Here is a 57671-nt window from a genome sequence, read left to right as displayed (position 1 = left end):
CATCGCGGTTAGAGTGGAATTTCACCGTATTACCGTTGATGCGGATCTCGCCGCTGTCTGGTTGACTCATGCCAAACAGACTCAGGCAGAGTTCCGTACGCCCTGAACCGAGCAGACCAACAATCGATGCGATCTCGCCCTGGCGCAGCGACAGCGAGATATCATGATACTGACCCTTGCGGCTCAGATGGCTGATCTCCAGTAACGGCGTAACTTCGGCAGGTGCCCGGTGCGGCAGGTGGCTGTAGGTAAAGCGCTGACCGGTCATCAGGAACGCCAGCTCGTTGCTGTCGAGTTCGCTCGCCGGCCAGGTGCCGACCAGTTTGCCGTCGCGCATCACGCTGATACGGTCGGCCACTTCCATTACTTCATCCAGACGGTGGCTGACAAACACCACGCAGATACCGGCGGCTTTCAGCTCACTTACTACCCGCAGCAGGCCATTGACCTCAGTGCGGGTCAGTGATGCCGTGGGTTCATCCATGATCACCAGCGTGGCATCAGCGGCGATGGCGCGGCATATTGCCACTAACTGGCGGTCGGCGATTGAAAGCTTTTCTACTTTACGATCCGGATCCAGAGAAACGCCGACCCGTTGCATCGCCGCCACAGCCTTTTTGCGCATTGACTCACGATGTACCCAAAAATCACCGCCCGGAAGATAACGATTAATGGCAATATTTTCGGCTACCGACAGATTTGGGAAGAGAGACAGATCCTGATAAATAACCTGAATACCGTACCAGGAAGAGAGCTGCGGCGTCAGGGTATGAAATAGTTTTCCATCCAGCGTAATCGCCGCGCCTTTTTCCGGCTGATAGACGCCGGAAATAACTTTAATTATCGTGCTTTTGCCACAGCCATTCTGACCGGCCAGACAATGCACTTCGCCTTTATTGAGCGTCAGGCTGACATTATCCAGTGCTAATACGCCGGGAAACTTTTTACTAATTTTCTCAAGGCTGATAAAGGCTTCAGCAGGGGCAGGGGGCGTGTTGAGCGTATCCATCACAGATCCTTAAGCATTCCGGTTATATTCGGGCTGGGGCTTTGGCTGCACTTACTCCTGCGGATCACTGACGAATGTGATCGCAGGAATTCATGCACACCCAATCCGGGTTATACAGGATATAGGTTTTCAATCTCTCAGTAGAAATTCAGATACAGCACAGCATACAACGCCGTATCTGTTTCTATTTGCCTGGTGTAGCGCGGGAGATAATATATCTCCGGAAAATAAAATAATTAAAATGGCCCATCAGAAGCCAAGTGATTTCGCATTCTCTGGTGTGACTTCAAGAATTTTATTAAAGCGAATCACTTTTTTGTCCATATCTACATCGGCTTTGCCCAATTTTTCAATACTCAGCTCTTTAGTCACCTCTTTACCCTGAAGCAGCTGATCGGCAACTGTCACCAGGGCGTAACCGGCATCTTTCGGATCCCACAGCAGAACTTTCTTAATATCACCGCGCATCAGGTAAGGAGCCGCCTGGCCTGGCATAGCGATACCGACAACTGCAATTTTGTTTTTTGCACGTTTCTGCTGAACAGCCTGACCGGCACCGATAGGACCGAGCGAGCCGAAACCGATAATCCCCTTCAGGTCAGGGTAGGTTTTCATTAAATCCAGAGTGGTGGAGTATGACTTATCGATATTTTCGGCCACCGGCAGACGTGAAGTCACTTCATGCATGTCCGGATACTTCTCTTTCTGATATTTGATCGCAGCATCGGCCCACGCATTGTGCAATGGCACGGTCAGAGAGCCGACATAAATGGCGTAACCCCCTTTGCCACCCATATCTTTTGCCAGCTCATCCATGTTGGCCTGAGCATATTTCTGGCTGTCGATGGTTTCGACATCCCACTGGCCAATTTGCTGATCCGGCGATTCATGCGTTAATACCACGATGCCCTGATCGCGGGCTTTTTTCAGCACCGGTTCCAGCACTTTAGCGTCATTGGGTACCACAATGATTGCGTTAACTTTTTTAGCGATCAAATCTTCAATAACTTTGACCTGCTGGGCCGGATCCGGGGTAGACGCACCGACCTGGTATGCGTTGACATCCAGTTTCTGCGCGGCTTCTTTTACGCCGACCTCCATACGGGTAAACCAGGGAATGCCCGTAACTTTGGCAACGACGGCGATATCGTAAGGTTTGGCGGCAAATGAAGGTGTTGTAAATAACATGCATGCTGAAACCACACATGCACTGACTAATGCGAGGTTAAATTTCATTTCGGTACCTTTCTTATGAGGTTCTGATAAAGGGGACAGGCGACAGCTTTCACATCCACGTTCTGAGATTAACGTAAGGGGGTATCGCTTTTCGCTCGCCCTTGAGCGAAATGTGAGCAATGCCCATATTTGTTAAATTTAATGGTTTTCTATGTAAAAAATAAGTTATAAAAATCCGTTTTGAGTCGGGTTGCTATTTTACGGGGCCGAAAACCTGCATTTTATTAACATAAATTAATAAATATATTAACAATAAATTAACTTAACGGACCATCGGCGGTGTTTTTATCATCAGTCTGGTAGCGGCTATGCTTTTTATTTGAACAGAGTGTGAACAGGGTCACGAAGGCAGCGGGCAGACCCCGGTTTCGCCTTGCGGCAAACCGGGAAGCGACGTAAACCGTCCGGTTGTGGCGCTAAGCGGACTGACATCGGGCTGATGTCCGCTATGGGCGAGAAGCGGACATCATGACGGTGTGACGTGTGTATTAAGGTATTTACTTTTTCATACAGTGATTATCACCTGACATATCATCTCATCGATCAGTATCAATCCTGGACAAAGTAGTGGTGCGTCATATGTTTATCGCGTTAGTCTGACCGCCTGGAAGGACCATAAGCAAGAAGCGTTGTATGGAAATTATTTTAATGCGTCATGGAAAGCCCGCTTTTACAGGCTCTGCGAAAGTAACGAGCCGTGAAATGTCCAACTGGATTGCAGATTATGATCGTTCTGATACAGGAGAAGATATACCGCCTGAGTCCAGTGAATCATTGGCGTTCAGCGCATCGCAAATCCTCAGTAGCCCTCTTCCCAGAGCACTTTCTTCCCTGAAAGCATTAGACCTTGAACCGGATGTCATTGATGAGGTTTTCAGGGAAGCAGATCTGCCGGTATTTCCTATGCCCGGTTTCAGGCTATCACCGACCGTATGGGCTGTTTTTTTCCGCGTCATGTGGTTATGCGGCATATCCCGTGACGTAGAGCGCGTCGGAACAGCAAAGAAACGTGCTATTCAGGCTGCGGGTATCCTTGCAGCGTTTGCAAAAAGATCTGACGGTCCCGTGCTGCTTATGGGACATGGAGTAATGAATCGGCTAATTGCAAGGGAACTGAGGTCATTGGGTTTTAAAGAATATCGTTGTCAGGGTAGTGGTTACTGGAACGCAAGTAGCTACAGGTTTCAGTAAGTAAATATGGAAAGGGCATATCTGGCCTATTCAGACATTGGAAATGAGTCGTTTCGTTTCCGGCACACAACAAACAGATACAACCGCTACGGTTCGTTTTGATTGAAAATTATACTATCAGTCGTTGTGCTGCTTGTCTGGGGACATGTATGCTTTCTGCCCCTTCTGAATGTTAAGAAACACATATGCTCTCTACGTCAGGATCATCTTCCTGATGCCTTAGCACGCGCTATACCTGCATATGCACGCTCACAATCCGCAACCACAAAGATAACCTGCATCGTCATTTTTACGGCCGGACCGGTGAGAGCTGCTCTACCCAACGCCGGGCCGTGACCGCGTAGTTCTGACATAGAAATCAGCTCAACAGTTTTTCTGTTCTCCGGAGCACGTCATCCAGGGTGTCTAAGCATACAGGAATAGAATCTTTTCTGACTGCAACAGCAGTACCCGGGTCCGGACAGTAGTATGTTCAATTAAGCCATTCAGATATGTTTGCTCACAGCGAACATTCAGGTTTTCTATAATTGATATTGGTTTACGATGCAGTCGCGCACAGCAGGTAATTGTATGATAAAAAAAGCAGATCACGTCGGATTTTCAGTCAGAAGCATTGAAGAGTCATTATTTTTCTGGACTGATATTCTTGGCGGAAAGTTATTACGCGAAGGAAAAATGTCTGGGCCTATCATTGATGAAGTGACAGGCGCAAGGGGCGCTGATGTGCGAATGGCGTTGCTTGAACTGGCTGGCATCAAAATTGAATTACTGCAATACGATAACATCAAACAGCCAGAAGAACCTTCAGTACCTTATATCCCTGGCTATGCTCACCTTGCATTTATAGTTGAGGATATTGATACGCTCTTGAGTAAAGCATCTGAGTATGGCTGGAAGACACCAGGTAAACCTCAGACAATCTTATCAGGCCCCATGCAGGGAACCAGAGTAATCTATTTACAAAGCCCCGATGGACAGACACTAGAGTTGATGGAGCAGGGTCAATAAAGTCCACATCGTGTCACCGCGTACTGGTATGACGCACATGCAGGCGGTCGCCGGGTCAGGCATCATTCTGCAGCGCGACGGCCGGAGCTGCTGAACAGGGCTGGACTATTCAAGGTCAATCACACGCAGTCCTGACCAGCACCGCTCTCCGGCACCGGTTATCAGCACGACGGGCGCCTCACTGAAGCTGCTCAGCAGGGTGCATACCCGGCTCATTAAATCCGTAATCTTTTCAGAACCCACGTAGACGAACTCGTCCGTCGGCAGGGCATACGTGAACCCCCGCCTGCAGACGACGCTTCGTGAAAAACCGTTCTCATGCATGGCAAACATCATCTCAATGTGCGCTTTTTCGGTCTGCTCCTTTAACTCAATCCGGACTGTATAACTGGCCATAGCGATACCTGACAGATGTATAATTTAAGATAACTTAAATTATAGGTGTTCCTGAACAAATGACGGGCAATTGAGATATGTCCTAAGCAAATGTGCTTACTGTTCTGAGCCCCCGTCCTGATCAACTCCGGGAGAACTCAGCCCGCTGCGTACCTTAACGTCCGCAAAGAGCGAAAAACGGTCGCACTTTAGTCTTGTCTGGACGGAATTGTAACCGGCACTTTTATTACCCATTGTATCCATCCCTTTACGCTCTAACCCATTATGATAAATCTGTTTCTAAACCTGGAATGTTTCTCGTTTATCACGGGAAAAGATAATAAGGATCTTCCTCATGGCAATAAGTATACAAACCCCTCTTATACATTCACTGCCCTTAAGCCAGCATTGTGGATGCCTTGTCTGGCTTAAAATGGAATCTTCCCAGCCGACGGGATCGTTCAAGCTCAGAAGTGCAGAGAGCATTTGTCGCCATTATGCGGAAAGGGGCGCAACAGCTTTCATCAGTTCATCGGGCGGCAATGCAGGCATAGCGGTGGCACATTGCGGCCGCAAACTGGGGCTGCCGGTCACTGTGGTTGTGCCGGAAACCACGTCTGACAGGGCAAAACAGCTTATTGAACAGGAGGGTGCAAGAGTTGTTGTGCACGGAAAAGTATGGAGTGAGGCGAACGACTACGCCCTGTCACTGGCGACGGATGACATTATCTGTGTACATCCCTTTGATCATCCACTTTTGTGGGAAGGTATCAGCACAATCGTGGATGAGGTCATCAGCGAAGGGGTAACGCCTGATGCGGTAATTCTTTCTGTTGGCGGCGGGAGCATGCTGTCCGGTATCGCTCAGGGACTGGTGAAACATCAGCTTGGTCATATTCCGGTTTACGCCGCAGAAACCCAGGGTACGGCCTCTCTTCGCGCCTCGCTTAATGCCGGCAGGCTGGTACGTCTTGATAAGGTCAGCGGCATAGCCACGACGCTGGCCGCAAGCCAGGTGTGCGAAAATGTTTTCAATGTGGCCAGCCGTATGGACGTCAGAAGTATGCTGGTTTCAGACCAAGAAGCGCTGAATGCCTGCCGGTGCTTTCTCGATGACCATCGGGTGCTCACTGAGCCTGCATGCGGTGTATCACTCTCACTTTTGTACGACAAAAAAGTCTTATTCAAGCCGGCTGATAATGTACTGGTCATCGTATGCGGCGGGGCCTCTGTCACGCTGGAAGGGATCACGAGCTGACAGAAGAGCGCATTTATCCTGCCAAAGTTTATGAGCAAAAGGATGGGCGAACTGCCCGGTTAATTAACTTGTTTTAAAGTGAGTTATGCCCTCTTTGGCACAAACAGACTGGCGCGTGGGTCAGGTCCGCTATGAGCGAGCAGCGGACATTTCACTTATGACAGCTGAGTGGTTCTAATACGTTGAACATAACTGACGTATTGCGCTCTTGAAGTCAGGCCAGTGAAGTGTTCCCTCACCATATCCGTTAACTCGAAAATACAATCGAGATGTGTACTATCTGCCACAACCCGACTGCTTACATTCGGATTGCCGCAGTTCCTGAAAAATTCTTCCATACGGCTTACATCAAACAGTTCATCATGCTCAGCAAGCATGATTGTTACTGGAATAGAGATTTCTTTAAGTTGCCTTTCAGGATTACGAGGGGTGAGGGCGTTAGCCATATTAACGCTGTATGTCTGAACAAAGTCAGGCCTTGCATTAATAACCTCACAGGGGAAATTAAGCCTTACTCCTGCACGACGTCCACATAGAAAACCTGCACTCATAGCATTGATTATGAAGCTCAAACGGTTTATCGATGCAAAGGGAGAGGAAAACTCGCGGTTCAGAGCAGGAGGTGAAAAAGGACCTAATGCTGGGGCTAGCAAGATCAGGCTTTCAACAACCCTCGATAGAGAGTATCGGGTAAAGTAATTTATCAGCATACCGCCTCCACTGGAGTGCCCAAGCAAGTGAATTCTGGCATCAGGAAAAGAGGTTCGGACATAATCAATGACGACATCCACATCACGCCAGATTTGAACAGGACTGGAAGCTTCTCCCCGGACACCTACCGAACGACCGTGACCACGGATATCGACGAGACAAACACAGACGGGCAGATCGGAACTCAACTGTCGTGCAAGAATGTCGTAGCCAGCGTCAGAGTTGACCCCGCCACCATGGTAGACAATAAGAACCTCATCAAGGGCTGCCATTGGCCTGTATACCCGGATATATAAATCATTGATCCGGCTTTCGGTGATGTTATCAGAAGGGAGTAATGAAGCGTTAAATTGCTCATAGCGTTCGACAAAACGGGTGAAGTCAATCACGTCCTGAATTCCTTATTCAATCGGATTCACTACCTGTGAATTTGTGTCATGAAGCATGCACGATTTACTGTATGCATGAGAGTCTTTTTTACATAAAAGTGCCTGATGCACCGCCTGAAAAGCCCTCAGCGCGGTTCTGCAGCCCGAAGGCTGTTTTCGGTATTTTTCCTGTCCGAAATACTGACAAATGCCCCTGATAATTCCTGTATATCTGTATGGTTATGCAGTGAAAGCTATTCTCCACGGCTTAGTGCATGCAGATGCCGGAAACGTCCGCTTCTGGCACAAAGCGGACAGTGTTTCCTGCCTCACGTATCGTGTTCCGATTAGCCAGAAATATCAGTTTCATTTTCCGGTACGCCAGCTCTGACACGGGTTGCCACCAGACTGGCTGCGAGTATAAAGACGAGGCATAACAGCGCCTGCACCCGAAGGGCAATATGGTTATCAATCAGAACGCCCATGATGACCGGAGAGGCACCACTGGCAAGCACGGTACCCGCCTCAACAGCCGAGCGCACCTTTGCCAGTTGCGCGGGGCCAAACAGCTGTACCCATAGCGCAGTCGCCAGTGTGGACGCAATGGCTGACGATATACCGGTCATGATGAGATAAAACGGCGTGACCCACACGCTGTTACTGAGCCACAGCGCCAGCATGCCAGCGCCCTGCGGCAGCAGAAACCACGGCAACAGACGGCGTGGCGTCAGCCGGTCTATCAGCGGACCAAATGATAACAGGGAAACCGCCTGCGTTATCGCGTAAGCAATAAACCACCCTGCAACCCACGACAGCGCCCATCCTTTCTCCTCTGCCAGACGCGCCTGATGGAAAAAGAACCCTGTGGTGATGAAAGGTGACGCCAGCACTGCGGGCAGAGCAAAAAGCAGATTCCGGTTCTTCCATACTGACGCTTCGCGAACCTTCTCTGCGCCCCGCTTTCTGAACGTCCGCAGCGGCTTTTCGGCAGCGCGCGGAAGGCAGCTGACAGCCAGCGCAACGCCGGCCACCAGAACCGCAGCGTTTATCAGCCAGGCAGTGCGCCATCCCGTCAGAGCGTTAATCTGCACGGCAGCCAACGGAAACAGCGCCTGTGCGAGCGACAGGCCCAGTGCGATAGCACCCAGTGCCTTGCCAGCATCAAGCGGAAACTGGCGCGCAGTCGCCGTCAGGGCGGTATGCACCATCAGGCCTTGTCCGCCGAGGCGAAGCAGGTAAAAGCCTGCACAGAGCGTCCATGCCGCCTGCGCACCGGAGACGAGCAGGCACGCCGTTATCAGCAGCAGGGTAACGGCCAGGGTGAATCGACGGGTAGTGGTGTAGTCAATCAGCCGGCCCGCCCATGTCAGGGTGACGGCACTCATCACGGTGCCCGCGGCATAAAGGCCGCCCAGTCCGCCGTCGCTGAGCCCGAATGCCTGACGCAGGTCCTGCCCGTAAAGCGATACGAAGTAAGTCTGTCCAAAACTCGACATGGCCATCAGTATCGCGTCAAAGGCGAGATGACTGCCGTGCTGATACATAAAGCGAAACAGCTGACGCATGGTATTCCCTGAGCACGGCTGACAAAGGCGCCGCACAAATGAACTGCTCCGGGACTTGTGTTCCGGAGGCTCGTTATGAAAAGGGTCTGCGATTGCAGGCCCGTAACGTTTACCGCAGCATCAGCAGCGGATAACGGCTTTCAGCCAGCATCGCCGTGGTGTGACTGCCGATAAAGAAGCGGCGCAGCCGGGAGTGTCCCCAGGCTCCCATCACGATCAGGTCCGTTCCGTTCTCCTGCGCGTAACGGCACAGCCCGCGCGAGACGGATTCATCCTGTATCAGCCGTGACTCTGCATCAATGCCGGCTGCCTGCAGGATGTGCTGCGCATCATGGAGTGAAGCATCGTCGCCGTTCACCATCACAACATGGCAGGCCAGGCCGCGAAGCAGCGGGCTCACGGTCAGCCGGGTCAGGTTTCGGCGGCTGGCCTCGCTGCCATCCCAGGCAAAAAGTACCCGGGATGGCGCAATAAACGTTTCCGGCACAACCAGCACGGGCGCTTTCTGCAGGCGGATGACGCTTTCCAGCTGGCTGCCCACCGTATGTTCTGCGCCCCGTCGTCCGAGCACCATCAGCCTGACGTCATCCAGCCCGGCAAGGATTTCGTCCAGTGCGCCGTGCATCTGCAGCTGGCGTACCTCCGGGCGTCCCGTCCGGGCCAGCCGTTCAGCACAGCCGGCCAGAATAGTTTTCCCCTGCGCCATAAGCAGGCGGCTGCGCTCACCCTCCACGCGCACAAGCGCTTCGGTCAGCAGCTCTTTGCTGTCGATGCCAATGCTGCCGCTCAGGTCAGAGACGGCCGGATGACCGTCTTTTTCCAGCACGTGCAGCAGGGCCAGCGGCGCGGAAAGGCCGGCGGCGGCCCACGCCGCGTAGTCACAGACTGGCCCGGTTGACGGCGAACCATCCACGCAGGCCACAACGGTATTGTTCATAGCTGTAACTCCTGTCAGTTAGTGACCGCCCATCAGTTTTTCCGCTTCTTCCGGCTTGTCATGCACGCCGAAGCGGTCAACGAGGGTACGGGTGGCGTCGTTCATGCCCGGTATTTCTACCTCAGCGCCTTCGCGGCGGAACTTAATTACCGCCCTGTCCAGTGCGCTAACGGCGGTGATGTCCCAGAAGTGGGCGTGCGTGACGTCAATGACCACGCGCTCTGCCGCTTCCCTGAAGTCAAAGTGGCTCATAAAGCGATCGGCGGAGGCAAAAAAGACCTGGCCGGTCACGGTATAGATCCGTGTCTCACCCTCCCGTGATGATCTGACCGTCATAAAGCGCGCTACCTTAGTGGCAAAGTTCAGCGAAGCAATCAGCACCCCGGTCAGCACGCCGAAGGCCAGGTTGTCGGTGGCCACCACCACGACCACGGTTGCCAGCATGACCACGCTGGTCGAGAGCGGATGGCGGCGCAGGTCGGTGATGGATCGCCAGGAGAAGGTGCCGATGGAGACCATGATCATCACCGCGACCAGCGCCGCCATCGGGATCTGCGACACCTGATCGCGGAGGAAAATAATCAGACAGAGCAGCACCAGCCCGGCCGTCAGGGTGGAGAGGCGCCCGCGCCCGCCGGATTTTACGTTAATCACCGACTGACCAATCATGGCGCAGCCCGCCATGCCGCCGATAAACGCCGTGCAGACGTTGGCGATGCCCTGCGCCTTGCACTCGCGGTTTTTGTCGCTCGGGGTGTCGGTCATGTCGTCCACGATAGTGGCGGTCATCATCGACTCCAGCAGTCCCACCACGGCAAGGCCGGCGGAGTAAGGCAGGATAAACAGCAGCGTATCCAGGTTCAGCGGAATGTCCGGAATGAGGAACACCGGCAGGCTGTCGGGCAGCTTGCCCATGTCGCCCACGGTGCGCACGTCCAGATGCAGCCACATGGAGATGGCGGTCAGCACCACGATGCAGACCAGCGGGGAGGGAATAGTTTTATTGAGGTACGGAAAGAGGTAGATGATTGCCAGGCCTGCGGCGGTGAGCGCATACACGTGCCAGGTCACGTTGGTCAGCTCCGGCAACTGTGCCATAAAAATCAGAATGGCCAGCGCGTTGACGAAGCCCGTCACGACCGAGCGCGACACGTAGCGCATCAGACTGCCAAGCCTCAGGTAGCCGGCAGCCAGCTGCAGCAGGCCGGTTAGCACTGATGCCGCCAGCAGATACTGCAGGCCGTGATCTTTCACCAGCGTTATCATCAGCAGCGCCATGGCGCCGGTAGCCGATGAAATCATGGCGGGACGTCCGCCAAAGATGGCCATAACCACGGGAATACAGAAGGCCGAGTAGAGGCCGACCTGCGGGTCGACTCCGGCAATGATGGAAAACGCGATCGCTTCAGGAATGAGCGCGAGCGCGACGACAATACCGGCGAGCACGTCACCACGGACGTTGCCCAGCCAGCCCTTACGCGTCGAGGACAGCAGCATAGTAATTTCTCAGATTTTAGATACAGTCAGCCCGTGAGGGCAAAAAATTCAGGGACGAAAAAGCACATCCGCAGACGGGATGTTTTTGAGTGCGCGACTGAAACTACTCAGTGCGACAGGGGAGGATGACGACTCAGGGTGGCGTAAGACGCATGATTTTTGAGTTCTCCTTTACGGCAAAAGGATGCCTTCAGGACTGCAATAAGCCAGCGAAACCCGGCGCGGGGCGCTGACGGCGAAGCCTGCCCCTCTCAGGACAGGCACTAAACTATAAACAAAAACGGTGAGAGGTCAACGTTTCAGCAAGCGGAACAGGGCTGCGAACAGCGGTACCAGCGTGTATATTAACCATGTCTGCGCATGTCACCGCAGAAACATACATGGAATCAGCCTGGTATTTATATATGAATTTATGCATATGTATTGACGGCATTTGCGCGTAAAGTCACACTGGCTTTTTACGCCAGCTACCCGGAGTTATCATGCCTCAGCTTTTTCCTCTTCAGCTTTTTAAGGGGCTGTCTGACGAAACGCGTTTAAAGCTTGTCCTGCTTCTGCGTGAAAAAGGTGAGCTCTGTGTATGCGAGCTGACGCTGATACTGAAAGAGAGCCAGCCCAAAGTATCCCGGCATCTTGCGCTACTCAGAGACAGCGGCCTGCTTATCGACAGGCGTGACGGCAAATGGATCCATTACCGGCTGTCCCCTCACATGCCCGCCTGGGCTGCAGCCGTGATTGAACAGGCTTATCTGTGTCAGCAGGATGACATCCAGCATCTTAGCCGGCAGGCTGAGCGGGACAACGCTACGACCAATGGCAAACCTGTCTGCATTTAAAAATTTACCTATACATATATGCTTTTCCATATTTAACGTTTCTGGTTGCGCTGTGCTTATTCTGTGAGGTGCAGTAGTGAAGGAGGGACTATGTTTCTGGCAGGTGCAATTTTTGTTCTGACGCTGGTGCTGGTTATCTGGCAGCCGAAAGGACTCAGTATTGGCTGGAGTGCTGTTATCGGGGCTGCGCTGGCGCTGCTGACGGGCGTGGTGCATATCGGGGATATTCCGGCGGTCTGGCAGATTGTCTGGAACGCCACGGCCACGTTTATCGCGGTTATCATCATCAGCCTGCTGCTGGATGCATCCGGCTTTTTTGAGTGGGCGGCACTGCATGTTTCCCGCTGGGGAGGCGGCAGAGGCAGGCTGCTGTTCACGTATATTGTTCTGCTGGGCGCGGCGGTGGCGGCGCTGTTCGCCAATGACGGCGCGGCGCTTATCCTCACGCCGATTGTCATCGCCATGCTGCTGGCGCTGGGCTTCAGCCCAGGTGCCACGCTGGCATTTGTGATGGCGGCTGGGTTTATCGCGGACACGTCCAGCCTGCCGCTCATCGTATCGAACCTGGTCAACATCGTAACGGCGGATTTCTTTACGCTGGGCTTTAGCGAATATGCGTCCGTTATGGTGCCGGTGAATATTGCTTCCGTAGTGGCTACGCTGGTAATGCTGCACATGTTTTTCTGCAAAGATATTCCGGCAGGTTATGACCTGACAAAGCTAAAAATGCCCCGTGACGCTATCCGTGACAGGCGGACCTTCAAAACCGGCTGGCTGGTGCTGATTCTGCTGCTGGCCGGTTTTTTTGCGCTGGAGCCGCTTGGCGTACCGGTCAGCCTGGTTGCGGCAGCGGCGGCCTTCATTCTCTGGCTGGTTGCACGCAAAGGACACGTTATCGATACCCGTAAGGTGCTGAAAGGTGCACCCTGGCAAATCGTTATCTTCTCGCTGGGCATGTATCTGGTGGTATATGGTCTGCGTAATGCCGGCCTGACGGATGATCTCTCAGCCATTCTGAACCGCTTTGCAGAGCACGGCGTCTGGGGGGCAACGCTGGGTACGGGCTTTCTGACGGCCTTTCTGTCATCGGTCATGAACAACATGCCCACCGTGCTGGTCGGGGCGCTCTCTATTGACGGCAGTACCGCTCAGGGCACGGTAAAAGAGGCAATGATTTACGCGAACATCATTGGCTGCGACCTCGGCCCGAAAATTACCCCGATTGGCAGCCTGGCAACCCTGCTGTGGCTGCACGTTCTGGCGCAAAAAAATATCACTGTTAGCTGGGGCTATTACTTTCGTGTTGGCATCGTGATGACCCTGCCGGTGCTTTTTGTGACGCTGGCCGCGCTGGCCCTGCGCCTGTCTGTTTAAACGTGATCCGGGCTGCGTGCATGCAGCGCCTGTATGGAGTATGACTGATGACTGACATTACTATTTACCACAACCCGGCCTGCGGCACGTCCCGTAACACCCTGGCGCTTATCCGCAATAGTGGCGTGGAGCCAGCAGTGATTTTATATCTGGAGACGCCGCCGACACGCGCTGAGCTGCAGACGCTGATTGCAGATATGGGAATCAGCGTGCGCGCACTGCTGCGCAAAAATACGGAACCGTTTGAGCAGCTGGGTCTGGCAGAGGATCGGTTCAGCGATGACGAACTGCTGGATGCTATGCTGGCTCACCCCATTCTCATTAACCGTCCGGTGGTGGTAACGCCGCTCGGTACAGCGCTCTGTCGTCCGTCTGAAGCCGTTCTGGATATTCTGCCTGATCCACAGAAAGGGGCATTGATGAAAGAAGATGGTGAACAGATTATCGATGAGCACGGAAACCGTATCGGCCACTGACACCCTGGCATTCCGCCAACAGAGCGGGAGAGGCAAAAACAGCTGGCCTTAAACGACGGCGGGAAGGGGGCAGTCTGTGCCTTCATCTTGCTTCCGACCAGAGCACCCGCACGCGCAGTTCTGCAACGGTCGGAGACGTGTCCGGAGCGTTATCAGCGTCAGAAGTTGGTTTTATCAATAACGGCGACGTTATGCTTTCGGATTAATTTCCGTCATCAGCCATTGCTCAAAAGCATGCAGCGCCGTTTCATTTATGCCTGTTGAAGCCGGTTTTATTAAATGAAAGTTTTTGCTGAGTGAAGCAGACTCAGGCCAGGGAGCAATAAGCTCGCCGTTAGTTAACTCTTTTTCGACATATATCCGCGGCACCAGTGCAACGCCCTGTACTGACAGCGCTGCGGCGATAGACATTTCGTGCAGATCATAGCGGACTCCCTGCGCCGGGTTATCAAGTTCAATTCCGGTTTCCTGCGCATAGTACTGCCATGCCTGCGGATTCTGAAGACGGTGAATGCGAGGCAGCTCATTAAGCGGCACGCTCTCTTTTTTGTTCTTCAGAAGTGCCGGATGGCATACAGGCAGCAGCGTTTCCTGAAAAAGAAACTGCATATGCATACCTGCCCATGCCGGATGATCGAAATGTATTACCGCGTCAAAACCACTGCCAGCGAGAATAAATGGATCTGTTCTGGCGGCGATGTTCACACTAATTTCCGGATACAGGGTATAAAAGCTTTTCAGACGCGGGATTAGCCAGCGGCATGAAAACGTTGGCAGGGCAGCAATCTCCAGAGTCTTACCGCCTTCTGGCACACCTATGACCGATTGCGTATCTCTTTCCAGCCGGTCAAGCGATTCGCGTATTTGATCTGCATAGCGGGCGCCAACTGAATTGAGCGTAACGCGACTTCCGCTGCGATCAAACAATCTGCAGTTTAACATGGACTCAAGGCGGGCTATTTGTCGACTGATTGCGCCTTCGGTAAGTGATAACTCCTGCGCTGCCCGCGCAAAATTTCCATGCCTTGCTGCGGCTTCAAAGGCAAGCATGGCTCGACTGCTGGGAATTTTTCTTAGCATTAATACGGCCTGATTATTGATACAAAATTCTTTACAGTGACAAAATATCATTAATCAGTGAATTAATTTCGATTTAAATCGGGAAAACAGTTGCTTAGCATGATGAAAACACATCAGGCAAGCGGGCGCCTGCCAGCACTATTATGAGGTATGCATGCACGGTGATAGTTTCCCGACCTGTCAGGTTGGCGGTTATCAGGTTATTGCGCTGAGCGATGGCACTATGGCGGCCACGCTTGATCTTCTTTCAGGTATTGACGTCGCAAAGGCTGCAAGTATCCAGTGCGCTGCCGGGATTGAGAGACAGGGTGATATCCATATTAACGGTTATCTCATCCGTGGATATGGACACACTATTCTGGTAGATGCGGGCGCTGGCGGGCAAAACAACGTGGGTGGGAGGCTTAAGGAGAAGCTGACGATGCTCGGCATTCTGCCTGATGACGTAGACAGGATATTACTGACGCACGGTCATCCCGATCATATCGGCGGTCTGCTGCATGAAAACGGAGAGCCGGTATATAAAAAAGCTGATCTCTATATTCATCCCCTTGAAATTGCGCACTGGCAGGATAATGAAAAACTACAGAGAGCCAGTGAGCGCGGCAAACATAATTTTGCACTGTTCCGAAAAGTCCTGGCCGCCTATGCCGGGAAGATACGCCTGCTTGATGAAAATGAAGTTGTGCAGGGCATTCGCCCTGTATGGCTGCCAGGCCATACCCCAGGACACACCGGATTTCATATTCATTCCGATAAAAAAGCGGTGTTAATATGGGGAGATGTCGTTCATTTTCCCTATATTCAGTCAGCAGTTCCCGCTGTTTCAATCATGTTTGATGTCAATCCTCTACAGGCTGAAGAGACAAGGAAAAAAGCGCTGCAACAGGCCGTGGATGACAAACTGATTATTGCCGGTATGCATCTGAACCAGACAGGATTCTGCTGTTTCCAGCGGTCTGGAGATGGGTATCTGCTTTGCAGGTTACATCAGGAATAAAAATACAGGTCACTCCCTGTCCGCTTTAAGCAAAAATCGGACGTTGACGTTGTTTATATAAATCTGGTTGGTGTTTTTTTGCATTAGTTCAGAGATGAAAAATAGTGTGTCGGCGATTTCCCCAGTGCTTTTCTGAACATTGTGATAAATGCGCTGACCGAATCATATCCCAGCGTTCCGGCTACGCGCTGCACGGACTGACCTTCTGCCAGATGGCTTAGAGCAATCATTAAGTGCAACTGCTGACGCCAGCGACCAAAGCTCATTCCTGTCACGTCTCTGACCAGTCTGGCCAGAGATCGTTCGCTGGTTGCAAGGTCCGCAGCCCACTGTTTTAACGTTCTCCGGTCATCAGGCACATTAAAAAGTGCCTCAGCCATATACCGGATTTTAGGATGGTCGGATACAGGCAGGTGAAGCGCTTTAACCGGCACATCCGGTATATGTTCCAGCAGTACCGCTGCAAGCCTCGCGGTTTTATCGTCAGGTAAATAAGCATGTTCCTGCTCTGCCAGAAACAGAATCAGCTCGCGGACCAGAGGGGTAATGGCAAGGGTACAGCAGGTTTCCGGCATCGCTGCCGCGCCGGGTTCGATAAACAAAAAGCAGGTGGCCGCATTCTTCGTGACCCGGCAACTGTGAGGTATTTCTCCCGGTACCCAGACAGCATGTCCCGGTGGAACAATCCATAGCGCATCCTGAACCTCACAGCTTACTGCACCGCGTAAAGCGAGAATAAGTTGTCCTTTACGGTGAGCGTGTGGACTCTGCCCGGCATACTCGCCAGACGATAATACATGCAGGGCGACCGCAGCCTGACTGAAAGCATCAGCATCAAACTCATCCGGTGAGGTCACCGGTTTTTTATTAACTGGCATGATTTAGTTATATGTTGTCAGGTTATCTATATTCTGTAACTTATACCTCCTTTAAAGTCTTTCTTTTTTTAGAGAAAGCAGAATTTATGTCCCGCATTACGAACAAGTGGTCTTCTGTCATACTTGTGACCGGCATCCTCTTTATCGCCATTAACCTGCGTGTTCCTTTTACCGCTATCGCACCCGTTTTAGAGTCCATTCGCCATGATTTTGGGCTAAGTATCACAGCCATTGGGTTACTTAACTCGCTGCCTTTGCTGGCCTTTGCCGCTTTTTCCCCCCTGAGCGCATCCATTTCCCGCAAGTACGGCCTGGAACGAACCCTTTTTGGTGCCCTGATCGTGATTTCAGCGGGCATCCTGCTTCGCTCCACAGCCAGTGTCTGGGCGCTTTATGCCGGAACAGTATTGATAGGTATCGGGATTGCCCTGGGCAATGTCCTGCTGCCTGGCCTTATCAAGCGTGACTTTTCTGACAGGATGGCTTCCGTAACAGGGGCCTATTCCATCACCATGGGCGCGGCTGGTGCCATTGGCTCTGCCATTGTCATTCCTCTGACGCAGCGCTGGGGCTGGAACATCGCGTTAGCCATGCTGGTTTTTGCACCACTCTTTGCGCTGTTTTTATGGTTGCCCCAGTTAGCGAAGAAGCATCAGCTGCCAGCAGCGGGTGAGAAAAAAGCAGCGACCGTCGCGGTCTGGCGATCGCCTCTGGCATGGCAGGTCACCCTGTTTATGGGCCTGAATGCGATGCCGTTTTATGTGGCGGTCGGCTGGCTGCCTGCCATTCTGACGGACAGTGGACTCTCTTCCGTTCAGGCTGGTGAGGTACACGGCATCCTTCAGCTGACCACTGCCATACCCGGCCTGATTCTGGCAGCCACGCTGCGTCGTCTTAACGATCAGAAATTAGCTGCTGCTGGCGTCAGCCTGTTAACCGCGGTGTCCTTTATCGGCATCCTGTATCTGCCGAATCTGGCCATGCTGTGGGCGGCGCTTCTCGGCTTCGGCTCAGGTGCCAGCATGATGCTGGGTCTGACCTTCATCGGACTGCGTACTAAAAACGTCGATGATGCTGCCGCGTTGTCAGGCATGGCACAGAGTGTCGGTTATCTGATGGCGGCGATGGGACCGCTGTTGCTGGGCAAAGTGCAGGAGCTGTCCGGAGGCTGGACGATGCCATTACTGATGACCGCAGCAATCGCAGTCGCAGGCGCCTGCACCGGAATGGCTGCCGGACGCAACGCTCACCTGGAACCTGCACAGCAGCCGGGCTAAATTCACCGATACAGCAGGGGAAACGATCGGGTCCTCTGCTGAGGGTGCTGTTGATTATTGTTCTAAAGGCGCTTCCTGTTACCGGCGCCCTCTTTTACCGGAAAGATTGCTTCTCACCTGCGCCTTCGTTAAAAAGTCCGGAAACCCAGTCAGCAAAAGCACGCACGGCGGGAGAAAGAAAACGCTGATGCGGATAGAGCATCGTCACCGGCACGGAGGGTGGCTGCCAGTCCGCCAGAACTTCGACCAGTTTGCCTTGCTGCAGATCCTTCGAAATCACATTCTCAGCAAGCTGTGCCAGCCCAAATCCCTCAAGACACAGTCTAATGTAGAGTCCCGTTTCGTTGACGGCTGCATTCCCCTCCACCGGAACAGAGAGGGTCTCAGCGCCTTGTGTAAAACGCAGTTCATTAGTGCGTCTTCCCGAACCGGAAAAGTAATGAATCGCCCGATGCTGTGACAACGTTTCAGGCGTTTCAGGAACACCGAACTCCCTGAGATAGTCCGGTGAGGCACAGGTCACCCAGCGAAACCGGCCAAGCGGACGGGCAACCAATGTAGAGTCAGTTAATTCACCGGTTCGTATGACGCAATCCACCCCTTCCTGCACAAGATCGACCTGCCGATCGCTCACACCAATCATCAGGTAAATATCCGGATAAAGCCGGTAAAAGTTTTTCAGGTTTGGCATGACGATGAAATGGGCGATCCCACCAGGCATATCAACCCGCAGCCGCCCCCGGGGACGGCTGATGGAATCACTCAGGCTGGATTCGCTATGTTCAATCAGCGACAGGATTTCTCGGCATTGCGCCAGATACTGCAGACCTTCAGGAGTAAGGCTGACCCGTCTTGTCGTGCGGTTCAGCAGACGTACCTGCAGGTACTTCTCCAGGTTTTTGATCGTGCTGGTAACAGTCGAAGAAGGCAGTGACAGCGTTTCTGCCGCGCGCACAAAACTTCCGGCTTCAGCAATCCGCATGAAAATCTGCATAGCCTGAATCCGATCCATCATCCTTTCCCTGAGTAAAAACTGAGTCTGATTATTCGCGAATTATGAATGATAAAAACGGTTTAGACATCTTTTTAAGGTTAATAGCGTCGCGTATCGTTTCCTTATTGATTAGGAAAGAGGCAGGTTAATGACCGATTACATCAGAAATATTGTTAACAATCAGAATGTCACGTTACAGGCTACGTTGATTCGTGGCGCGACGATACTGAGTATGGACGAGAGCGTCGGCAACATGGAGCGCGGTGACATCCTCATCAACGGCTCAACGATTACCGCCGTGGGTCAGAACCTTGACGCACCCGGTGCTCACGTCATTGATGCCACAAATATGATTGCCATGCCGGGGATGGTCGATTCTCATCGTCACGCCTGGGAAGGTCAGCTGCGTCGCATCAACCCTAACGCAACCTGTCTGGACGACTATAGCAATGCGACGCACTTTTCATTCGCCAGATATTACCGCCCGGAAGATATCTATGTCGGTAATCTTCTGACGGCGCTGGGCGCGATTGATGCGGGTATCACCACGATGATTGATAACTCACACAACAGCCGGACCGCAGCACACGCCGATGCCGCCGTTGAAGCCCTGCTTGATGCCGGTATTCGCGCTATCCATGCTTCCGGCGCGCCGGTGGCCGGTGAATGGGATAAGGCGCACTGGCCTGGCAACTGGCAGCGTCTGCAGGAAAAATATTTCAGGGATAATCCTGAGAGTCTTGTGACGCTGGGCGTCATGGCCCAGCTGGAGCCGGAATTGTGGGCTGAGGCCCGCAGGCTGGGGCTGCCGATTGTCACCGAGTTCTTTGGTGCTGAAATGGCCTCCGAACTCGATTCACTGCATCAGCAGGGTCTGCTTGGCCCGGACAATATTTTCAACCATTGCACAGCCCTGCCTGATAAGGGATGGGAGATTCTGCGCGCCGCCGGTGTCCGGGTCAACGTCTGCCCGCGCTCAGATTCGCACTATGGGATCGAAAGCGGGATGTTCGCCATTGAAGCCGCGCAGCGTCATGGCATCAATCCTGGCCTTAGCGTGGACAATGAAACGTCTTACAGCACCGACATGTTTATGGAAATGCGAGTGGCGTTCTATTTGCAGCGTGTGATGGGTATGCATAAGCAGCACTGCTGTGATTCCGGACATTCGCTGACAACGCTTCCGGCTGCGCAGCTGCTTAAATCGGCAACCGTTGATGGCGCGGTTTGTGCCGGGCTGCAGGATAAAATCGGGAGCCTGACGCCAGGCAAACAGGCAGATTTGATCTTGATTAACGCGGCTGACCTCAACCTTTATCCCAACGGAAATGCGTTTGGCACGGTGGTACATGCTGCTGAACGCAGCAACATTGATACCGTGATGATCGGCGGGCGCATCGTCAAGCAAAACGGCAAAGTGCTGGGTGTGGACAGCAAGCACCTTCGCGCCGCCATCGATGAATCACGCGAGCACCTTTTTGCCGCAGCAGGGTATCAGCCAGACATCTTTGCGGAAAAATTCCTGCCGCTGGTTCAGGCAAACTGACAGAGACAGACAGCATGAGCGCGATTTATTACGTGGTAGCGTTTGCGGCAGGTCTGGGGATTACGCTTCAGACGACCCTGAACAGTCAGCTCGCAAAAGGGCTCGGCGGGGATCCTGTCACCGCCGCGTGGTTTTCCTTTACGGTCGGGGCGTTCAGCCTCGGAATATACTCGCTGCTGCGTGGGGGACTCTTCATCTCCCTTGCAGCTATTCCTTCGCAGCCTGTGTGGAGCCTGGCGGGCGGACTGATCGGTGCTTGTGCATTATTCAGCTATGTCGTGCTCGCACCCAAAATTGGTTTTTCAGCCCTGCTTGGACTGGCGATTGTCGGACAGCTACTCTCATCGCAGATCATCGACCATTTTGCCCTGATGGGCGCGGTAAGGCGGTCAGTCTCGTTGCTGAAGCTGGGAGGAGTGCTGGTCATGCTGACCGGGCTCGCCATCATGCTTTTCGGCGACCGGCTCTCTGCACGTTTTCTGCAGTAATGCCTTTATTCACGTTTAGCAACCCGCAGTGGAATGCTGAATGGGGAGGGAACCGTGTTATCCGTTACCACCCGGATGGGACCACCGACACTATTCTGACCTCACCTGGGATCCAGTGCACCTGCCCGACACTTGCCGGTGAGAGGTTTACCCGTCTCTATTGCACCACTGCTTCTGTGGGACTTACTGTGCAGTCTGAATATGACGGTGTACTGCTCAAAGCTAAATCTGATGTCAGCCCCGGATTATCTGAAAACCGCTTTGCTGCACATACATTCCATCAGCTTTGATACTGATAAAACTTTGACAGTTCAGGCTCAAAGGCAATATCCGCTTCTGGCACAAAGCGGACGGGCGGCATTAAAAGACTCGCTTTGAGCGAGAAGCGGACGTCAGGATCGTGGCAAACGGGTAGCTTTGCCCTATTAAATATAATCATGCTGTTATGAATCGGCCTCTGAGTTCCGCCTCATGAGAAACCCGTTAACGTATAGCGCAGCGGTGTCCGCTGCCTGTTTGCTGAACCCGCAGCTTTCAGCGCCGCCGCCTCTCATCCCGATTCGAACATACATTACGCAGCTATATTATAGCTTGCTAACTATATCCATACAGCGCAGATCTGTCCGGGTAAGACCTGATGGGGAGAGACTTTTTCTGACAAGAGCAAGGCCGCGTTTTTATAAAAAGATTGTGCATTCGACGCTGAAAATAAGGCTAATGTCTCCAACGCCTGTCTGCGTGCCTCATTTTAGATAGCGTTGATAACCAGGCTGCCAAAACCGTTACCAAAGTACTCTGGCAAAGTGAACACAGCGTCGACGCTTCATCAGAAGCGGCGAGTCTGTCCTTCAGGGCTGTTGCTTACTGGTCTTGTACAAGCCTGTTATCCAAACTTAACTTAACGTCTCTGTTGCGAATCGAAGAGTTCTCAAAGTATAACAACTCATCAGGTCGGAAATTCTTAAGCGAGCAACAGGTAATAATCCATGATTTCTAAGTCTAATGCTGAGCATTATGTATGGGGTGATAAGTGCGATGGTTGGTATCCGGTAAACAGACAAGATATGCTGATTATTCATGAAAAGATGCCCCAAAAACGTGTGAAAAGCGACACTATCACTCCATATCCAGGCAGTTTTTTTTTGTTCTGGATGGGTTTCTGACCATGGAACTGGAAGGGAAAGAGCATCGTATCATTGCTCAGCAGGGCATTGAGATTCCCCCTGGCTCAAAACATCAGGCCAGAAATGGCACTGATGCTGCGGTCGAGTTTATCGTCATCTCCCATCCAACACTGCGTGGAGATCGTACAGACCTTACCGGGCAGTGATTTAACGAAGAGTGTCTGGCTGCGTTGCTCAAAACACCGCCGGGCTATTTCTTCAAACCCTTTTGCCGCACTTTTTTCATTTCAGCCAGAATAGTGAATTGCCAGGTCAATCATGGTTCTTTCTTACTGTGTATATCCAGTGGAGCAATAGCCTGTTGCAGATGTTCCAGAAACGCCTTTACTTTTATCTGCAGGTATTTTTTGCCGGAATAGAGCGCATATAGCACCAAATCTTCGGGCTGGCGGTTGCAGGTGATTTTAACGAGGGAACCGTTATTCACTTCTGACTCACAGGCATGATGAGGCAAAATGGCAAAACCCACTCCTTTCATTGCAGCGGCTTTAGCCATCTGTCCGCTGTTCACCTTGTAGCCGGACTGCACCTGAACGGTATGGCCGTGTTCAAATCTCCACGGCATTCCCTGAAGTACCGACATACTGGTAATGCAGGGGAGTTTGGTCAGTTCATCAATAGATTGCGGTAAGGGATAACGTTCCAGAAGTGTCGGGGCCGCGACCACACAGCTCGGCCAGCGAAGGATCTCCCTCGCAACCCAGCTAGAGTCCTTCAGTGGCCCACGCCCAAAGCGTAATATCAGATCAAAGCCGTCCAGCAGGCCTTCTGTTGGATCCAATTGCGTGTCACAGCTGAGCTGGATTTGAGGATGCCTGATGCAGAAGTCAGCGAGGATATCTGCCATGAATGGCAGATCTGGTGTAATGATCTTCAGGTGCCCTGTCAGTGAATCACCAGACAGGGCAGCTTCTTGCAAAGCATGATCTAATCCGTGAGTCAGCGGAGTAATGGATTGATATAGCTGTCTGCCGGCTGCGGTTGGCATTATTCTGCGCGTTGTACGCTCCAGCAGACGCACATGAAGGAGTTGTTCCAGTAAAGCCACATGTCGGCTGACATTAGACGATGGCAACTGAAGCTGCTCTGACGCGCGCTTAAAACTCAGCTTTTCATAAACAACCTGAAAGCTGATCAACCACTGCAATTCACATTTTTCAATCATCAATTATCCCGGAAAATGAGATTAACAAAGCTATAGCTTTGTATTTATCAACAATCAGAAGGTCATTACAATTTTTATTCCGTTTCGTACAAGGAGAATATTGATGACCAGACCTAAGAAAATTGCCATCGTCGGTGCCGGCATTGCAGGAATGGCACTTGGCATACTCGCGACCCGACAGGGCCATCAGGTCAGCCTGTTTGAGCGTGGAAGAAACGTGTCTGACATGGGCGCAGGCGTGACATTATGGCCCAATGCCATGTTCGTTATGCATAAGATGGGTCTGGACGAAAAAATTAAACAGACAGGAGGTGTACCGTGCATGATGCGCCAGTTTGATAGAAATGGTTGCCTCCAGACGCAATTCGACATTTCAGCAGTAAATTCACTTTGTGGTTTTCCGAGTGTGACAGTGTTACGGCGTGAGCTGATGGGCTTACTGGCCAGTGCGTTTGCGAGTCTGGGCAGAGAGATTACGTTCAATCGAGCAATCAGTGCAGCGGACGTAATGAAGCTAAGCCAGGCGTTTGATCTGGTCGTCGGCGCGGACGGTCGCATGAATTCGGTTGTCCGCCAGGCATTATATTCGGAAGAAGTCACACCTCGTTATCATGGTTTTGTGAATGTAATCGGGGTGGCAAGACAGCCAAAGTGCCTCCTGAACAATGCGATCGATGATTTCCGTGGTCAGGGTGAGCGTTTTGGAATCGTTCCGGTAAAGAATGAGTGGTGCTATTGGGCAGGGGCCTGGAACACGCCTGCTGATAATAAATTTTCTCAGGCATACTGGTACGATGAGCTAAATCAGCGCTTTCAGGACTGGCCTGAGCCGGTGCGGAAGGTGTTACTGTCATGCGACAGAGCATCTGTGAAGGGTATATTGGTGCATGATGTCGATCCGCTTCCTTTTTGGCATAAAGATAATGTCTTACTCATCGGGGATGCGGCTCATGCTTCTCTGCCCACCTCCGGGCAGGGAGCGTGTCAGGCGCTGGAAGATGCATGGCGTCTGACATGTATACTGGAAGAGATAGAGGATCCGGTCATTGCTCTGCAACACTTTTACCACCAGAGACACAGTAAAACTGCCGCAGCGCAGCTGGTGGGAAGGCAATTAGCGAAGAAAATTTTTTCTGAACAACCCGAACCCCTGCTGCCTGCATCCACTTTTTCCGTTGCACAACTCAGTCAGTTCTGGATGCAGGGTTTAAACCTATAGCCTTCTGAAACCAGATCAAAGAGAGGCGGTAGGGTTGCAGGTCAGACTAAGAGCAAACGGGCGAAGTTATACCGTCATAACGCCGCAAGGATTGCCGCTTCTATTTTTTCCGGTGAGGTGATGGGGGCAAAACGTCTTAACGGCTGGCCGTCGCGTCCGACGAGAAACTTCGTAAAGTTCCACTTGATTCGCCTGCCCGCGAGGCCAGGTAATTCCGTCTTAAGATAATCAAACAGCGGATGTGCTGCGGCTCCGTTAACCTCGGTTTTTTCAAACATCGGGAAGCTTACCCCGTAGTTAATATGGCACGTCTGCGCAATCTCACTGGCAGTGCCGGGCTCCTGCTTGCCAAACTGGTTGCAGGGGAAACCGAGTATCACCAGCCCCTGTGCCGCGTACTTCTGCCAGAGCGCTTCAAGGCCCGCATACTGGCGCGTAAACCCGCAGTGGCTGGCGGTATTCACCACCAGAACCAGCTTACCGGCGTAGTCAGACATTGAAACCGGCTTACCCTGCAGGCGGGTTGCGGAGAATTGGTAAAAAACGGTCATGCGGGTGGCCTCAGATCTCAACAGATTCTGCGATGATATCATCAACATCCTGCAGGGTTTACCGCTGTTAATGATAATCAGACGCCGCAACAGTAAAACAGGCATACTTCAGGTGCATTGTTGCACGAGGTGAGTGAATGGAAAGGATCACAGCGCTTATCGTCTTTGCAGAGACGGCAAAGCGAGGCAGCATAACGGCGGCGGCAGAGCATCTGGGCCTGTCGCGGGCTATGGCATCACGCTACATTGCGCTGATGGAGGAGTGGACAGGTTCGCGTCTGCTGCACCGCACGACACGCAAACTCAGCCTGACCGTCGCCGGCGAGCAGGCACTGCTGCTGTGTCAGGAGATCAGGACGCTCGTCGACGGACTTACCGCGATGGGGCCGGGGATCACTGCCGTACCGAGAGGTAAACTGAAAGTCACCGCTGACGCCCTGCTGGCCGAGTGCTGCCTGACGGGCATGCTGATCGATTTTCTGCAAATCTACCCGGAAATAGAGGTTAATCTGCAGGTTACAGGCAGGTCGCTTGATCTGGCAGAAGAGGGGATCGATCTGGCTATCCGCATCGCCGCCACACTCGCCCCGGCGCTTTACGCGCGTCACCTTGGATACTGCTCCTCAGTGCTGTGCGCCAGCAAAGCCTATCTGGATAAACAGGGCACCCCCGGCAGCCTGCGCGAGCTGCAGGATCATAACTGTCTGACCTATAGCTGTTTTGGTCATGCGTGGCGGTTTCATCATGAAAATGAAGTCATCGACCTGCCCGTAACAGGCAGTATCAGCACCAATGAAGCAGCGATTTTGCTGAAAGCGGTAAAAATGGGGGGCGGAATGGCTGTGCTCCCGCTGTTTGCCGTGCAGGAGGAGATTGCAGCGGGCAGGTTAGTCAGGCTGCTGCCGGAATATGAACCCGATCGGCTGGAGGTCAGTGCAGTCTATCTCACGCAGAAAAAGATGCCGCAGGCGCAGCGCGTATTGATCGACTATCTGGTCAAGCACCTCAGGCTGCCCTGAGGTGCGTCTCTGCGCTTCGACCATTAATAACCCACGGTAAAGCGCTGGTTAGCGTGCGCCGGGGTTTCAATCTCATCAGCCATCGCAATGGCGTAATCTTCAAACGAAATGCTGCTACCCTGCTCATTGGTCAGCAGCGTATCTTTCCCCAGGCGAAATTTACCGGTGCGTTCGCCCGCCGTGAACAGGGCGGATGGCGAAAGAAAGGTCCAGGTAAGGTCATGCTGCGCACGCAGTTTTTCCAGAAAGCGCACGCCCGCCTCAGCTTCCGTTTTGTACATTTCCGGGAAGGTGGGGGTATCGATCACTTTTACGCCTGGCGCAACTTCCAGGCTGCCTGCGCCGCCAACAACGTAATAGCGTTTTACACCTGACGCTTTTACCGCGTCGACCAGTTTATCGGGATCGCTGGCGCTGAAGTGTACTGAGCTGATCACGGCATCGTGCCCGGCCAGCACCTCTGCCAGCGCCTGCGGATCGTTGATATCACCCGCGGCCGGAATAACGCTTTCAGCTGGCGAAATCTTATCCGCATTGCGCGCAATAGCCGTTACGGTATGGCCGCGTGCAGTCAGTTCGTGAAGAATGCGGGAACCCGCCTGTCCGGATGCGCCAATCAATGCAATTTTCATTTTGCTGCTCCTGAGTGTTATCGGGCCTCTGAGGCCGTTGCTGATAACACACACTCTATCTGTACGCTGCAAAGTGATAAACAGCACTCCAGGAGACAAACTGTTGCATAAAATGAGCGAATCACCTGTTTATGCTTAAGCCGGGGCAGGGCGTTGCGGGCGATTAAACGAGAGTGTGAAATATCTGAAATTATCGAATCTGGTGACGATGTCTCAGGATAGTGATGCTGACGCCGCATAATTTGGTCAGCCGTTGCCAGCCGGGTTGAGGTCTGTCAGCTATGATTGTTTCACCGGTTTAAAAAGGGAGAAATAGCATGAAATGTCCGGCATGTGGCTCAGAAGCTTTTGTTTACGACACGCGAGATGTACCGCTCAATACAGGTAATCCCGATGACATCGTACCCGATGTTAAAGGCAGCCATTGCATGGCCTGCGCCCAGGTGATTATGGATAAGGCTGAGGCTGATTCATATCTGGAAAAGGTTAATGCGCTGGAAGCTGCGGCAGCTGATACAAAGTGACAGAAGAGCCCGCACGCTGCGGGCGCTTCATGCCTTACAATCCTGTCAGCGTAATATGCTTTTTTATTGTCAGCGCTTTATAGAGGGCTGCAGCCAGGCCGCAGGGTTCAATTACGATAGTGCCAGCCAGCTTCTGTTCAGACGCCGTACTAAATGATTTGATGCGCAGCAGAGTATTAATCCCATTCACGCGCTCCAGCTCTAGCACAGCCAGCACCCGATGCTGCATTTCGCTTACCTCCGCCACTATTACGCTGACGCTGGGTGCCACGCTGTTATAGATGATGTGGCAGCGTACGCCGTTCAGATTAACGGTATCAATGATCTCATGATACAACGGCATGACTTCTTTGGTGCAGGGTACGGACGCAGCAAACATAACAGATCCCTCTAACGTGGAATTTTATTGTGCAGCCAGCATAGGCTATCTCTCCGGTGCGTAAAGGTACTGTTTTTGCAGGCAAAAAAAGCGTGCAGGCGTGATGATCACAAACGTTATCGCCGCCTTCATATTAGAGTGGTACTGATAAAAAGCGAAGCGTGGTGGCTTTATCGGGGATTAGTGCAAATTTGACTTAAAAAAAACCCGCGCAGGGCGGGCAAATTATTCCAGAAATTACCATCTTCGTACGCGCGTGCATCGCATGTGCAGTGCGCACTCAACAGATTACAGTCTTAGTCTTAAGCTAACTTTAAGATTATTCTTTGCCCGAAACGATCGTGACTTTTATTGCGGCGCGTTTCTGAACGTTTCAGATATCAACGCAGAAGTGACGTAACCGCATCGCTCTGCCGCCATTGCCCGTCGTCGCGGGCAGGCGCCAGAGGAGATGAACAGGGCGCGCATCCGATCGCTGCAGAAACGGTTGCGCCGGTTTGCTCCCGTATTATGAAAAGGCGAATGCCGGTGCTGCGGCTGAGTCGCCGGTCGCTGCCGGGGCGGTTTCAGGCTCGGCGGTGAGAATAAATTTCGCCGCCAGCTGGCTGAGCATCTCTGCCTGATCCTGCAGGGACTGCGAGGCGGCAGAAGCCTGCTCCACCAGCGCGGCGTTCTGCTGCGTTACGTCATCCATCTGATTGACGGCCTGCTGAACCTGCATTATGCCCTGACTCTGCTCAACGGCGGCGGCGGCAATCTCGCCCATCAGAGCGCTGACCTGATGAATGGCATCATTCATTATCTGCATATTCTGGCTGACGTGGCTGGCCTGTGCGGCCCCGGCTTCAGTCAGGCGATGTGCGTTTTCAATCAGCACTTTAATTTCCCGTGCCGCAGACGTTGAACGCTGCGACAGGTTCCGCACTTCACCGGCAACAACGGCAAAGCCTTTGCCGTGTTCGCCGGCGCGAGCGGCTTCGACAGCAGCGTTCAGCGCCAGAATATTGGTCTGAAAAGCGATCCCTTCTATCAGCGAGACAATCTCGGTGACGCTGCGTGAGCTGCTGCGGATATCACCCATGGTGGTGAGCAGGGTAGTGAGTGACTGGCTGCTCTGTTCCGACAGCGTACTGGCATGTTCTGCCAGACTGCTGGCCTGACGGGTATTATCAGCCGTCTGGCGTACGGTTTCGCCCAGCTCGGTCATGCTGGCAGCGGTCTGCTCCAGCGAAGCCGCCTGCTCTTCTGAACGTGCCGAGAGATCCTGATTACCGGCGCTGATTTCTGCCGCTGCTCCGCTGACCGAACGGGACGCGTGCTGCACCGCCGACAGCGAGGTGGCCACGTTACCTATCAGCGTGTTGAATGCCTGAGCCATATTACCCACCTCATCGCGGCGCGTAGCGTCAGCATTCAGAGTCAGATCGAGATTATCACTGGCGCGCAGCATGACCTGACCGGCGTGGCTCAGGCTGCGACGAATGCGCAGCACTGTCAGGGTCGCGAAGATACCAAAAACAACGACCGTCGCGACCACGCCGGCGATGGTGGCCCACAGGACATTATGGAATGTTGCGCGGTTGGCAGCGCGCAGCGTATTGCTGATAGTGATGTTCAGTTCCAGCTGCTGCTGATAGCCGCGGATAAGCTCCCGGATAGCGGCGCCGATCCCCTGTTCGCCTTCAATCAACGCCAGACTGACCGCGTTTTGATGCTGACGGGAGGCGCTGAGAAATGCCGGAAGGTGGTCGTTAACGCGTTGCAGGCTGGCGTAGGCGATTTCAGTAAGGCGCTTATCCTCCTCGCTCGATATATCATGCGCGAGATAATAATCGGTATGCGTTTTCAGCAGCCCGAGCTGTTGATGAATGCTGCTTTCCACTACCGGGAGCGCGCGCTCATCAGGCTGAGACTGATGCTTATAGAGCAGCAGCGCCAGCTGATTGCTCTGATCCACCAGCTCACTGAGATCTTTTATTGAAGGGATGGCATTGTCCTGTACGAATTCAAAGCGCTCCTGAAAGCCTGAGAGCAGGGAGATAGCCAGAAGAGCCTGTAGAATAATCGCGCCGAACAGCATAGAAAATGTGAGCAGCAGGCGTTGCGAGATGGTCATATTATTATCCTTAATAGCGTTACACCCCGGCGCAAAGGCACACAAAAAGCAGGGTCGATGGATGTTCATCGGCAGCAGGATAAAATAGTTAAGGATTTTTTCGTGACGGCGTTAACAGTTAGTGCATCAGGCGGGTAAAAATGCGGAGCCGGCGATCGGCTCCGCGGGGAACGGGTTACGGACGGCGGAACAGCGCCAGGCTGCGCCCTTCCAGTTCGAAATCCTGCTCCTGAGTGATGACCAGGCCCTCATTGGCGGTCTCTGACGTGGTCAGCTCCAGCACCCAGCCGCCTTCACCAAACTGCGGAATGCGGAACGGCACATTGCCTTCAAACGGGTTAAACAGCATCAGCACGTCGTGCCAGATGCCTTCTTCCGGCTGCAGATCGGGACGGCCAATATAGACGCCCAGCGTGGAGCCTTCTTCCCACTGCTCCGACTGCTGGAAACCACCGCCGGCGTTAAACCATTTGATGTCCATGCCGTCGCGCCAGCTTTCGCGGCGCAGCAGCGGCTGTTTAGCACGCAGGGCAATGACGCGTTTGGTAAATTCACGCAGCGCGTCAGCCGACGGCGGCAGGTTTTCCCAGTGGAGCCAGGAGATATCACTATCCTGACAGTAGCCATTGTTATTGCCCATCTGGCTGCGACCAAACTCATCGCCTGCCAGCAGCATCGGCGTACCGTGGGAGAAGAGCAGCGTGGCGAGGAAGTTGCGTTTCTGACGTTCGCGCACGGCGATAATTCCCTCATCTTCGGTTGCGCCTTCAGCACCGTAGTTATATGAGCGGTTATCGTTATGACCGTCGTTGTTATCCTCGCCGTTATCGTCGTTGTGTTTCTCGTTGTAGGAAACCAGGTCATTCAGCGTGAACCCGTCATGGGCGGTAATAAAGTTGACGCTGGCCCACGGACGACGACCGCGCTGATCGTAGAGATCGCCGGAACCGAGCAGGCGCGCGGCGAAGTCCGTCGAGACGTTGTCACCTTTCCAGTATTCACGCACCGTATCGCGATATTTATCGTTCCACTCCGCCCAGCCCGGCGGGAAGCCACCAACCTGATAGCCGCCAGGGCCGATATCCCACGGCTCACCAATCAGCTTGAGTTTAGACAGCACCGGATCCTGCGTTACCGCGTCAAAGAAACCGCCGCGCTGATCGAAGCCCTCCGGCTCACGGCCGAGGATGGTGCCGAGATCGAAGCGGAAGCCATCAATATGCATCGATTCTGCCCAGTAGCGCAGCGAATCAGTCACCAGCTGCAGTACCCGCGGATGCGAGGTATTTACCGTGTTTCCGGTACCGGTGTCATTGATATAGTAGCGATGCTGATCCGGCAGGGTGCGGTAGTAAGAGAAGTTATCGATCCCCTTGAATGAGAGCGTCGGGCCAAGCTCATTGCCCTCGGCGGTGTGGTTATAGACCACATCGAGGATCACTTCGATACCGGCATCGTGGAAGCCGCGCACCATATCACGAAAGCCCTGAATACCGCGCGGGCCAAAATAGCGCGTGGCGGGGGCAAAAAACGCCAGCGAATTGTAGCCCCAGAAATTTTTCAGGCCTCTGTCCAGCAGATGCTGATCGTCCGGGAACCAGTGCACCGGCAGCAGTTCTACTGACGTAATACCCAGGCTTTTAATGTAATCCACCGTGGCTTTATTGCTCATGCCATCGTAGGTACCGCGCATATTTTCCGGGATCAGCGGATTAAGCTGGGTGAAGCCTTTTACGTGCGTTTCATAAATAAGCGTCTGAGACCAGGGAATGGATGGCCGGTTCTGATCCTGCCAGTCAAACTCATTCGGGTTTACCACCCGGCATTTAGGCGTAAACGGACCGCTGTCGCGGCTGTCAAACGTCAGATCTTTATCTTCATGCAACAGTTCGTAAGCAAAATGCGCTTCGTTCCAGTCGATATCGCCCTGCAGTTCCCGCGCATACGGGTCGATCAGCAGTTTATTCGGGTTAAAGCGATGACCGTTTTCCGGATCATAAGGTCCGTGCACGCGATAGCCATACAGCGCACCCGGCTGCAGGCCGGGCACATAGCCGTGCCATACTTCATGCGTATATTCCGGCAGATCAAAGCGGGCAATCTCATGCTGACCGCTTGGATCGTACAGGCAGAGTTCAACCCGCTCAGCGTGTGCGGAGAAAAGGGCGAAGTTAACGCCTTCCCCATCAAAGTTAGCGCCGAGCTGATACCCTGTACCAGCCGTAATCTCAACAGGCTTACCGTTTGACATTTAATCCTCTCCATTCAGTGAACAGATATGCAGGCATAACTTCAGTTCCATCAGTCAGGGTTAGCTGCTGAGCAGGACCAGCGGTGCGCTGTAGTTCAGGTTTTCCAGCGCGATGCTGTCGGTGATAGCGTAGGTTTCTCCATTCAGAACGTTTAGCCACTTGCGGTGCGACAGCGTTTCGCTCAGCGCAACCGAGACGTCTGCCCACTGGGCATCAGCAAAGATCAGGCGCGGAGCAATTACAATCAGTGCACCTGTTTCAGACTGACGGGCATAGGCCACCACTTTTTCTGCATGTTCACCGCTGGCCTGCAGCGCTTCATAGTCGCCAAAACGAAAGAGCGCAGCGTGGTCGCGGCGCAGGTGAAGCAGGCGCATAACCATCTGCTGTTTCAGGCTGCCGCTCAGCCAGCCCTGCTGACTGGTAAAGTCAGGGAAGGCGTCAGCATCAAGCTGGCTGACCAGAGTTGCAAAATCGGGTTCGCGGCGGTTGTCCGGATCGACCAGGCTGAAATCCAGCGCTTCGCAGCCCTGATAGATATCAGGCACGCCGGGTGCCGTGAGTTTGATCACCGTCTGGGTAAAGCTGTTCACCAGTCCGGCGCGAATAAACGGCTGCAGCGCCTGGGAAAAATCAGTGAGAAACGCCACGTTCTCCGCAGAGAACAGATGACGCACGTAATCCAGTACCGCATTTTCATAGGCTTCGTTACTCTCTGCCCAGTCGGTACGCAGCTTCGCTTCGCGCAGCGCCTTTTCCACAAACGGAATAAAGCGTTCGCACAGCGCGTCCAGTCCGGTGCGATCGTCCGGCTGCAGCGTAGCGGGCCAGACGCCAGCCAGCGCCTGATAGAGCATCCACTCAACGGCGGGTTCCGGCGCGGGGCCATCCGCCAGCTCCTGTACGCGCTCCTGATTAAGCTGCTGCCAGCGCGTCACGTTCTCTGCCCACTCATCCGGCGCTTCGCTCAGGGTATAGAGCCGCGCGCGCGCATCCTCTCCGCGTTTGGTATCGTGCGTGGAAGTGCTGGAGATAGCGTCAGGCTGGTGCTGAAGACGGGTCTGCATCTCCTGATGAAAATGTGCCAGTGAGAACGCGTGCGGCAGCGGCTCTGCACCCACTTCATTAATCGCAAGCGCCACGTGATTGCGGAAAAACAGCGTATCTTCAACCGATTTCGCCATCAGCGGTCCGGTCAGCTGCTGGAAACGGGCGCGGAACTCCGCTGCCAGCACTTCACCCTCTTCACTGACTGCACCCAGCAGCAATGCCTGCAGGAAGCTCAGAGCAGCAGGGGACGCGCTATGTTTTACGCTCTCAAGCACGCTGAGCAGACGCTCCTCGCCCGCCAGCGGCATACCCGCTGCCTGACCATAAGTGCGATAGACCGGAAAGGCAATCAGCAGCTCGCGCAGCGCCACATGCAGCTCCGCCTCACCAAAATTGCGGTGCTCCAGTCCGGCAGCATCGGTTGCCAGCGAGAGCAGTCGGCTGAATTCGCCGGCAAAATTACGATCCACCATCAGCTCACGCGCCGCGCGCAGGCCCGCTTCCACATCATTACGCTCACGCGTGGCTGACTCATAGGCGAGACGCAGCGTGTCGATTTTTGTATCGTCAATCAGCACATGCGAGAGCGCCGCAATAAACTCATAGCCGGTTGTACCGGAGACGGGCCACTCTTCCGGCAGCTGTTCACCGTCGGCCAGAATTTTCTCTACAGTGATGTAACACCCTTCACCGGCCGCCGTGCGGAGCTGCTGCAGATAACCCAGCGGATCGGCGAGGCCATCAACGTGATCGACACGCAGGCCGCTGACCGCGCCGCTGCGCACCAGCGACAGGATAAGACGGTGCGAATCCTCAAAGACCACCGGATCTTCGACGCGTACGCCTGCCAGCCCGGTGATCTCAAAAAAGCGGCGATAGGAGAGGGCGCTACGCGCTTCACGCCAGTTCATAAGCTGCCACGGCTGCTCCTCGTGCAGCTGAGTAATGGCGGTGGGGTCCGTCAGCGCCAGCAGTTCTGCTTCACGTCCCTGCCAGCTCGCAGGCGTCAGCGGATAGTAGCTGTCGAAATACGCCAGCGCCGGTTTACCGCTCTGCGGATCGGCTTTAATCGTGATCTCACCTTTTTCCACTGCGCGATCGAAATCGTCACCGAGAAACGGCAGCGTCAGTCTGCGCGACCAGTCGATATCAAAATAGCGCGCATACTGGCTCTCCTGTCCATGCTCAATCACATCACGCCACCAGGCATTCTCCAGTGAAGCCGCCATATGGTTAGGCACAATATCCAGGATCAGCTCCATGCCGGCGGCCTGCAGCGCTGCGCTCAGTCGATCAAAGCCCGCTCTGCCGCCGATAGCCGGATCGATTTCGTTGGCATCGGTGACGTCGTAGCCGTGCGTTGACTCTTTCGTCGCGGTAAAAATGGGTGAAGCATACAGATGGCTGATGCCCAGCTTCTGCAGGTAAGGCACCAGTTCCGTGGCACGATCAAAGGTCATGCCGTTGCGAAACTGAATGCGATAAGTGGAGGTCGGGATAGTCATGCTGCTGCTCCTGGTGCCAGACGGACAATAATGGCGTTCTGCGCGAGTTCATGTTGCTCCTGCGGCCAGGCAAACAGCGTTTCGCCTGGCATATCAGGAAGTGCCTGAGCAGTATTGCCCAGATTAAAAGCCATAGAGATCGTGCCCTGCGGGAAGCGCCACTGCACGGCGACGTAGCCATCACCGGTCGCCAGTACCTGACCGCTGTGACCCCCGGCCGTCGCCAGCAGCGGAACCAGATGCTGCTGACGCAGCGACAGCAGCGTGCGCGTCAGCGCCAGCCAGGCTTTGCCCTCGCAGCTGGTCGTCTTCGCCCAGTCGAGCTTTGAACGCCGGAATGTCTCTTCCGCGTTGGGATCCGGCACCTCATCGTCATGTCCGGCATGGCCGGTAAACTCGCGTGCACGTCCTTCACGCACCGCTTTCGCCAGATCGCCGTGAAAGTCGGTAAAAAACAGAAACGGATTAGTTTCACCATATTCTTCGCCCATAAACAGCAGCGGGATATGCGGTGACAGCAGCAGAGCCGAGTAGAGCACTTTGGTACGCGCCTCTCCGGCCAGCGTGATCAGGCGATCGCCCTGTGCCCGGTTGCCCACCTGATCGTGATTCTGAATAAAATCAACAAACGCCACCGGGGGCTGGCCTGCACTCGGTACGCCGCGCGTCTCACCGCTCTGGGCCGAGACCTCACCCTGATAGGCAAATCCCTCGGTCAGAATACGCGCGACTTTTTTCTCCGGCGCATCGGCAAAATCCTGGTAGTAGGCGTGAGTTTCACCGGTTGCCAGCACATGAATAGCGTTATGGAAATCGTCGTTCCACTCTCCGCTGAAGAGCGGAGTATTGCCCTGTTCATCGCGCGGATGCAGGAAGATCACGTTTCGTGAATCTTCCGTGGTGAGGTGTGCCGGACGGTCCGGGATTTCATGACGAATGCGCTCTGCAATTTCAATCAGCACATGTTTATCTGAGCTGTCTTCAATCTGATCGATAGCGTCAAAACGCAGGCCGTCGAGGCGATACTCTTTCAGCCAGTAGAGCGGCGCCTCAGAGATGTAGCGGCGGGCCGCATCCACATCGTAGGCGATACCGGCCCCCCAGGGGGTCTGGCGCTCTTCATGGAAAAACTGCGGGGCCAGCAGCGGCAGATAGTTGCCTTCAGGACCGAAGTGATTCAGCACAATGTCCAGCACTACGGAGAGGTTAAGCGCATGCGCCGCGTCAACAAACGCTTTGAAATCATTCGGGCTGCCGTAAGCGGTGTGTGGCGCATAGAGCAGGACGCCGTCATAGCCCCAGCCGCGATTACCGCCAAACTGCGACACCGGCAGCACCTCAATCATGGTGATACCCAGCTCAGCCAGCTGCGGCAGTTTTTCAATAGCTGCACGAAAGGTCCCTTCAGGCGTAAAGGTTCCGATATGCAGCTCATACACCACCGTCTCCTGCCATGGACGTCCGCGCCACTCGGTCTGCTGCCAGCGGTAGCTTTGCGGATCGATGACCAGTGACGGACCGTTAACCTCTGCTTTTTGCGCCCGCGAAGCCGGGTCAGGCACCACGCTGCCATCGGCCAGCACGTAGTGATATTCTGCACCTGGCGTCACCCCTGACTGTGACAGGGTAAACCAGCCATCTTTTTCCGCCTGCATAGGATAATCGGTACCGTTCAGGCGCAGGGCTACCTGCTGCTGACCCGGTGCCCAGAGACGAAAACGCACGGTGCCGTCAGCCAGGATTTCAGCACCCCAGGATTTTTCCAACGTTGTGGATTCCATTCTATTGCCTCGTTAAGCCCCGCGCGGGGCAATGGACGACATCAAGCGATTCGCATTTCCGAAATCATTTACTCTATGAAATAAAAGGCTAATCACCCCGGTAATGAAGAAAGGTCTCAGGTAAAGTGCTGAGTACCCTGAAAATCATAGCCTATATTTGGAAATATAAGTCCGGGCGCGCCGTAAAGTCGTTGCAGAAGTAAATTTTCCGATTTGTGCGGCAAAACATTTATTTTTTGCCGTCATAGGCTACGGTTATGGTTACGCATGTAAGCGATGCGCCAATAAAGCCAGACGGCTTTCACCGTCAAACAGGAGAGCACTTATGAACGAAGATCGCATCAGTGGAAACTGGAAGCAGTTCAAAGGAAAAGTGAAAGAGAAATGGGGTCAGCTGACTGACGACGATATGGATGTTGCCGACGGCAAACGCGATCAGCTGGTGGGCCGCATTCAGGAACGCTACGGCTACGGTAAAGACCAGGCAGAAAAAGAGCTGAAAGACTGGGAAGATAGCAATAAGTATCACTGGTAAGTCTCAGCTTCCCGGCACGTTCGTGCCGGGATATTTTGTTTCAGCACATCGCCTTTTCCCGCTACGTTTATTCCTCTCCCGCTGCTATTTCTGCGCTGGCACTCATCAGTCGTTATTATAATGGCCGCTTATGGTCGTCTTTATTTAAACTCAGCAGCGCGACAAAACTAATCAGTGCGGTAATCATCACGTACCATGCCGGAATATCCGGATTTCCGGTTTGTTTGATCAGCCCTGAAATAATCAGCCCGGCGCAGCCGGAAAATAACGCGTTTGAGAGGGCATAGGCGAAACCCAGGCCGGTGTACCGCACCCGCGTGGGAAACATCTCTGCCAGCATGGCGGGTCCCGGGCCTGCCAGCATGCCGACCAGCGCACCAGCCACAAAGACCACCAGCGCTTTCGTTAACAGCCCGGAAGCGGGATTTTGCAACACCCCAAGCAGCGGAAGGGCGAAGATCAGCAGCATAAAGGTGGCAACCAGCATAATGGTACGCCTGCCGATGCGATCGCTCAGCCAGCCGGCGGGCAGAATAGTGGCGGCAAAACCGAGGTTTGAGATCACGGCAATCAGCAGCGCCTGATTAAAGCCGGTATGCAGCGTGGTTTGCAGATAGGTTGGCATAATCACCAGATAGGTGTAGCCCGCCGCTGACCAGACCATCAGGCGGCTGATGGCAAGCGCAATGGCGCGCAATGTGGCGGTGAAAGAAGCGCGTTCCGGCGCCGGAGCCTGCCGCACAGCGTTAAACTGCGGCGACTCATCCAGCCCGGCCCGCAGCCAGAGTGCAGCGCCTCCCAGCGGCAGCGCCAGCAAAAACGGCAGTCGCCATCCCCAGGCGAACATCGCCTCTTCACCGATAAGCAGCGGGATCAGCGCGACGGTCGCCGCACCGGCCAGCAGGCCGCACGCCACCGTTAGCGACTGCCACGCACCATACAGGCCCCGTTTGCCTGGCGGGGCGGCTTCCGTCATCAGCGACACCGCGCCGCCATACTCGCCACCGGCAAACAGGCCCTGCAGAATACGCAACAGCGTCAGCATTAACGGCGCGGCAAGACCGATAGCCGCATAGTCCGGCACCAGCCCGATAGCAGCCGTCACCAGCGTCATCATGATCAATACGCCGATAAGCACCGGTTTACGTCCGTGACGATCGCCCAGCCGGCCAAAAATAATCGCGCCGAGCGGACGGAAAAAGAACGCCACGGCGAAGGTGGCCCAGGTCAGGATGATACTGGTGCCGGCACGCTCATCCGGCAGCTGGAAAAAGTGCCTGGCAATAATCGGGGCCATAAAGCCATAAACGGCAAATTCATACCATTCGATAAAATTGCCAACCGAACCGGCGACGATAATACGTCGATGCGCTGGCATCATCTGAGCAGGCATAGCCTATCCTTATAGACAGAAGCGTAGAGAAGAGAGCTGTAAAGCGGCATTAAGGCATAGATTTCAATGCGGTGTCTGTGAGGCGCACGCAATTGCAGGCAAAAAAAAGGCCACCTGAAGGTGGCCAGCGTGACAGCGTATCAGGCAGGTTTTTGCTGCTTTTTGTGTTTGCGCTGCCGGCGCAGTTTATCAATCAGGCGATGCGCTTCCGCACGGGTGGCGACCGCAGGCGATGACCCCTTCAGTGGTTTACGCGCCGTTTCGCTCAGCGTCAGCACCGTCAGCAGGCCAATAACTCCGGCGCCCATCATGTAGTAAGCAGGCATCATTTTGTTGTGCGTGGTATCCACCAGCCAGGCTGTGATTAGCGGCGTGGTGCCACCAAACAGTGAGACCGAAAGGTTGAAGCCAATCGCCAGCGCGCTATAACGGATATCGGTGACAAACAGTGCCGGCAGGGTGGCAGGCATGGTGCCGCTGAAGCAGGTATGCAGCAGACCAAGAATCGCCAGTCCGGCAAAAACCCAGTACATATTACCGGTACCCAGCAGCATAAACGCAGGGATAGCCAGCACAATCAGGCCCAGCGCGCCAAAGCCGATAACCGGCTTGCGGCCGAGACGATCGGTAAAGTAGCCCCACATCAGCGTCAGTGGCATCATGATAAACATCACCACCATCACCAGCAGCAGGCCGGAGAGTTCGCTCAGGCCGAGGATCCCGGTAAGGTAGCTTGGCATATATGCGGTCAGCATATAGTTGGAGACGTTGAACAGCAGCACCAGCCCGATACACTTCAGCAGCGGTTTGCTCTGGGTACGCAGCATCTGCCACAGCGTCAGCGGCGGCTTGTTATGCTCCATCTCTTCACGCTGATCCATATGGTCTTTAAATGCCGGCGTCTCTTCCAGCTTCAGGCGAATATAGAGACCAAACAGACCGAGTGGTGCCGCGAGAAAGAACGGAATACGCCAGCCCCACGACATCATCTCATCATGCGGCAGGTACGCAATCATCCCGGTTACCAGGCTGGCACCCAGCAGATAGCCCGCCAGCGTGCCAAATTCCAGGAAGCTGCCCATAAAACCGCGGCGCTTATCGGTTGAATACTCGGCAATAAAGGTTGCTGCACCGCCATATTCGCCGCCGGTTGAGAAGCCCTGAACCAGACGGGCTACCAGCAGCAGAATCGGCGCCGCAATGCCGATACTGGCATAGCTCGGGATAAGACCAATACAGAAGGTGCCGATGGACATCATTACCATGGTAAAAGCGAGGACTTTCTGACGGCCAAAGCGATCGCCCAGCGGTCCGAACACCATACCGCCAATCGGACGCACGAGGAACGCGGCGGCAAAGGTACCAAATGAAGCGATAAGCTGCGCGGTATTGCTGGCATCGGGGAAGAAGACCTGACCAATAATCACGGCCAGATAGCTGTATACGCCAAAATCGAACCACTCCATGGTATTACCAAGAGCAGCTGCGCCGACGGCGCGTTTTAAAAGTTTATTGTCGATGACGGTAATATCATCAACGGTCAGATCGGGTTTATTTACTGTTTCAGTGCTCATAGGCTTCCTTTGACAATGAAATAAAAGCGATCTTATAGCTTTCGCAGCCGGTTATTGCAGGGTGGAAAAGAAAGCTATAAGAGGCCGAAAGGCGAACACCTTAGGAGATAATTTTTCTTTACGCAACTTTGTGATGTATATCACTGGCAATAAGCGTAGCGCTGAAGTAAAGAACTGTCAAAAAGCGCGACGGCGGGATAACAGGTTATCGCGTTAATTGAGATTACAGAGAGATAAGACGCGATATTATGCTGGTCACCGAGCCTGTCTGGGCAGAAATATCGTAAACCAGAGATATTACTCTGTGATATACCGGTGGGCAAAAAAACGTCATTGATTGACAGCTGCATCAACTGCTGTCAGCTAATGTCAGGATAATTATCCTGGCCCTTCGCTTGCTGCCGCCAGCAGTGGCACAATAATGTCACTCAATGGCGTAGGCACACCTTTGCTGCGTCCATACCGCTGTATAACCCCGTTGCGGCACTGCCACTCCAGCGGTCGATCCGCCTGCCGGTCAGCGAGAATAGAGGTGCTCAGATCGGCTGGTGCGCTCTGCAACCCTGCCACTATTTCGTGTGTGACGTTGTCACTTAGAGTTGCCCCGCAGGCGCGCGCCACGTTAAGTGCTTCACTGAGATAAGCCAGCGCCAGTTCAGCAATATCTCTCCGGTTAAACATGCCTGCCCGGCGATTTGCCAGCACCATCAGGCCCGCTACCGCATTCTGTAACAGCTTGCGCCATGCCACAGAGTGAAAATCAGCGCTGAGATCGGTGCTGCAGCGCGTGCCCGCCAGAGCAGCAACGATGCGTGCTGCGCCTGGCGTATCGGGCAGCGTCAGCCGCGGCCGGGCGCGCAGCCAGACAGAGGCGTCCGCTTCGCGCTGAGCCGGAAACCAGACCACCGAAGGAATAATTTGCGCGCCATTCACCAGCGGCTGCAGCTGCGTCTGCTGTTCAATGCCGTTTTGCAGCGCGCACACCACGGTATTCTCATTGCATAATGCCCGCAGCCAGCCTGCACACTGCGCCACCTGAGTGGTTTTGACCGCAACAAACAGTAGCGTAACCGCATGACGGATAGCGACAGGATCGGTCAGCACCGGACCCGGCACCCGGATTTCGCCGTCGTCATGACGCAGCCTCAGGCATGCATGGGGCGTACGGCCACAGAGCAGCGGCGGGCGCCCGGCTTCATGCAGGGCAGCTGCAACGGTGGTGCCGATAGCGCCAGGGCCGAGCAGTGCGACAGAGGAGTAATCTGACATATAAAGACTCCGGTTCAGGCTGATATTCTGCTGATAACAGAAGAGGGAAGTGCTAAGTATTATTCACGTTCGCGCAGTTGGCCGCCTGAAGCGTAATAAAACAGGTTTCTGAATAATTCTCTATGGCGGTCGCCTTTTTTTAGCGGACAATCAGTAACGTAATTGTTTCCGCCGCTGCGCTGGCATCCTGATTCATATTAACTATGTTTATGACTCAAAGAATAAAAGGATGCTCTATGCGTAATCTTATATTGAGTGGATTCACCGTATTGTTGCTGTCAGGATGCGGCGCGAATAACAGTGCGTCACCGGTCAACGCTCCCGGTGCGCCCGTGGCGGGTAAAACCGCGCTGCTGGAGAGCGGCGCGGCCGCACTGCAGTCGCGCCCGCCGATTGATGCCATTAACACCTATCTGGATGGATTTCACTACTACTGTGGTGATAAACAGGGACAGATGGAAGCGCATCACTATGTCACCATTCTCAACGATGATGTGATGCAGGCAGTGATCTTCGACGGCAATAAAAAAGATGCCAAGCTGATGGGCGTTGAATATATCATCAGCGAGCGGCTGTTTAAGCAGCTTCCGGCGGGCGAGAAGAAGTACTGGCACAGCCACCGCTATGAAGTGAAATCAGGCTCTCTGATTGCGCCGGGCATCCCGGACGCCGCTGAACATGCGCTGATGGGCAAAATCGTCAATACCTACGGAAAAACCTGGCACACCTGGCATACTGACCGCGACAAAACCCTGCCGCTGGGCGAGCCAGCGCTGATGATGGGCTTTACCGCCGACGGAGAGATGAACCCGGCGCTGCTGCGCGATCGTGACCAGCGCTTTGCCGTCGACACGCAGAAAATTCGTGCGGCGCGCGCCGATCTCGACGCGCATCCGGTGGCCGCAGGCGCTGATAACTGCCAGCGCGTACATCAGGCGCACTGATCGCCACAAAATCTATCCGCAGCGTTCGCCCTGCGGATTTTTTTCGCCTGCCGCCCCCGAACCAGGTTAAAAAGAGAGATCGTTTTTCTCTGCCGTAAGGAACCAGACGTATTATGACGCTCAAACGTTATTTCACCAGCGACCAGCTGACGCTTACCACCCGGGTATTACGCTGTGAACCGCAGGATGATGGCCGCTTTCGTCTCATACTCAGTGAAACGCTGTTTCATCCGCAGGGTGGCGGACAGCCCTCCGATCGCGGAACCCTTGCCGGCGCGGCGATGCTGCAGGCGCTGCAGGAGGGCGACGATGTCGCACACTATACCGATCGGCCGGTTGAACCAGGCGAGGTGGAGCTGGTGGTGGATGGCGAGCTGCGCGAGCTGCACTCGCGTTACCACTCCGCGGGTCATTTGATCGCTTATGCCGGAGAGTCATTTGGCTGGCGTGGATATAAAGCCAACCACCGGCCAGGGGAAGGTCGCATTGTTTTTACCGCGCTGGATCAGACTCAGCCGGTTACGGCAGAGGCGCTGATGCAGCGGGCTGCAGCGCTGGTGGCGGGCAACTACCCCCGCGTGCTGGGTGAAGAGGCGGGAAAACGTATGGTGAGCTGGGGTGAACTGACCCCCTATGCCTGCGGCGGCACGCATGTGCTCAGCACCGGGGAGATCGGTGACATTGTGATTGGCAAAGTAAAAGAAAAGAAGGGTGAGCTCACGGTACAGTATAGCCTGAGCCACTAAGCGGCATCAGGGGGGACTCCGTTCCCGCCCTCATGCCTGCGGCGTTAGCTTTTTCTCAGCCGTGATCCGTCAGCGACTGCGCTGCGCAAATCAGCGCCAGATGGCTCAGCCCCTGCGGCATGTTACCGCGCCACTCATCGGTACGAACATCGAACATCTCATTAAAGGTTTCAACGTTGCCACGCTGACAAAGTTTGTCGAGGATCTCTTCCATCGCCTGCTCTGCCTGTGGAATATCACCCAGCGCGGCCAGCGCTTCCACCAGCCAGAAAGAGCAGGCAATAAAGGTACTCTCCTCCTGTTCCACACCGGAGTAGCGATAAACCATTGCGCTGTTGTGTCCCAGATCCTGACGGATAGCGCGATAGGTCGCGCGCATGCGCTCAGGATTCACCTGGTTGCCGTAACGGTGCATCAGCGCCAGCGCCGCATCCAGTTTATCTTCGCTGTCCGGGTAGAAGAGATAAGCCTGTCTGGCCTCGCTCCAGCAGTGCGCCTCCACCCACTCGCTGATGCGATCGCGTTCGCGCTGCCAGCGCTCAAGCCAGGTCGGCTCAATATGTTTCGCCTCTGCCAGCGCCACGGCGCGATCCAGCGCCAGCCAGCAGGCCATTTTGGAATGCGTATAGTGATGCTGATCGGGCAGCTCCCAGATCCCGCAATCCTGCTGACGCCATGAATCAGCGCAATGATTCGCCAGCTCACCCAGCATGCGCGAGGTAGAGAGATCGAGAATGTGACCAGCCTGTATAAACAAATCGGCGGTGGCGAGCATGTCGCCATACATACTGAGCTGGAGCTGATCGCGCGCATTATTGCCGATGCGTACCGGCTGTGAATGGTGGTACCCCCGCAGCGGCGGATAAGATTCAGCCGGGACTTCATCCCCTTCGAGCGTATAACAGGCGCGCAGCGCGGTGCCGTGACGAATAATCGTTTTCGACAGCCATGAGAAAGCAGCCTTACAATCTTCCAGCGCGCCCAGAAACACAAACGATTTAATAATCAGGCAGGCGTCGCGTACCCACGCATAGCGATAGTCATAATTTTTTTCGCCGCCGATACCTTCCGGCAGGGAAGTTGTGGCCGCCGCCGCCAGCGCGCCGGTAGGAGAGTACCAGAGAAATTTCAGCGACAGCGCTGAACGCCGCACGTGCTTTTCATAGCGCCCCTGATAACTCAGGCTGCGCGTCCAGTCGCACCAGGCGGTGTGGCTGGTTTCAATACGGGTATCGATAGCGCTTAAATCCGGCACCGCCAGCGGTTCGCGCTCGGTGACCAGCAGAGCAACCAGCGCGTGACTGCCGGGCGAGGTTTTGAGCGTGGCAGCGATACGTTCATCGTACCGCTGCGTAATATGCCACGCGTCACTGGTGCGCAGCATCGCCATCAGATCGGCAATATGATAAACATCGCCCTGTTCAGTGCAGTCCCGCCACGGCGAGCAGGTCTCAGCCAGCGTACCAAAGCGTAACGTCAGCGTCAGCTCAACGTGGCCCTCGATCCCTTCAACGCGCCGCGCCAGCTCACTCCACGGCAGACGACCGGCCAGCGTGCTGTTTAATGATTCAGTCAGCAGGACTGAACCCTCTGCGGTGATAAAGGTGGTTTCCAGCACGTTACTGTCAGCGCGATAAGCGCGTTCGGTGCGGAAGGGGGCTGCGGGTACAATCTGGAAAAACCCGCCAATCTCCGGATCGAGCAGGCGGTCAAACAGCGGGGCGGAGTCGAGATTAGGTGCACACCACCAGTCAATAGCCCCATCCGGTGCGATAAGCGCAACGGAACGGCCTTCCCCGATGGCAGCGTAATCTCCAAGGCGCGCAAACCCTTTCTCGCGCATCGGCGACTGCAAAATCTGGTTATTCATCATGCTTCCCTGTCAGCTGAAACGACAGCGTGGCTGCCACAGGGGCAGCCACGCTGATATCGGGCAGAATGTGCTATTACAGCGTGCCGGTACCGCCGTCTGAGCACCATACCTGGCCGGAAGTAAAGCCGTTCAGGTTTTCAGCAAAGGTGACATAGAGCGGCGCGATTTCCACCGGCTGGCCCGGACGGCCCATCGGTGCACCGGAACCAAACTGCTGCAGTTTCTCTTCCGGCTGACCACCGCACGCCTGAAGTGGCGTCCAGTATGGGCCCGGTGCCACAGCGTTAACGCGAATCTTCTGTTCCGCCAGCTGTTTAGCCAGCGCTTTAGTAAAGGCGGCAATTGAGGCTTTGGTCTGCGCATAATCCAGCAGAATAGCGCTTGGCTCATAAGCCTGAACGGAAGAGGTATTTATAATAGAGGCGCCCTCTGGCAGATATTCCAGCGCGGCTTTAGTGATCCAGAACATCGCATAGACGTTGGTCTTAAACGTTGCGTCAAAATCTTCCGTCGAGAGCGTGCGAATAGATTCATTAAACTGCTGACGTCCGGCATTATTAACCAGAATATCCAGGCCATCGAGTTTTTCAGCGGCTTCTTTAACCAGCTGCTGGCAAAACGATTCGGAACGGATATCACCCGGAATAGCGACGGCTTTACGTCCTTCAGCTTCAATCAGCTTAACCACTTCCTGCGCATCTGACTCTTCAGCAGGCAGATAGTTGATGGCAACGTCTGCGCCTTCACGAGCGTAAGCGATAGCCACGGCGCGGCCGATACCTGAATCGCCGCCGGTGATTAGCGCTTTACGTCCGGTCAGGCGGCCTGAACCGCGATAGCTTGTTTCACCGTGATCGGGACGCGGATCCATTTTACTGGCTAAGCCGGGGAAATCCTGCGACGGCGTGTTAAACGGCGGCTGCGGATATTCATTAGCGATTAGCGTTTTGTTAGTGAACGAATTCATAACGGGCTCCTTGTACAGTGAACGTGTAGAAAATAAGCCTGGCAGAGATGTGATATTTGTCACGTAAAAAAATTACGAATGAATTTTATTTGTGCAATATCCATGCAGTGCGGGAAGTTATTTTTCCTTACAATTTCACTAACGTAATGATTATTTATCCCCTCTTAGTCCACATTTAGAAAATAAGCGAGTCGGCAACATTGCAGAGCAGAAAATTAGCTCTAAGCTCATTGAATAACTTTAATAAATTCCCGGCGTTTTACCGGGATAAACATAATGAGCACTGTCGTCAACGAGGCGAAAATGAGCGAAGCACTCTGTACCATTATTTATAACGGGGAACGGCTGAATGGCGCAGCGGATCAACCGCTGATCGATTTTCTGCAGCAGCAGGGAAAAAAACTGCCGCACGTCTGCTACCACCCGGCGTTGCCGCCGCTGCAAAGCTGCGATGTCTGCTGGGTCAGGGCTGACGGAGAGCAGGTGCGTGGCTGTACCCTGCGGACTTATGAAGGCTTGCAGGTGGTCAGTGAAGGCGCCGACCTGGCTGCTGCACAGCAGGAAGGTATGGACCGTATTCTGAATCGCCATGAACTTTACTGCACGGTGTGTGAGCACAATACCGGCGACTGTACGCTGCATAATGCGGTAGCCGATATGCACATGCCGATTCAGTTCTATCCCTATGAACGTAAACCCTACACGAAAGATCACAGCAATCCGTTTTATACCTACGATCCCGACCAGTGCATTCTCTGCGGACGCTGCGTTGAGGCGTGTCAGAACATAGAAGTCAATGAGACACTCTCAATTGACTACAGCGCAGAACATCCGCGCGTATTGTGGGATGGCGGGACGGAGATTGCCGGATCGAGCTGCGTCAGCTGCGGTCACTGCGTCACGGTTTGCCCGTGTAACGCGCTTTTAGAAAAAACCATGCAGCCCGATGCCGGTCCGTTTACCCGCATGGATGAGGATTTAAAGCGGCCGTTTATTGATGCCATTAAAAAAATGGAGAAGAGCATCGGCATGGAGCCGATAACCGGCATCTCACTGATTGATGATGCTTTGCGCAAAACAGAAATTAAAAAAACCAAAACGGTCTGCACCTACTGCGGCGTTGGCTGCAGCTTTGAGGTCTGGACGCGCGATCGCCATATCCTGAAGGTGCAGCCGGTCGCTGAGGCGCCGGTAAACGGCATCTCCACCTGCGTAAAAGGCAAGTTTGGCTGGGATTTTGTTAACAGCCCGAATCGCCTGACCACGCCGCTTATCCGGGAAAACGGAGCATTCCGGCCTGCCAGCTGGGAAGAGGCGCTGAACCGGGTGGCGGAAGGGCTGCGTGCCGTAGCGCATCAGCACGGCGGCGCAGCAATTGGATTTATTGGCTCCAGTAAAGCCAGTAATGAAGAGGCCTATCTGACGCAAAAGATCGCGCGCCTGATTTTTGGTACCAACAATGTCGATAACTCTTCACGCTATTGTCAGAACCCGGCTACCCAGGGGCTGTTCCGCACCGTGGGTTATGGCGGCGATGCCGGCACGCTGCGCGATCTGCAGCAGACCGATCTGATTATCACCGTGGGCAGTAATCTTGCAGAAAACCATCCGGTATTCGCCTCGCACATCAAACAGAGCCATAAACATCACGGGCAGAAACTGCTGGTCGTGGATCCGCGTAAGCATGAAATGGCGGAGCGCGCCGACTGCTATCTGCGTATCCGGCCCGGTACCGATATGGTCTGGGCCTCTGCGATGGCGAAATATATGTTCGATCATCACTATGCAGACGACGCGTTTCTGGCTGAACGCGTTAATGATGTTGACGCCTACCGCGCCTCGCTCGCGCCGTTTACGCTTGAGATGGCGAGTGAAGTAACCGGTCTGAGCGTGGAGGCGCTCACCGAGGCAGCGGAGATGATCGGCCAGGCAAACAGCGCCTGTATTCTCTGGGCGATGGGTATCACGCAGCACAGCCACGGTGCCGATGCCAGCACGGCACTCTCTAACCTGCTGCTGGTGACCGGCAACTATGGTCGCCCCGGCACCGGTGGCTATCCGATGCGCGGCCATAACAACGTGCAGGGGGCCAGCGACTTTGGCTGCCTGAGCAATGTTTACCCCGGCTATGAAAGCGTAACGGATGATGCGGTTCGCGAGAAGTGGGCGCGTGCCTGGCAGGTTGCGCCGGAAGCGCTCTCTGATGAAGAGGGGCTGGATAACTTCCTGATGATTGAGCACGCCCACGATAAGCAGCTGCGCGCAATGTACATCATCGGCGAAGATACCGCCTTTTCAGACGCTAACTCCACCAAAGTGGATGAAGCGTTCAGCCAGCTCGATTTTATGGTGGTGCAGGACATTTTCATGAGCAAAACCGCGCGCTACGCCGACGTGGTGCTGCCCGGCTGTCCGAGCCTGGAAAAAGAGGGCACATTCGTCAATACCGAGCGCCGTATACAGCACTTCTCCCCGGCGTTTGCTCCACTGGGTGAGAGCCGGCCTGACTGGCAGATTCTGACCGATCTCGCCGCGCGTCTCGGGCATCACTGGCGCTATCCAAACCCCGGCGCCATCATGGCGGAGGCGGCGGGCATTGCGGATCTGTTTGCCGGTGTGAGCTATGAACAGCTGGTAGGCTGGCAGTCACAGCTCTGGCCGGTGAAAGCAGATGGCAGCAGTACGCCGCTGCTCTATACCGACGCATTTGCGTTTCCGGATGGTAAAGCGCGTCTCTATGCGCTTGAGTGGCAGCCGCCAGAAGAGCAGCCGGACGCAGAGTACGATCTGCTGCTGAATAATGGCCGCATGCTGGAGCATTTCCAGTCCACAAACCAGACCGGGCAGGGCGGACGCATCATGTCGCTGTCACCCAACTGGTTTGTGGAGATCTCGCCGCAGCTGGCGGAAGCGCGTCAGCTGCAGGAGGGTGACTGGGTTGAAATCCGCTCGCGGCGCGGCGCGCTGGAGGTGCCGGTGGTGGTGACCGATCGTGCCGCAGGGAACGTGCTGTTTATCCCGATTCACTATGGCAAACCCGGCGTCAATGGTCTGACCGGTAACCACCACGACCCGGATGTGAACACGCCGGCTTACAAAGAGATTGCCGTCAGCCTGCGTAAACTGGCGCGTCAGCCTCAGCCGCATCCGCTGCCGTTGCATAACTTCCGTCACGGTCAGCGCACGCCGCTGGATCACCTGCCGGTTGAGGTGAAATGGCAGCAGCCGGAGTACCGTTTGCCCCCTGAACATGTTTCGCACCCGGAGAAAAGCTAATGGCCGAACCGCTGGACTACCAGCCTGAACCTGCGCGCACTGAACCCACCGCGCAGGAGTCACTCAATACGCTGCTGGAGAATCTGCATCAGCACGGCTTTCTGCGTCTCGCCAATGACGTGGTTAAAGCGAACAACGACATTGGTAAAATTCTTGCCGGCGGGCTGAATCGCCCCGGTACTCAGAACGCCATCCAGAACATTTCGCTGCTGTTTATGATGCTGAGCACTATTCCACCCGAGCGGTTTAATCATGTACTGCTGGCGCTGCGCGATGCGCTGGTCGCGATGAAGCCAGCGAGCGAGTCTGTTCAGCAGGAGAAAGCTGCGCCCGGCATCAGAGGAGTAATGAAACTGCTGAATGATGAAGACCTGTGGCAGGGTGTGCGTCCGCTGCTGTCGGCGCTGGAAGTTTTTTCGCGCGAGATGCAGAAAGAGGAGGAGACCCCGATTACCCGCTACAGCGGTAAGCCGACCCGTGAATAGTCAGGAGTGGGTGCTGCTGATTGCCCGTGGTCAGTTTGCGCTGACCATGGGCATGCACATTACGCTGGCAGCGCTGACGCTGGGCCTGGCGCCTTTCCTGGTCTGGTTTGAAGCGCGCTGGCTATGGGGGAAGCGCCCTGAAGCGCGGCAGGCGCTGCAGTTCTGGATCAAAATTTTTGCCCTGACGGTGGCTATCGGCACCGTCTCTGGCGTCGTTATGGAATTTCAGTTCGGCACGCACTGGTCCGGGCTGGCGTCACGCGCGGGCGGGGTGATAGGCCCGCTGATGCTGTACGAAGTGCTTATCGCCTTTTTTCTGGAGTCCGCGCTGACCGGCGTGATGCTGTTTGGTTTTGATCGGGTTAAGCCTGGCGTCCATTTCACCGTGACCTGTTTTGTGGCGCTGGGCGCCGTGCTGAGCGCGTTCTGGATCCTTGCGGCTAACTCCTGGATGCAGACGCCGGTTGATTTTCATCTGACCGATGATGGCCGTCTGCTGCCCGACAGCGCGTGGACGCTGCTTGCTGCTCCCTCTTTTGGCTGGCGTCTGGCTCATATGCTGCTCGCCTCGGCAATAAGCGTCAGCTTCCTGCTGGGCGGCGTAGCCGCGTGGCGCTTGTGCCGTCAGCCGGATGAAGCGGCCAGCCGTCTGATGCTGCGCAGCGCGCTGACGGTAACGCTACTGGCGGTACCGGCGCAGATTGTAGTGGGCGATCTGCATGGTGAAAATACGCGCACCTGGCAACCGGCTAAGCTGGCTGCCATCGAGGGGAGCTGGCACGCTCCGCCGCCGGGTCAGGGAGAGCCGCTGCGGCTGTTTGCCATTCCGGATCAGCAGGCGCAGCGCAACCACGCTGAACTGGCGATCCCGGCGATCGGCTCCCTCTACCTGCGTCACAACCTCAGCGGGCATATTAAAAGTCTGAGCGAGTTTCCGGCAGAGGCGTTGCCGCCCGTGTTACCGGTGTTTTTTGCGTTTCGCCTGATGGTGGGATGCGGCGTACTGATGCTGGTGGTTAGCCTGGCGGCCAACCTGCAGCGCTGGCGCGGTCGTTTATACCATTCACCGCGCCTGTTGCGTCTGCTGACGCTGATGTCGCCTGCCGGGTTTTTGGCGCTGCTGGCTGGCTGGGTGGTCACGGAAATGGGACGCCAGCCCTGGACGGTTTATGGCGTGTTACGTACTGCTGACAGCCTTTCGCCGCTGTCGCTCAGCAGTACATTGGTCATTTTTATCGCTATCGTGCTGGTCTATACGCTGGGTTTTGCGGCTGGCCTGCTCTATTTAGTGCGTCAAATCAACGCACCGCTGCCTGACGATGCCGACGTGGCAGCCGAGCACGTTGAAACACCGGCCTGAGGAGCTGATGATGCTTGCCGATCTCTCTGCCGCCGTGCTGATTTTTTCACTGCTGATGTATCTGGCGCTGGATGGCACCGATCTTGGCGTGGGCATGCTGTTTTACGCTTTCGACACGCCACAGCAGCGGCAGTGGATGGCACACAGCCTGCTGCCGCTATGGGATGCTAACGAGACCTGGCTGGTGCTGATGGCCGGGGGAATGCTGGCGCTTTTTCCTGCGCTCTATAGTCTGCTGCTGCAGACGCTGATGGTGCCGGTATTTCTGCTGCTGCTGGCGCTGTTTCTGCGCGCGCTGGCGCTGGCGTATCGCGCGCAGGTGAGTAGGGCATGGCGTGTCTGGCTTGATCGGTTGATGATAGCCAGTTCGCTGGCCGCAGCCTTTTTGCCCGGCTGGATAAGCGGCCTGATCCTGGTTTCGCGTCCGCCCGCCGGAATTATTATCGATCTCTCGCTGGCACCGCTGCTGTGTGGTGCCGGCGTGGTGGCGGTCGATCTGCTGCTGGGCTGCTGCTGGATCTGCTGGCGTCTGGATGAGGCGGCGGGAGAACGCGCCCGGTCACTTGCCGTGCTGGCATGGACCTGCGCGGTGATATGTCTGGCTGGCGTGATACTGCTGGAGCCTACGCTATGGCAGCTGAGCTGGCAGCGCGCGCCTGGCCAGCTTATTCTGATTGCGATCCCGCTGCTGATTGTGCTTCAGGCCATATTACTCTGGCGCGAAGCGATGGTGGCGCTGCTGATAACAACGCTGCTGCTTGTCGGCGCAGTGGTCATCGCCCTGGCGTTCGGCCTCTATCCGTGGCTGCTGCCGTTTCAGCTGCGTATTCAGGAAGAGGCCTCGTCGCCGGTGACGCAGGGCGTGGTGCTGACCGGCATGCTGATTTTCCTGCCGCTGACGCTGGCCTACCACAGCTGGTCCTTTTGGGTATTCAAACGCCGCCATCAGCGCTGAGTTTACGGCTGGTCAGCGGGTATACGCATAAACCAGGTTCCCTGCAGCGGCATGCGTAAAAAATCGCGAAACAGCGTTTCCAGCGTCTGCTGAGGATCGACGTCAGCGAAACGCTGCGGATAGAGCGTTTTAGCCATAAATTCTGCTGCAACGACGTGCCACGGGCTGAGATAAAAATTCATCCACAGCGCGCCCGCCTGACCGTTATGCAGCGCCTTCAGCCCGCGCAGCCCTTTCTGCTGTCCGGTCAGCTGCTGAAAACTCTGCAGTGCAACATCAGGCGCGATCTCCGGTCCGAGCTTCAGCCGGCCACTGCTCTGATTGTCGCTAAAACCGGTAGCAAAGTAGTAGTCAGGCTGCGCGGCAATCACGCTCTCTTCACTCAGGCGGGCAAACACACCCTGCCGGGTACGGGCGGCGATGTTGTCGCCTCCGGCCAGGCGCAGAAGCTCGCCCAGACTGCCGTTGATTGCCGTCACGCAGCACTCATTGCGGCGTCCCAGATGCAGGTGCAGCAGCACTTCAGGGCGCGCACCGTGAAAATCAGCAAGCCGCTCCTCAATGACCCGCATATGGGCGGCGTAAAACCGGTTAAATGCGGCTGCCCGCGCCTGCTGATTAATCACATCACCCAGGATCTCCACGCTGCGCCGGGTATTCTTCAGCAGCTGAACGCGCAGGTCGATCTTCACGACCGGAATGTGTGCCGCCTGCAGTACCGCAAGCAGACGCGCGTCAGCATCATCATAGCGTGCCAGACTGGGTAAAATGACGACGTCGGGGCGCAGCGCAATAACCTGTTCCGGGTTGATCGCCGCCGGGCCACCGCTGCCAAGTGACGGAACCGCCTCTATTTGCGGAAAACGTCGCGCAAAGCTGCGCCACATCTGCGCATCATATTTCTGCAGATCGCGTGGCCAGCCCACAATGTGCTGCAGCGGATTTTCAGGCGCCAGCAGCGCCAGCGTATAGAGCATACGGCTTTCGCCAAGCACAATGCGCTGCGGGCGATCGGGTATTGTCACCAAATGACCGTCAATATCGGTGAGCGTTTTTGCCTGCGCCAGCGGGCTGAGCAGCAGCCAGGCTAACAGCAGCAGGCTGGCGAAAAAGAGTGAATCAGAACGCAATGCTCGCCTCCGCCACCAGATTGCGGGTCTCGCCTTCGCGTACGCGCAGGTTGCCACCGCTGGAGGTGTAGTAGTGTTTATCAAACAGATTATTCAGGTTCAGCTGAAGCCGGGTTTTATGCCCGGAAAGGGTACTGTTCCAGGCAATAAAGGTGTCGGCTACCGTATAGTCAGGCAGGGTAAAGCTGTTCTCCGGATCGCCCGCGCGTGAACCGACATAGCGGGCACCCCCCCCGATGCGGAAATCACCCGGAATGCCGGGCAGCGCCAGCGTGTGGGTGAGCCAAAGTGCACCGGCGTGACGGGGAGCGTTCTGCAGCCGGTTGCCGTTATTGGCCCTGTTTACGCCATCGTCAGCGATCTCCGCTATATCATAGCTGTAACTGGCGCTGATCTCCCAGCCGGCAGCCACTTCCCCGTTAAGCTCCGCTTCAGCGCCTGTGGATCGCGCCCGGTTGATAGTGCGCGTGGTGCCATTGATGCTGAGTGACATATCGCGCTCATCAATGCGGTAAAGCGCCAGGCTGGCAAACAGCGTCGGCGTGATTTGCCACTTGCTGCCCGCTTCCCAGCTGGTGCCCTGTTCAGGTTTGCCCACCCGTCCCGCATCATCCACCTCGGTTGAGGGGGTGAACGATTTGCTGACGCTGGTATAGAGCGAGATATCCGGCGTCAGTTTGTAGATCGCGCCTGCCTGCGGCAAAAATTTGTTGCCGCTGCTCTCCAGCGTCGGCACGATTGGATCGGACCCCTTTGAGGCGCGCTGTTCATAATGCTGATAGCGGCCGCCTGCCACCAGGGTCCAGCGATCGTTAATCGCTACGCTATCTTTGGCGTAAAGCGAGCGGCTGTGAATGCGGTTCAGCAGCCGCGCATTTGCGCGGCGCTCGGTAGTGGCATCTGTGACCGGCGCAAGCAGATCGTAATGCGGTTCGGCAAGCGTAAACCCGCGATTTGCTTTGCCCTGATACTGCCGCGCCCGCAAGGTCTGATTCATCTCATAATCGGTGCCCGCCACCAGCGTGTGCGTCATGCCGGCAAGCTGCTGCGTACCGGTCAGATCCCAGGCGATATATTTTGTCTGATGATTAAAACCGCGATTGGCGTCAGCGCGACGCGTCACAACCCCGCTGTCCGGATCGATGGCGGTAACGCGCACTTCATTATTATCATACTGGCGCTGGTTCCAGCCCAGCGTCACACGCGTGCTCCAGTCGTCACTAAACTGCCAGTCGTAGTGGGTATTCAGCGTTTTATTATGGCCCCAGGCGTGGCCAGCTTTATCATCCAGCCGATCTTTGTAGCCGATATCAACCGGGCGGTTATGGATAAACGCCGTACCGCGATCGTAAGGAATAGCATACTGGTAATCTTCGTAACTCAGCAGAAAGCTGGCTTTCTCGCCATACCACTGCAGCGAGGGTGCGATGAGCCGGTGTTTATCACGACCAAAATTGCGCCAGTAATCCTGGTTCTGCTGCTCTGCGACCAGCCGGAAAGCAAAACCGTTATCCAGTGGTCCGGTGATATCGAACGTACCGCTGCCGCCGCCGCTGCTGGCGGTCCGGCCGCTCAGCGCGGTACGCCATTCATAAAGCGGTTTTTTGCTGATGATATTGATGACGCCGCCCGGATTCTGGATGCCGTAGAGCAGTGAAGCGGATCCTTTCAGTACTTCAACCCGCTCCGTTGCTGCGTTGACATTGAGGCCCTGACTGCTGCGTATGCCATCGCGATAGATCGAACCGTCGCTGTTGCCGCCAAACCCGCGGCGCACAAAGCCATCTTCCGTGCCTGCCAGCGTATTACCTTCGCTTACGCCGCTGACAAAGCGCATCGCCTCCGTCAGGCGACTGACCTGGTAATCCTCCAGCTGTTGCGGCGTTACGATGCTGACTGACTGGATCTCATCAAGCCGCGCAACGGGCAGTTTGCTGCTGACGGTGCTGCTGCCGGCGCTATAGCCGGACGCGGTTTCACTATCAGCCTGAACCGTGAGCGTGGTTTCCTGCTCTGCGGCATTGGCCGTAACGGAGACAGGGATAAGCCCCTGTAGCGCAACATATAACGCAGGGCGTAACGCCTTTGGCACAAAAGTAGAGGAAATAAGCATGTCAGCAAACCTGGTAAAGACGGAGTGTTCCGTCATAAAGCCATCGGCAAAACCTGCCGCGCGCGGGCAGGCAGAATAATCATTCAGCGGCCGCAATGCAGGCTTGAATGTAATTGAGAATCATTCAAACATGAAAGAATGTAGTAGTAAACGGATATAATGCAGGTAATACTACATTTATCCGGAATCCGCCTAATGACGGTATATTTAAATATTAATGTTATAAATCAGTATATTAAGCATTAAAATGCGAAGAGGTTTCTCGTTCTGTGAGTAAAGTGAATAGGGCGCATCTCATTATCATGAGACCAGCCACTACAACATATCCGCCTTTCACAGCGGGTAATGTCAGGAGCCTCAGCCCATGGCGCTGAAAAAAAAGGGTGTCCGGACAGACAATTTTGGCGACCGCTGCCGGGCTCGTATCGCCAGTCTCTCCCCCCGGCTGCAGACGGTCGCCCGCTATATTGATGCGCATCGTGAGAGCGTGGCGGAAGCGACGGCTATCGATATTGCCGCCGCAACGGGAACGTCTGATGCGACGGTGATCCGTGCCGTACAGGCGCTGGGCTTTACGGGCCTGCGCGATCTTAAACTCACGCTGGCGGAGTGGGCGGGGCCGGCCATTAACTCTGCGGCAAAGATGAGCGCGACCGTTAGCGAACTGGCCTGCGATATTAATGCCAGCATCGATTTTGTGCTGCTGGGACACCAGCAGGCGTGTCACGCGCTGGCACAGCCCGAAAACCGTCAGGCGGTGGCACAGGCGGTGGCGTTGCTAAGCGAAGCGCGTCAGGTCGCCCTCTTTGGCATCAACGCGTCAGGTATTCTTGCGGACTACAGCGCCCGTATGTTCAGCCGTATCGGGCTGCCCGCCACAACCCTGAACCGCACCGGCATTGCGCTGGCAGAGCAGTTGCTGAGCCTGCAGCGTGGTGATGTACTGGTGATGATGGCGCAGAAATCGGCGCATCGTGAAGGGGTCACGGCGTTAAAGGAGGCGAGAAAGCTGGGCATTCCTGTCATTCTGCTGACGCATGCGATGGAGTCTGCCTTTGCGCGCGAGGCTGATATCGTGATCAATGTACCACGCGGCGGGGAGGGAGGACGCATGCCGCTGCACGGGACCGTGCTGGTCTGTCTTGAAATGCTTATCCTGTCGGTTGCCTCAGTCAATGCCGGACGCACGGTGAAAACCATGAAGCGGATTCAGGAGCTAAACCGATCGCTTAAGCCCGGTACTAAACGCTAAGTGTGAACCGATCGTGAATATCCGGCGCGCGCAAAATTCACGAAAAATAACACCTGCTGGTGCGGTTTTATCGCTATAAATTCAGGCAAAAGAAGGAGTTCTTGTGCGTGCATTTCTGACAACTATTACCCTGTTTATAACACTCGTTCTGACCAGCCCGGTTAGCCTGGCGGCAGACGCCATGGCGTTCTGGTCAGCATCGCGGCACGGGGCCAACAGTTTTAACCGGCTGCCGCCTGACAGCAAATATTTTACGGCTCTGCATGACTACGGTGCCAGCTGGGTACGGCTCTCCTGGGATAAGTGGCCCACGCAGCAACGCGATTTTTTGCTGGGTAACGCAGATGAGTATCGCAGGCTGGACGCCGGCGATCTGCAGACGCTTATCCACACCCTCGACCGCGCCTGGGCAGCGGGCCTGCGCGTGGTTATTACGCCTCTCTCTCTGCCCGGCATGCGCTGGGCGCAGAATAACGGGGGAAAATTTGACGATCGGCTCTGGCAGGATAAAGCCTGGTGGGAAGCCAGCGTGCGCTACTGGCACGATCTGGCTGCTGCTCTGCACCATCATCCCGCTATCGCCGCCTATAACCTGATCAATGAGCCCGCGCCGGAAAAAAATGGCGGACTGGCAGAGCACGCCAGCAGCGAGGCGATGGCGCGCTGGTATCAGCAGCAGCGTGGCGGAAGCCGCGATCTGCCGGCGTTTTATGCCGCGCTGATAGCCGCTATTCGTGAAGCAGATGCCGTTACACCGATAATGGTCGACAGCGGCTGGTATGCCGCCGCCGATGCGTTTGACTACTGGCCTGAGGCGCTGCACGACACGCGCATACTTTACAGCGTGCACATGTATGAACCCTATGCTGCGACCAGCGCACCCAACGCCCGGCGTGAAAAACCCTGGCCCTATCCGGGTTACGTACCTTTCGGCGAGGATATGCAGCAGTGGGATGCGGCGCGTGTCGCGGACTATCTGGCACGCCCTTTTGAATGGGCTGCGCGTAACGGGATCGATAAGCGGCAGCTGGTGGTTAGCGAGTTTGGCTGCGTGCGCACGCTGGCCGGTTGTACCCGGTACCTGGAAGATGTGCTGACGGTGCTGGACAGCCATGACGCGCACTGGGCATTTTATAGCTTTCGTGAAGATAGCTGGGACGGCATGGATTATGAACTGGGTCGTCAGAAAGTGCCGTGGCGCTACTGGCAGGCGGCAGAGAAAAATCTGCCCGATCCCCTGCCGCGCAGCGCCACAAAAGAGTTTGAGCCGATACGCAAGCGGCTCGCCGGTCAGTAAGGCGTGCCGGGCCATGCGGCC

The 57671-nt window shown here is 54.9% G+C and carries 48 protein-coding genes and 1 pseudogene (1 of these 49 running past the window's edge); 24 read left to right on the top strand and 25 right to left on the bottom strand.

The genetic code is table 11. The annotated features are described in order from the left end of the window. Positions 1-1009, bottom strand: partial view of a sugar ABC transporter ATP-binding protein gene (locus B4M48_RS04700; RefSeq protein WP_071668182.1) — the 5' portion only. It extends 512 nt beyond the left edge of the window; only the first 1009 of its 1521 coding nucleotides appear in the window; its start codon is at positions 1007-1009; its stop codon lies beyond the left edge, outside the window. Positions 1010-1258: 249 nt separating this feature from the next. Next, positions 1259-2245, bottom strand: coding sequence for an autoinducer 2 ABC transporter substrate-binding protein (locus B4M48_RS04695; protein WP_065647618.1), 987 nt, complete (start codon positions 2243-2245; stop codon positions 1259-1261). A gap of 633 nt (positions 2246-2878) precedes the next feature. Here B4M48_RS04695 and B4M48_RS04690 point away from each other — a divergent pair. Both B4M48_RS04690 and B4M48_RS04685 read left to right on the top strand, forming a co-directional pair. After that, the gene (locus B4M48_RS04690) at positions 2879-3436 is read left to right on the top strand and encodes a histidine phosphatase family protein (RefSeq protein WP_288656110.1); all 558 of its coding nucleotides are present in this window, start codon (positions 2879-2881) and stop codon (positions 3434-3436) included. Positions 3437-4006: 570 nt separating this feature from the next. Continuing rightward, a complete protein-coding gene (locus B4M48_RS04685) occupies positions 4007-4444 on the top strand; it encodes a VOC family protein (protein WP_065647619.1) in 438 nt (145 codons plus the stop codon). Between the two features lie 105 nt (positions 4445-4549). On the opposite strand, the gene B4M48_RS04680 is transcribed toward B4M48_RS04685, so the two are convergent. After that, positions 4550-4840 (bottom strand): hypothetical protein, encoded by a 291-nt coding sequence (locus B4M48_RS04680; protein WP_094110837.1) that lies wholly within the window; start codon positions 4838-4840, stop codon positions 4550-4552. A 334-nt stretch (positions 4841-5174) separates the two neighbouring features. Here B4M48_RS04680 and B4M48_RS04675 point away from each other — a divergent pair, with 334 nt between their 5' ends. Beyond that, on the top strand, positions 5175-6077 hold the full coding sequence (locus B4M48_RS04675; RefSeq protein WP_288656108.1) for a pyridoxal-phosphate dependent enzyme: 903 nt from the start codon (positions 5175-5177) through the stop codon (positions 6075-6077). 155 nt (positions 6078-6232) lie between these two features. Here B4M48_RS04675 and B4M48_RS04670 read toward each other — a convergent pair whose 3' ends face one another. The 4 genes from B4M48_RS04670 to B4M48_RS04655 form a co-directional block, all read right to left on the bottom strand. Next, positions 6233-7177, bottom strand: coding sequence for an alpha/beta hydrolase (locus B4M48_RS04670; protein WP_288656106.1), 945 nt, complete (start codon positions 7175-7177; stop codon positions 6233-6235). Positions 7178-7503: 326 nt separating this feature from the next. Then, the gene (locus tag B4M48_RS04665) at positions 7504-8721 is read right to left on the bottom strand and encodes an MFS transporter (protein ID WP_288656104.1); all 1218 of its coding nucleotides are present in this window, start codon (positions 8719-8721) and stop codon (positions 7504-7506) included. 109 nt (positions 8722-8830) lie between these two features. Further along, complete coding sequence (locus B4M48_RS04660; RefSeq protein ID WP_071668279.1) at positions 8831-9658, bottom strand: universal stress protein; 828 nt, start codon at positions 9656-9658, stop codon at positions 8831-8833. 18 nt (positions 9659-9676) lie between these two features. Next, a complete protein-coding gene (locus B4M48_RS04655) occupies positions 9677-11155 on the bottom strand; it encodes a SulP family inorganic anion transporter (protein WP_288656102.1) in 1479 nt (492 codons plus the stop codon). A 482-nt stretch (positions 11156-11637) separates the two neighbouring features. Between B4M48_RS04655 and B4M48_RS04650 the strand changes: the two genes are divergently transcribed. The 3 genes from B4M48_RS04650 (at position 11638) to arsC (ending at position 13841) form a co-directional block, all read left to right on the top strand. Beyond that, entirely contained in the window at positions 11638-11991 is a 354-nt protein-coding gene (locus B4M48_RS04650) for a metalloregulator ArsR/SmtB family transcription factor (RefSeq protein WP_065647628.1), read from the top strand. 90 nt (positions 11992-12081) lie between these two features. Then, on the top strand, positions 12082-13365 hold the full coding sequence (locus B4M48_RS04645; RefSeq protein WP_071668280.1) for an arsenic transporter: 1284 nt from the start codon (positions 12082-12084) through the stop codon (positions 13363-13365). A gap of 47 nt (positions 13366-13412) precedes the next feature. After that, on the top strand, positions 13413-13841 hold the full coding sequence (arsC, locus tag B4M48_RS04640; protein ID WP_065647630.1) for a glutaredoxin-dependent arsenate reductase: 429 nt from the start codon (positions 13413-13415) through the stop codon (positions 13839-13841). Positions 13842-14030: 189 nt separating this feature from the next. On the opposite strand, the gene B4M48_RS04635 is transcribed toward arsC, so the two are convergent. After that, positions 14031-14921, bottom strand: a complete 891-nt coding sequence (locus B4M48_RS04635) for a LysR substrate-binding domain-containing protein (RefSeq protein WP_071668281.1) — start codon at positions 14919-14921, stop codon at positions 14031-14033. A 154-nt stretch (positions 14922-15075) separates the two neighbouring features. On the opposite strand from B4M48_RS04635, the gene B4M48_RS04630 reads away from it, so the two are divergent. Further along, positions 15076-15921: an MBL fold metallo-hydrolase gene (locus B4M48_RS04630; RefSeq protein ID WP_071668282.1), complete on the top strand. Its 846-nt coding sequence runs from the start codon at positions 15076-15078 to the stop codon at positions 15919-15921. Between the two features lie 83 nt (positions 15922-16004). Here B4M48_RS04630 and B4M48_RS04625 read toward each other — a convergent pair whose 3' ends face one another. Beyond that, entirely contained in the window at positions 16005-16799 is a 795-nt protein-coding gene (locus tag B4M48_RS04625) for an AraC family transcriptional regulator (RefSeq protein ID WP_071668283.1), read from the bottom strand. 86 nt (positions 16800-16885) lie between these two features. Between B4M48_RS04625 and B4M48_RS04620 the strand changes: the two genes are divergently transcribed. Next, positions 16886-18076, top strand: a complete 1191-nt coding sequence (locus tag B4M48_RS04620; protein ID WP_071668421.1) for a CynX/NimT family MFS transporter — start codon at positions 16886-16888, stop codon at positions 18074-18076. Between the two features lie 94 nt (positions 18077-18170). Here B4M48_RS04620 and B4M48_RS04615 read toward each other — a convergent pair whose 3' ends face one another. Next, positions 18171-19088 carry a LysR family transcriptional regulator gene (locus B4M48_RS04615; RefSeq protein WP_071668284.1) on the bottom strand — a complete coding sequence of 306 codons (918 nt, stop codon included), beginning with the start codon at positions 19086-19088 and terminating at the stop codon, positions 18171-18173. A gap of 130 nt (positions 19089-19218) precedes the next feature. Between B4M48_RS04615 and B4M48_RS04610 the strand changes: the two genes are divergently transcribed. The 4 genes and pseudogenes from B4M48_RS04610 (at position 19219) to B4M48_RS04595 (ending at position 22434) form a co-directional block, all read left to right on the top strand. Beyond that, the gene (locus B4M48_RS04610) at positions 19219-20616 is read left to right on the top strand and encodes an amidohydrolase family protein (protein ID WP_071668285.1); all 1398 of its coding nucleotides are present in this window, start codon (positions 19219-19221) and stop codon (positions 20614-20616) included. 14 nt (positions 20617-20630) lie between these two features. Then, on the top strand, positions 20631-21104 hold the full coding sequence (locus B4M48_RS04605) for a DMT family transporter (protein WP_071668286.1): 474 nt from the start codon (positions 20631-20633) through the stop codon (positions 21102-21104). Beyond that, positions 21104-21394 (top strand): SMP-30/gluconolactonase/LRE family protein, encoded by a 291-nt coding sequence (locus tag B4M48_RS04600; RefSeq protein WP_223811793.1) that lies wholly within the window; start codon positions 21104-21106, stop codon positions 21392-21394. Before B4M48_RS04605 ends, B4M48_RS04600 begins: the two co-directional genes overlap by 1 nt. Positions 21395-22090: 696 nt before the next feature. After that, a pseudogene (locus tag B4M48_RS04595) lies at positions 22091-22434 on the top strand (cupin domain-containing protein). 110 nt (positions 22435-22544) lie between these two features. On the opposite strand, the gene B4M48_RS04590 reads toward B4M48_RS04595, so the two are convergent. Further along, positions 22545-23453, bottom strand: a complete 909-nt coding sequence (locus B4M48_RS04590; protein ID WP_250341358.1) for a LysR family transcriptional regulator — start codon at positions 23451-23453, stop codon at positions 22545-22547. A gap of 103 nt (positions 23454-23556) precedes the next feature. Between B4M48_RS04590 and B4M48_RS04585 the strand changes: the two genes are divergently transcribed. Further along, positions 23557-24672 (top strand): FAD-dependent monooxygenase, encoded by a 1116-nt coding sequence (locus tag B4M48_RS04585; RefSeq protein WP_071668288.1) that lies wholly within the window; start codon positions 23557-23559, stop codon positions 24670-24672. 74 nt (positions 24673-24746) lie between these two features. Here B4M48_RS04585 and B4M48_RS04580 read toward each other — a convergent pair whose 3' ends face one another. Continuing rightward, positions 24747-25223, bottom strand: a complete 477-nt coding sequence (locus B4M48_RS04580; protein ID WP_283341161.1) for a glutathione peroxidase — start codon at positions 25221-25223, stop codon at positions 24747-24749. Positions 25224-25360: 137 nt separating this feature from the next. Between B4M48_RS04580 and B4M48_RS04575 the strand changes: the two genes are divergently transcribed. Beyond that, complete coding sequence (locus tag B4M48_RS04575; RefSeq protein WP_288656098.1) at positions 25361-26242, top strand: LysR family transcriptional regulator; 882 nt, start codon at positions 25361-25363, stop codon at positions 26240-26242. Between the two features lie 23 nt (positions 26243-26265). Here B4M48_RS04575 and B4M48_RS04570 read toward each other — a convergent pair whose 3' ends face one another. Further along, positions 26266-26874 (bottom strand): NAD(P)-dependent oxidoreductase, encoded by a 609-nt coding sequence (locus B4M48_RS04570; RefSeq protein WP_283341162.1) that lies wholly within the window; start codon positions 26872-26874, stop codon positions 26266-26268. 317 nt (positions 26875-27191) lie between these two features. Between B4M48_RS04570 and B4M48_RS04565 the strand changes: the two genes are divergently transcribed. After that, positions 27192-27398, top strand: a complete 207-nt coding sequence (locus B4M48_RS04565; RefSeq protein WP_071668291.1) for a type II toxin-antitoxin system MqsA family antitoxin — start codon at positions 27192-27194, stop codon at positions 27396-27398. Between the two features lie 34 nt (positions 27399-27432). Here B4M48_RS04565 and B4M48_RS04560 read toward each other — a convergent pair whose 3' ends face one another. From B4M48_RS04560 to treZ, 5 genes are all read right to left on the bottom strand, one after another. Next, entirely contained in the window at positions 27433-27777 is a 345-nt protein-coding gene (locus B4M48_RS04560) for a hypothetical protein (RefSeq protein ID WP_071668292.1), read from the bottom strand. 508 nt (positions 27778-28285) lie between these two features. Next, positions 28286-29893 carry a methyl-accepting chemotaxis protein gene (locus tag B4M48_RS04555; RefSeq protein ID WP_288656095.1) on the bottom strand — a complete coding sequence of 536 codons (1608 nt, stop codon included), beginning with the start codon at positions 29891-29893 and terminating at the stop codon, positions 28286-28288. A gap of 175 nt (positions 29894-30068) precedes the next feature. Further along, on the bottom strand, positions 30069-32144 hold the full coding sequence (glgX, locus tag B4M48_RS04550; protein WP_040113837.1) for a glycogen debranching protein GlgX: 2076 nt from the start codon (positions 32142-32144) through the stop codon (positions 30069-30071). A gap of 60 nt (positions 32145-32204) precedes the next feature. After that, positions 32205-34700 carry a malto-oligosyltrehalose synthase gene (treY, locus tag B4M48_RS04545; RefSeq protein WP_288656093.1) on the bottom strand — a complete coding sequence of 832 codons (2496 nt, stop codon included), beginning with the start codon at positions 34698-34700 and terminating at the stop codon, positions 32205-32207. Continuing rightward, positions 34697-36481: a malto-oligosyltrehalose trehalohydrolase gene (gene treZ / locus B4M48_RS04540; RefSeq protein ID WP_288656091.1), complete on the bottom strand. Its 1785-nt coding sequence runs from the start codon at positions 36479-36481 to the stop codon at positions 34697-34699. Before treZ ends, treY begins: the two co-directional genes overlap by 4 nt. Before the next feature lie 325 nt (positions 36482-36806). On the opposite strand from treZ, the gene B4M48_RS04535 reads away from it, so the two are divergent. Then, positions 36807-37016: a CsbD family protein gene (locus tag B4M48_RS04535; RefSeq protein WP_040113843.1), complete on the top strand. Its 210-nt coding sequence runs from the start codon at positions 36807-36809 to the stop codon at positions 37014-37016. A gap of 115 nt (positions 37017-37131) precedes the next feature. Here B4M48_RS04535 and B4M48_RS04530 read toward each other — a convergent pair whose 3' ends face one another. From B4M48_RS04530 to B4M48_RS04520, 3 genes are all read right to left on the bottom strand, one after another. Further along, positions 37132-38409 (bottom strand): MFS transporter, encoded by a 1278-nt coding sequence (locus tag B4M48_RS04530; RefSeq protein ID WP_071668295.1) that lies wholly within the window; start codon positions 38407-38409, stop codon positions 37132-37134. Positions 38410-38549: 140 nt separating this feature from the next. Further along, entirely contained in the window at positions 38550-39983 is a 1434-nt protein-coding gene (proP, locus tag B4M48_RS04525; protein WP_071668296.1) for a glycine betaine/L-proline transporter ProP, read from the bottom strand. Positions 39984-40361: 378 nt separating this feature from the next. Further along, positions 40362-41252, bottom strand: coding sequence for an oxidoreductase (locus B4M48_RS04520; protein WP_288656086.1), 891 nt, complete (start codon positions 41250-41252; stop codon positions 40362-40364). A gap of 236 nt (positions 41253-41488) precedes the next feature. Between B4M48_RS04520 and B4M48_RS04515 the strand changes: the two genes are divergently transcribed. Then, positions 41489-42196, top strand: a complete 708-nt coding sequence (locus B4M48_RS04515) for an OBAP family protein (protein ID WP_052246560.1) — start codon at positions 41489-41491, stop codon at positions 42194-42196. Between the two features lie 113 nt (positions 42197-42309). Further along, positions 42310-42942, top strand: coding sequence for a serine-tRNA(Ala) deacylase AlaX (locus B4M48_RS04510; RefSeq protein WP_040113851.1), 633 nt, complete (start codon positions 42310-42312; stop codon positions 42940-42942). Positions 42943-42997: 55 nt separating this feature from the next. Here B4M48_RS04510 and B4M48_RS04505 read toward each other — a convergent pair whose 3' ends face one another. Further along, positions 42998-44812: a glycoside hydrolase family 15 protein gene (locus B4M48_RS04505; protein WP_288656083.1), complete on the bottom strand. Its 1815-nt coding sequence runs from the start codon at positions 44810-44812 to the stop codon at positions 42998-43000. 76 nt (positions 44813-44888) lie between these two features. Continuing rightward, positions 44889-45782 (bottom strand): SDR family oxidoreductase, encoded by an 894-nt coding sequence (locus B4M48_RS04500; RefSeq protein WP_040113858.1) that lies wholly within the window; start codon positions 45780-45782, stop codon positions 44889-44891. Positions 45783-46085: 303 nt separating this feature from the next. Here B4M48_RS04500 and fdhF point away from each other — a divergent pair, with 303 nt between their 5' ends. The 4 genes from fdhF to B4M48_RS04480 are packed head-to-tail and all read left to right on the top strand — an operon-like array spanning position 46086 to position 51858. Next, positions 46086-49058, top strand: coding sequence for a formate dehydrogenase subunit alpha (gene fdhF / locus B4M48_RS04495; RefSeq protein ID WP_040113925.1), 2973 nt, complete (start codon positions 46086-46088; stop codon positions 49056-49058). Next, positions 49058-49543, top strand: a complete 486-nt coding sequence (locus B4M48_RS04490; protein WP_040113859.1) for a DUF1641 domain-containing protein — start codon at positions 49058-49060, stop codon at positions 49541-49543. The genes fdhF and B4M48_RS04490 overlap by 1 nt, the downstream gene beginning before the upstream one ends. After that, on the top strand, positions 49536-50903 hold the full coding sequence (locus B4M48_RS04485) for a cytochrome ubiquinol oxidase subunit I (RefSeq protein WP_071668299.1): 1368 nt from the start codon (positions 49536-49538) through the stop codon (positions 50901-50903). The genes B4M48_RS04490 and B4M48_RS04485 overlap by 8 nt, the downstream gene beginning before the upstream one ends. A gap of 7 nt (positions 50904-50910) precedes the next feature. Next, complete coding sequence (locus tag B4M48_RS04480; protein ID WP_283341165.1) at positions 50911-51858, top strand: cytochrome d ubiquinol oxidase subunit II; 948 nt, start codon at positions 50911-50913, stop codon at positions 51856-51858. A 2-nt stretch (positions 51859-51860) separates the two neighbouring features. Here B4M48_RS04480 and B4M48_RS04475 read toward each other — a convergent pair whose 3' ends face one another. Next, on the bottom strand, positions 51861-52988 hold the full coding sequence (locus B4M48_RS04475) for an ABC transporter substrate-binding protein (RefSeq protein WP_040113862.1): 1128 nt from the start codon (positions 52986-52988) through the stop codon (positions 51861-51863). Beyond that, entirely contained in the window at positions 52978-55101 is a 2124-nt protein-coding gene (locus B4M48_RS04470; protein ID WP_288656079.1) for a TonB-dependent siderophore receptor, read from the bottom strand. Before B4M48_RS04470 ends, B4M48_RS04475 begins: the two co-directional genes overlap by 11 nt. Positions 55102-55465: 364 nt before the next feature. On the opposite strand from B4M48_RS04470, the gene B4M48_RS04465 reads away from it, so the two are divergent. Together B4M48_RS04465 and B4M48_RS04460 are read left to right on the top strand one after the other, a co-directional pair. After that, positions 55466-56353 (top strand): MurR/RpiR family transcriptional regulator, encoded by an 888-nt coding sequence (locus B4M48_RS04465; RefSeq protein WP_071668301.1) that lies wholly within the window; start codon positions 55466-55468, stop codon positions 56351-56353. Positions 56354-56456: 103 nt separating this feature from the next. Further along, complete coding sequence (locus B4M48_RS04460; RefSeq protein WP_250341353.1) at positions 56457-57650, top strand: glycoside hydrolase family 5 protein; 1194 nt, start codon at positions 56457-56459, stop codon at positions 57648-57650. Positions 57651-57671: the final 21 nt, after the last annotated feature.

Origin of the sequence: Pantoea sp. UBA6567, from assembly GCF_002434165.1 — a bacterium.
In the GTDB taxonomy this organism is placed as follows: domain Bacteria; phylum Pseudomonadota; class Gammaproteobacteria; order Enterobacterales; family Enterobacteriaceae; genus Pantoea; species Pantoea eucrina.
This window is presented reverse-complemented; position numbering and strand designations above follow the sequence as displayed.

Bases quoted from the DNA above. Each gene is read 5' to 3' on its own strand.
- B4M48_RS04490 (WP_040113859.1), top strand. From the start codon at position 49,058: ATGGCCGAACCGCTGGACTACCAGCCTGAACCTGCGCGCACTGAACCC.
- glgX (WP_040113837.1), bottom strand. From the start codon at position 32,144: ATGTCAAACGGTAAGCCTGTTGAGATTACGGCTGGTACAGGGTATCAG.
- B4M48_RS04510 (WP_040113851.1), top strand. From the start codon at position 42,310: ATGACGCTCAAACGTTATTTCACCAGCGACCAGCTGACGCTTACCACC.
- B4M48_RS04585 (WP_071668288.1), top strand. From the start codon at position 23,557: ATGACCAGACCTAAGAAAATTGCCATCGTCGGTGCCGGCATTGCAGGA.
- B4M48_RS04515 (WP_052246560.1), top strand. From the start codon at position 41,489: ATGCGTAATCTTATATTGAGTGGATTCACCGTATTGTTGCTGTCAGGA.
- B4M48_RS04465 (WP_071668301.1), top strand. From the start codon at position 55,466: ATGGCGCTGAAAAAAAAGGGTGTCCGGACAGACAATTTTGGCGACCGC.
- B4M48_RS04675 (WP_288656108.1), top strand. From the start codon at position 5,175: ATGGCAATAAGTATACAAACCCCTCTTATACATTCACTGCCCTTAAGC.
- B4M48_RS04610 (WP_071668285.1), top strand. From the start codon at position 19,219: ATGACCGATTACATCAGAAATATTGTTAACAATCAGAATGTCACGTTA.
- B4M48_RS04590 (WP_250341358.1), bottom strand. From the start codon at position 23,453: ATGATTGAAAAATGTGAATTGCAGTGGTTGATCAGCTTTCAGGTTGTT.
- B4M48_RS04580 (WP_283341161.1), bottom strand. From the start codon at position 25,223: ATGACCGTTTTTTACCAATTCTCCGCAACCCGCCTGCAGGGTAAGCCG.
- B4M48_RS04565 (WP_071668291.1), top strand. From the start codon at position 27,192: ATGAAATGTCCGGCATGTGGCTCAGAAGCTTTTGTTTACGACACGCGA.
- B4M48_RS04685 (WP_065647619.1), top strand. From the start codon at position 4,007: ATGATAAAAAAAGCAGATCACGTCGGATTTTCAGTCAGAAGCATTGAA.
- B4M48_RS04605 (WP_071668286.1), top strand. From the start codon at position 20,631: ATGAGCGCGATTTATTACGTGGTAGCGTTTGCGGCAGGTCTGGGGATT.
- B4M48_RS04655 (WP_288656102.1), bottom strand. From the start codon at position 11,155: ATGCTGCTGTCCTCGACGCGTAAGGGCTGGCTGGGCAACGTCCGTGGT.
- treZ (WP_288656091.1), bottom strand. From the start codon at position 36,481: ATGGAATCCACAACGTTGGAAAAATCCTGGGGTGCTGAAATCCTGGCT.
- B4M48_RS04480 (WP_283341165.1), top strand. From the start codon at position 50,911: ATGATGCTTGCCGATCTCTCTGCCGCCGTGCTGATTTTTTCACTGCTG.
- B4M48_RS04555 (WP_288656095.1), bottom strand. From the start codon at position 29,893: ATGACCATCTCGCAACGCCTGCTGCTCACATTTTCTATGCTGTTCGGC.
- fdhF (WP_040113925.1), top strand. From the start codon at position 46,086: ATGAGCGAAGCACTCTGTACCATTATTTATAACGGGGAACGGCTGAAT.
- B4M48_RS04600 (WP_223811793.1), top strand. From the start codon at position 21,104: ATGCCTTTATTCACGTTTAGCAACCCGCAGTGGAATGCTGAATGGGGA.
- B4M48_RS04575 (WP_288656098.1), top strand. From the start codon at position 25,361: ATGGAAAGGATCACAGCGCTTATCGTCTTTGCAGAGACGGCAAAGCGA.
- B4M48_RS04695 (WP_065647618.1), bottom strand. From the start codon at position 2,245: ATGAAATTTAACCTCGCATTAGTCAGTGCATGTGTGGTTTCAGCATGC.
- B4M48_RS04535 (WP_040113843.1), top strand. From the start codon at position 36,807: ATGAACGAAGATCGCATCAGTGGAAACTGGAAGCAGTTCAAAGGAAAA.
- B4M48_RS04505 (WP_288656083.1), bottom strand. From the start codon at position 44,812: ATGAATAACCAGATTTTGCAGTCGCCGATGCGCGAGAAAGGGTTTGCG.
- B4M48_RS04645 (WP_071668280.1), top strand. From the start codon at position 12,082: ATGTTTCTGGCAGGTGCAATTTTTGTTCTGACGCTGGTGCTGGTTATC.
- B4M48_RS04620 (WP_071668421.1), top strand. From the start codon at position 16,886: ATGTCCCGCATTACGAACAAGTGGTCTTCTGTCATACTTGTGACCGGC.
- proP (WP_071668296.1), bottom strand. From the start codon at position 39,983: ATGAGCACTGAAACAGTAAATAAACCCGATCTGACCGTTGATGATATT.
- B4M48_RS04560 (WP_071668292.1), bottom strand. From the start codon at position 27,777: ATGTTTGCTGCGTCCGTACCCTGCACCAAAGAAGTCATGCCGTTGTAT.
- B4M48_RS04615 (WP_071668284.1), bottom strand. From the start codon at position 19,088: ATGGATCGGATTCAGGCTATGCAGATTTTCATGCGGATTGCTGAAGCC.
- B4M48_RS04665 (WP_288656104.1), bottom strand. From the start codon at position 8,721: ATGCGTCAGCTGTTTCGCTTTATGTATCAGCACGGCAGTCATCTCGCC.
- arsC (WP_065647630.1), top strand. From the start codon at position 13,413: ATGACTGACATTACTATTTACCACAACCCGGCCTGCGGCACGTCCCGT.
- B4M48_RS04630 (WP_071668282.1), top strand. From the start codon at position 15,076: ATGCACGGTGATAGTTTCCCGACCTGTCAGGTTGGCGGTTATCAGGTT.
- B4M48_RS04530 (WP_071668295.1), bottom strand. From the start codon at position 38,409: ATGCCTGCTCAGATGATGCCAGCGCATCGACGTATTATCGTCGCCGGT.
- B4M48_RS04650 (WP_065647628.1), top strand. From the start codon at position 11,638: ATGCCTCAGCTTTTTCCTCTTCAGCTTTTTAAGGGGCTGTCTGACGAA.
- B4M48_RS04635 (WP_071668281.1), bottom strand. From the start codon at position 14,921: ATGCTAAGAAAAATTCCCAGCAGTCGAGCCATGCTTGCCTTTGAAGCC.
- B4M48_RS04625 (WP_071668283.1), bottom strand. From the start codon at position 16,799: ATGCCAGTTAATAAAAAACCGGTGACCTCACCGGATGAGTTTGATGCT.
- treY (WP_288656093.1), bottom strand. From the start codon at position 34,700: ATGACTATCCCGACCTCCACTTATCGCATTCAGTTTCGCAACGGCATG.
- B4M48_RS04500 (WP_040113858.1), bottom strand. From the start codon at position 45,782: ATGAATTCGTTCACTAACAAAACGCTAATCGCTAATGAATATCCGCAG.
- B4M48_RS04680 (WP_094110837.1), bottom strand. From the start codon at position 4,840: ATGGCCAGTTATACAGTCCGGATTGAGTTAAAGGAGCAGACCGAAAAA.
- B4M48_RS04470 (WP_288656079.1), bottom strand. From the start codon at position 55,101: ATGCTTATTTCCTCTACTTTTGTGCCAAAGGCGTTACGCCCTGCGTTA.
- B4M48_RS04690 (WP_288656110.1), top strand. From the start codon at position 2,879: ATGGAAATTATTTTAATGCGTCATGGAAAGCCCGCTTTTACAGGCTCT.
- B4M48_RS04570 (WP_283341162.1), bottom strand. From the start codon at position 26,874: ATGAAAATTGCATTGATTGGCGCATCCGGACAGGCGGGTTCCCGCATT.
- B4M48_RS04520 (WP_288656086.1), bottom strand. From the start codon at position 41,252: ATGTCAGATTACTCCTCTGTCGCACTGCTCGGCCCTGGCGCTATCGGC.
- B4M48_RS04660 (WP_071668279.1), bottom strand. From the start codon at position 9,658: ATGAACAATACCGTTGTGGCCTGCGTGGATGGTTCGCCGTCAACCGGG.